Origin of the sequence: Clostridium tetanomorphum, from assembly GCF_017873215.1 — a bacterium.
Taxonomy (GTDB): Bacteria; Bacillota; Clostridia; order Clostridiales; family Clostridiaceae; genus Clostridium_AO; species Clostridium_AO tetanomorphum.
The window spans coordinates 1-57,671 of the sequence record NZ_JAGGKA010000006.1; the positions used below are offsets into that span (position 1 = coordinate 1).

52 protein-coding genes (1 of these 52 running past the window's edge) are annotated in these 57,671 nt (G+C 27.3%); 7 read left to right on the forward strand and 45 right to left on the reverse strand.

What is annotated here, in order from left to right; genetic code table 11:
• Positions 1-197 precede the first annotated feature (197 nt).
• The 20 genes from glpX to J2Z24_RS07250 form a co-directional block, all read right to left on the reverse strand.
• A complete protein-coding gene (glpX, locus tag J2Z24_RS07155; protein WP_111947480.1) occupies positions 198-1,169 on the reverse strand; it encodes a class II fructose-bisphosphatase in 972 nt (323 codons plus the stop codon).
• Positions 1,170-1,445: 276 nt separating this feature from the next.
• Positions 1,446-2,021: a flavodoxin family protein gene (locus tag J2Z24_RS07160; RefSeq protein WP_035147657.1), complete on the reverse strand. Its 576-nt coding sequence runs from the start codon at positions 2,019-2,021 to the stop codon at positions 1,446-1,448.
• A 38-nt stretch (positions 2,022-2,059) separates the two neighbouring features.
• On the reverse strand, positions 2,060-2,461 hold the full coding sequence (locus J2Z24_RS07165) for a hypothetical protein (protein ID WP_035147655.1): 402 nt from the start codon (positions 2,459-2,461) through the stop codon (positions 2,060-2,062).
• A 29-nt stretch (positions 2,462-2,490) separates the two neighbouring features.
• Complete coding sequence (locus J2Z24_RS07170) at positions 2,491-3,663, reverse strand: FprA family A-type flavoprotein (protein ID WP_035147654.1); 1,173 nt, start codon at positions 3,661-3,663, stop codon at positions 2,491-2,493.
• A 121-nt stretch (positions 3,664-3,784) separates the two neighbouring features.
• Positions 3,785-6,058 (reverse strand): RNA polymerase recycling motor HelD, encoded by a 2,274-nt coding sequence (gene helD, locus J2Z24_RS07175; protein WP_035152580.1) that lies wholly within the window; start codon positions 6,056-6,058, stop codon positions 3,785-3,787.
• A gap of 184 nt (positions 6,059-6,242) precedes the next feature.
• Positions 6,243-6,740 carry a hypothetical protein gene (locus J2Z24_RS07180; RefSeq protein ID WP_035148424.1) on the reverse strand — a complete coding sequence of 166 codons (498 nt, stop codon included), beginning with the start codon at positions 6,738-6,740 and terminating at the stop codon, positions 6,243-6,245.
• A gap of 173 nt (positions 6,741-6,913) precedes the next feature.
• Positions 6,914-7,315, reverse strand: coding sequence for a hypothetical protein (locus J2Z24_RS07185; protein ID WP_035148425.1), 402 nt, complete (start codon positions 7,313-7,315; stop codon positions 6,914-6,916).
• A 196-nt stretch (positions 7,316-7,511) separates the two neighbouring features.
• Complete coding sequence (locus J2Z24_RS07190; protein ID WP_035148427.1) at positions 7,512-8,162, reverse strand: V-type ATP synthase subunit D; 651 nt, start codon at positions 8,160-8,162, stop codon at positions 7,512-7,514.
• Positions 8,163-8,180: 18 nt separating this feature from the next.
• Positions 8,181-9,569, reverse strand: coding sequence for a V-type ATP synthase subunit B (locus J2Z24_RS07195; protein ID WP_035148428.1), 1,389 nt, complete (start codon positions 9,567-9,569; stop codon positions 8,181-8,183).
• The gene (locus J2Z24_RS07200; RefSeq protein ID WP_035148457.1) at positions 9,562-11,334 is read right to left on the reverse strand and encodes a V-type ATP synthase subunit A; all 1,773 of its coding nucleotides are present in this window, start codon (positions 11,332-11,334) and stop codon (positions 9,562-9,564) included. Before J2Z24_RS07200 ends, J2Z24_RS07195 begins: the two co-directional genes overlap by 8 nt.
• Positions 11,335-11,352: 18 nt before the next feature.
• Positions 11,353-11,661 carry a V-type ATP synthase subunit F gene (locus J2Z24_RS07205; RefSeq protein ID WP_035148458.1) on the reverse strand — a complete coding sequence of 103 codons (309 nt, stop codon included), beginning with the start codon at positions 11,659-11,661 and terminating at the stop codon, positions 11,353-11,355.
• On the reverse strand, positions 11,654-12,655 hold the full coding sequence (locus J2Z24_RS07210) for a V-type ATP synthase subunit C (RefSeq protein ID WP_035148429.1): 1,002 nt from the start codon (positions 12,653-12,655) through the stop codon (positions 11,654-11,656). Before J2Z24_RS07210 ends, J2Z24_RS07205 begins: the two co-directional genes overlap by 8 nt.
• Before the next feature lie 12 nt (positions 12,656-12,667).
• A complete protein-coding gene (locus J2Z24_RS07215) occupies positions 12,668-13,264 on the reverse strand; it encodes a V-type ATP synthase subunit E (protein ID WP_035148430.1) in 597 nt (198 codons plus the stop codon).
• 36 nt (positions 13,265-13,300) lie between these two features.
• Positions 13,301-13,771, reverse strand: coding sequence for a V-type ATP synthase subunit K (locus J2Z24_RS07220; protein WP_035148432.1), 471 nt, complete (start codon positions 13,769-13,771; stop codon positions 13,301-13,303).
• A gap of 14 nt (positions 13,772-13,785) precedes the next feature.
• Complete coding sequence (locus J2Z24_RS07225) at positions 13,786-15,747, reverse strand: V-type ATP synthase subunit I (protein ID WP_035148434.1); 1,962 nt, start codon at positions 15,745-15,747, stop codon at positions 13,786-13,788.
• Positions 15,734-16,054 (reverse strand): ATPase, encoded by a 321-nt coding sequence (locus tag J2Z24_RS07230; RefSeq protein WP_241393048.1) that lies wholly within the window; start codon positions 16,052-16,054, stop codon positions 15,734-15,736. Before J2Z24_RS07230 ends, J2Z24_RS07225 begins: the two co-directional genes overlap by 14 nt.
• Before the next feature lie 209 nt (positions 16,055-16,263).
• Entirely contained in the window at positions 16,264-17,955 is a 1,692-nt protein-coding gene (locus J2Z24_RS07235) for a B12-binding domain-containing radical SAM protein (protein ID WP_111947478.1), read from the reverse strand.
• A 16-nt stretch (positions 17,956-17,971) separates the two neighbouring features.
• Positions 17,972-18,493: a hypothetical protein gene (locus J2Z24_RS07240; RefSeq protein WP_035148440.1), complete on the reverse strand. Its 522-nt coding sequence runs from the start codon at positions 18,491-18,493 to the stop codon at positions 17,972-17,974.
• A gap of 122 nt (positions 18,494-18,615) precedes the next feature.
• Entirely contained in the window at positions 18,616-19,326 is a 711-nt protein-coding gene (locus J2Z24_RS07245) for a phospholipase C (protein ID WP_035148442.1), read from the reverse strand.
• A 114-nt stretch (positions 19,327-19,440) separates the two neighbouring features.
• On the reverse strand, positions 19,441-20,010 hold the full coding sequence (locus tag J2Z24_RS07250) for a ferritin-like domain-containing protein (protein WP_035148443.1): 570 nt from the start codon (positions 20,008-20,010) through the stop codon (positions 19,441-19,443).
• Positions 20,011-20,217: 207 nt separating this feature from the next.
• On the opposite strand from J2Z24_RS07250, the gene J2Z24_RS07255 reads away from it, so the two are divergent.
• Both J2Z24_RS07255 and spoVB read left to right on the forward strand, forming a co-directional pair.
• Entirely contained in the window at positions 20,218-21,438 is a 1,221-nt protein-coding gene (locus J2Z24_RS07255; RefSeq protein WP_035148444.1) for a dicarboxylate/amino acid:cation symporter, read from the forward strand.
• A gap of 162 nt (positions 21,439-21,600) precedes the next feature.
• The gene (gene spoVB, locus J2Z24_RS07260) at positions 21,601-23,100 is read left to right on the forward strand and encodes a stage V sporulation protein B (RefSeq protein WP_035148445.1); all 1,500 of its coding nucleotides are present in this window, start codon (positions 21,601-21,603) and stop codon (positions 23,098-23,100) included.
• A 16-nt stretch (positions 23,101-23,116) separates the two neighbouring features.
• Here the strand turns inward: spoVB and J2Z24_RS07265 are convergent, their stop codons facing one another.
• The 23 genes from J2Z24_RS07265 to J2Z24_RS07375 all read right to left on the reverse strand — a co-directional run bounded on the left by J2Z24_RS07265 (position 23,117) and on the right by J2Z24_RS07375 (position 50,209).
• Positions 23,117-24,715 carry a putative polysaccharide biosynthesis protein gene (locus J2Z24_RS07265; protein WP_035148447.1) on the reverse strand — a complete coding sequence of 533 codons (1,599 nt, stop codon included), beginning with the start codon at positions 24,713-24,715 and terminating at the stop codon, positions 23,117-23,119.
• Positions 24,716-24,734: 19 nt separating this feature from the next.
• Entirely contained in the window at positions 24,735-25,697 is a 963-nt protein-coding gene (locus J2Z24_RS07270) for an RluA family pseudouridine synthase (protein WP_035148448.1), read from the reverse strand.
• A gap of 96 nt (positions 25,698-25,793) precedes the next feature.
• Positions 25,794-26,969, reverse strand: a complete 1,176-nt coding sequence (locus J2Z24_RS07275) for a M20 metallopeptidase family protein (protein ID WP_035148460.1) — start codon at positions 26,967-26,969, stop codon at positions 25,794-25,796.
• A 2-nt stretch (positions 26,970-26,971) separates the two neighbouring features.
• The gene (locus J2Z24_RS07280; RefSeq protein ID WP_035148449.1) at positions 26,972-29,161 is read right to left on the reverse strand and encodes a cell division protein FtsA; all 2,190 of its coding nucleotides are present in this window, start codon (positions 29,159-29,161) and stop codon (positions 26,972-26,974) included.
• A 95-nt stretch (positions 29,162-29,256) separates the two neighbouring features.
• Positions 29,257-29,556 (reverse strand): hypothetical protein, encoded by a 300-nt coding sequence (locus J2Z24_RS07285; protein WP_035148450.1) that lies wholly within the window; start codon positions 29,554-29,556, stop codon positions 29,257-29,259.
• Between the two features lie 184 nt (positions 29,557-29,740).
• Positions 29,741-31,921 carry an ATP-dependent helicase gene (locus J2Z24_RS07290; protein WP_035148451.1) on the reverse strand — a complete coding sequence of 727 codons (2,181 nt, stop codon included), beginning with the start codon at positions 31,919-31,921 and terminating at the stop codon, positions 29,741-29,743.
• Between the two features lie 602 nt (positions 31,922-32,523).
• The gene (locus J2Z24_RS07295) at positions 32,524-33,462 is read right to left on the reverse strand and encodes an ankyrin repeat domain-containing protein (protein WP_241392968.1); all 939 of its coding nucleotides are present in this window, start codon (positions 33,460-33,462) and stop codon (positions 32,524-32,526) included.
• Positions 33,463-33,466: 4 nt separating this feature from the next.
• On the reverse strand, positions 33,467-35,128 hold the full coding sequence (locus tag J2Z24_RS07300; RefSeq protein WP_206538607.1) for a Tle-like phospholipase domain-containing protein: 1,662 nt from the start codon (positions 35,126-35,128) through the stop codon (positions 33,467-33,469).
• Between the two features lie 26 nt (positions 35,129-35,154).
• Positions 35,155-35,478 carry a hypothetical protein gene (locus tag J2Z24_RS07305; RefSeq protein WP_035148453.1) on the reverse strand — a complete coding sequence of 108 codons (324 nt, stop codon included), beginning with the start codon at positions 35,476-35,478 and terminating at the stop codon, positions 35,155-35,157.
• Positions 35,479-35,556: 78 nt separating this feature from the next.
• Positions 35,557-35,931, reverse strand: coding sequence for a hypothetical protein (locus tag J2Z24_RS07310; protein WP_035148455.1), 375 nt, complete (start codon positions 35,929-35,931; stop codon positions 35,557-35,559).
• Positions 35,932-36,584: 653 nt separating this feature from the next.
• A complete protein-coding gene (locus tag J2Z24_RS07315; RefSeq protein WP_035148613.1) occupies positions 36,585-36,872 on the reverse strand; it encodes a DUF4176 domain-containing protein in 288 nt (95 codons plus the stop codon).
• A 250-nt stretch (positions 36,873-37,122) separates the two neighbouring features.
• Positions 37,123-37,605: a hypothetical protein gene (locus tag J2Z24_RS07320; RefSeq protein ID WP_085059076.1), complete on the reverse strand. Its 483-nt coding sequence runs from the start codon at positions 37,603-37,605 to the stop codon at positions 37,123-37,125.
• 79 nt (positions 37,606-37,684) lie between these two features.
• A complete protein-coding gene (locus tag J2Z24_RS07325; RefSeq protein ID WP_035148614.1) occupies positions 37,685-38,416 on the reverse strand; it encodes a hypothetical protein in 732 nt (243 codons plus the stop codon).
• Positions 38,407-39,690, reverse strand: coding sequence for a V-type ATP synthase subunit I domain-containing protein (locus tag J2Z24_RS07330; protein ID WP_035148615.1), 1,284 nt, complete (start codon positions 39,688-39,690; stop codon positions 38,407-38,409). Before J2Z24_RS07330 ends, J2Z24_RS07325 begins: the two co-directional genes overlap by 10 nt.
• Positions 39,691-39,692: 2 nt before the next feature.
• On the reverse strand, positions 39,693-40,013 hold the full coding sequence (locus J2Z24_RS07335) for a WXG100 family type VII secretion target (protein WP_035148616.1): 321 nt from the start codon (positions 40,011-40,013) through the stop codon (positions 39,693-39,695).
• A 4-nt stretch (positions 40,014-40,017) separates the two neighbouring features.
• Positions 40,018-40,374 carry a hypothetical protein gene (locus J2Z24_RS07340; RefSeq protein ID WP_035148617.1) on the reverse strand — a complete coding sequence of 119 codons (357 nt, stop codon included), beginning with the start codon at positions 40,372-40,374 and terminating at the stop codon, positions 40,018-40,020.
• A gap of 87 nt (positions 40,375-40,461) precedes the next feature.
• Entirely contained in the window at positions 40,462-40,770 is a 309-nt protein-coding gene (locus tag J2Z24_RS07345; protein WP_035148618.1) for a WXG100 family type VII secretion target, read from the reverse strand.
• Positions 40,771-40,904: 134 nt separating this feature from the next.
• On the reverse strand, positions 40,905-43,289 hold the full coding sequence (locus J2Z24_RS07350) for a YhgE/Pip domain-containing protein (protein WP_035148619.1): 2,385 nt from the start codon (positions 43,287-43,289) through the stop codon (positions 40,905-40,907).
• 177 nt (positions 43,290-43,466) lie between these two features.
• Complete coding sequence (gene essC, locus J2Z24_RS07355; protein ID WP_035148620.1) at positions 43,467-47,894, reverse strand: type VII secretion protein EssC; 4,428 nt, start codon at positions 47,892-47,894, stop codon at positions 43,467-43,469.
• A gap of 8 nt (positions 47,895-47,902) precedes the next feature.
• Complete coding sequence (gene essB, locus J2Z24_RS07360) at positions 47,903-49,123, reverse strand: type VII secretion protein EssB (protein WP_035148621.1); 1,221 nt, start codon at positions 49,121-49,123, stop codon at positions 47,903-47,905.
• A 2-nt stretch (positions 49,124-49,125) separates the two neighbouring features.
• Positions 49,126-49,368 (reverse strand): hypothetical protein, encoded by a 243-nt coding sequence (locus J2Z24_RS07365; RefSeq protein WP_207714608.1) that lies wholly within the window; start codon positions 49,366-49,368, stop codon positions 49,126-49,128.
• Complete coding sequence (locus J2Z24_RS07370) at positions 49,349-49,852, reverse strand: hypothetical protein (RefSeq protein ID WP_035148623.1); 504 nt, start codon at positions 49,850-49,852, stop codon at positions 49,349-49,351. Before J2Z24_RS07370 ends, J2Z24_RS07365 begins: the two co-directional genes overlap by 20 nt.
• 60 nt (positions 49,853-49,912) lie before the next feature.
• On the reverse strand, positions 49,913-50,209 hold the full coding sequence (locus tag J2Z24_RS07375) for a WXG100 family type VII secretion target (RefSeq protein ID WP_035148624.1): 297 nt from the start codon (positions 50,207-50,209) through the stop codon (positions 49,913-49,915).
• Positions 50,210-50,627: 418 nt separating this feature from the next.
• Here J2Z24_RS07375 and J2Z24_RS07380 point away from each other — a divergent pair, with 418 nt between their 5' ends.
• On the forward strand, positions 50,628-52,115 hold the full coding sequence (locus J2Z24_RS07380; RefSeq protein ID WP_035148625.1) for a nicotinate phosphoribosyltransferase: 1,488 nt from the start codon (positions 50,628-50,630) through the stop codon (positions 52,113-52,115).
• A gap of 30 nt (positions 52,116-52,145) precedes the next feature.
• Here J2Z24_RS07380 and J2Z24_RS07385 read toward each other — a convergent pair whose 3' ends face one another.
• Positions 52,146-52,367, reverse strand: coding sequence for a hypothetical protein (locus J2Z24_RS07385; RefSeq protein WP_035148626.1), 222 nt, complete (start codon positions 52,365-52,367; stop codon positions 52,146-52,148).
• Between the two features lie 184 nt (positions 52,368-52,551).
• Between J2Z24_RS07385 and J2Z24_RS07390 the strand changes: the two genes are divergently transcribed.
• On the forward strand, positions 52,552-52,896 hold the full coding sequence (locus tag J2Z24_RS07390; protein ID WP_035148627.1) for a hypothetical protein: 345 nt from the start codon (positions 52,552-52,554) through the stop codon (positions 52,894-52,896).
• A gap of 55 nt (positions 52,897-52,951) precedes the next feature.
• Here J2Z24_RS07390 and J2Z24_RS07395 read toward each other — a convergent pair whose 3' ends face one another.
• A complete protein-coding gene (locus tag J2Z24_RS07395) occupies positions 52,952-53,572 on the reverse strand; it encodes an NUDIX hydrolase (RefSeq protein ID WP_035148629.1) in 621 nt (206 codons plus the stop codon).
• A 203-nt stretch (positions 53,573-53,775) separates the two neighbouring features.
• Between J2Z24_RS07395 and J2Z24_RS07400 the strand changes: the two genes are divergently transcribed.
• The 3 genes from J2Z24_RS07400 to J2Z24_RS07410 all read left to right on the forward strand — a co-directional run.
• Complete coding sequence (locus J2Z24_RS07400; RefSeq protein WP_035148630.1) at positions 53,776-55,029, forward strand: D-alanyl-D-alanine carboxypeptidase family protein; 1,254 nt, start codon at positions 53,776-53,778, stop codon at positions 55,027-55,029.
• Positions 55,030-55,145: 116 nt separating this feature from the next.
• Complete coding sequence (locus J2Z24_RS07405) at positions 55,146-57,068, forward strand: ABC-F family ATP-binding cassette domain-containing protein (protein ID WP_035148631.1); 1,923 nt, start codon at positions 55,146-55,148, stop codon at positions 57,066-57,068.
• 152 nt (positions 57,069-57,220) lie between these two features.
• On the forward strand, positions 57,221-57,671 hold the beginning of the coding sequence (locus J2Z24_RS07410) for a zinc-dependent alcohol dehydrogenase (RefSeq protein WP_035148632.1). Its footprint extends 680 nt past the window's final position; only the first 451 of its 1,131 coding nucleotides appear in the window; the start codon lies at positions 57,221-57,223; its stop codon lies beyond the right edge, outside the window.

Sequence of the window (57,671 nt, forward strand, 5' to 3'; positions counted from 1 at the left end):
ACTCTTTAAATTAAAAAAAGCCTTAATGTTAAAGGCTTATTAAAATGCGTCATTTTTTAAGTGCTGAACTCATTTGGATTTAAAGCATCTTTAAAGTTGCTATGAAATACCCAAAAAACGCTGTCGCGTTAGCAAATTTTTTATGCTAATGCGACAGCTCCTTCTGCCTACATCATTATAATAAATTCTCTATTAAACTATACTACTAAGTTGCTTCTTAATAATTGATGATTAGCATTAACAAATCTTATAGTTCCTGTTTTAGAACGCATTACAACGGAATTTGTTGAAGCCCAATTATTTTTTGAGTAAACTACTCCTTTTAGAAGGTCACAATCTGTAATTCCAGTAGCCGCAAAATATACATCATCACTTTTTACAAGATCATTAATATATAATACGCCATTTACATCTTTTATTCCCATGTCCTTACATCTTTTTATTTCCTCTTCACATTGTGGCACTAGTTTAGCCTGCATATCTCCACCCATACATTTTATAGCTGCTGCCGCTATAACTCCTTCTGGAGCTCCTCCTGTGCCTATCATTAAATCAACTCCTGTATCTTCAAAACCACAGGCAAGTACTGCTGCTATATCTCCCTCAGAAAAAAGTTTAACTCTTGCTCCTACATCTCTTGCATCTCTTATTATATCTTCATGTCTTTCTCTTTCTTGAACTATAACTGTTAATTCAGACACATCCTTATTTAATGCCATAGCTACATTTATTATATTTTCTTTATTAGATTTATTTATGTCTATTGCTCCTTTTGCTCCCGCTCCTACAGCTATTTTCTTCATATACATATCAGGGGCATGAAGTAAACTACCTTTAGGTCCCATAGCTACTACTGCAATTGCATTTGGCAATCCTTTAGCAATAAGCACTGTTCCATCTAAAGGATCTACTGCTATATCCATTTCCATCATATCATCTTTACCTATACCTAATTTTTGTCCAATATAAAGCATAGGCGCATTATCCATTTCTCCTTCTCCAATTACCACCGTTCCTCTTATAGGTAACATAGAAAAAGCCTTTTCCATACCATCTACCGCTGCTTGATCTGCAGCAATTTTATCTCCTCTTCCCATGTATTTAGCTGAACAAAGAGCTGCAGCTTCTGTAACTCTTACCAATCCCATAGCAATATCTTGATTTATCATTTATATTCCCCCCTGACTATTTAAATAAAAAATAGTATATTACAAAATATTATTTTTAACTTTTAACCAATATGTTTAACATTAATTCCTTAAATATTATATCACATTTCCGCATTAACACAAGTATAATAATTAAATTTAAGATATAATACATTATTTATTACCTATTTAAAGAAAATTCCCACTATAAAAAATAAATAATATATACTAATATGTTATTAAATAAAAAACACTTAAAAAAGAAAAGCTAGAAGTAATTATACTTCTAGCTAAAAACTACTCATATTTATGTTCAAATTCTTGTCTTAATTTAACACCAAGTTCATAGGCTTCTTTCAAAATTTTTTCATTTTTTTCTACAGGTATTTTATCTGTATTAACCGCATAAATTTTCTCCATATTCTTCGCATCCATAGCTGCAAATCCATGATTCAATACAGCTTCTAAAGGTAAAAACATATCATCCCAATAACTTCCGGCTGTACATATAAGTACTGCTCTTTTATCTTTTATATTGCTTCTATCCTTTCGAATATACTTTTTACTCCAATAAACTTGAAGCCTATCAATAAGAGCCTTCATGGGTGCAGTAACAGACGAAAAATACATAGGACTTGCTATGACAATTACATCACTACGGTTTATTTTTTCATAAATTTCTGTCATATCATCCTTTATAGCACATTTCTCTTCATTATAACAATATTTACAATCTACACAAGGTAATATTTTTTTATTGTATACATTGATCATGTCCACGGATTCCTTGCCTATTCCTTGAATAAATTTCTCCACTAATTTATAAGTATTTCCATTCCTATTGGGCGAGGCAAAAAAAATTAATGTTTTCATTGCTTTGTCCTTTCCTAAAAACTTATACAATAATTGTTTTATAACTGTAGTTCATCTAATATACTATCAATATCTACTTCTTTTCCTTTAGAATAAAATATACCAATAAATTCTACATAATCTGGTTCTTCTTCATTAATTTCGTAGGATGTAAATTGAACTTCTAAATTTAGATCTTCCATTAGATCTTCAATTACTTCTCCAACTATATCTACTGCTAGTTCACTTAAATATGGTATAAAAAATTCCCTGCTCCACTCTTCATCTTCTCTTTCTTTTCCACTTTCATCATCAGCATAAGCTTTTGCTGCATTTATTTCATCTTCATCAAAATCATAAAAAAATCTTAGTACAGATATATCTTTATCTCTATATTCTAATTCTTCTACTTCACTTATATCATTATTTAATAAATATTCTATAATATCATTTCTATTCATAATTAACGTCCTCCATAATCTAACTTTTTCTAAAGAAGAGCTGCAAAATTTTCTACAAATTCATCAGCATTTTTGAAATCCTCTTTATTTGGAACAAATTTAAATTTTAAGCCTTCTGTCACATTTAATTTTAATGATTTCATTCTTTGTGTCATCATATCAACCGCTTCACCACTCCAGCCATAAGATCCAAAAGCTGCTGCTGCTTTACCTCTGTTAGGTATAGCACCTACTTCTGACAATACATCCCAGACCGGCTTAACTGCATCCTGATTTATAGTTGGAGATCCTATAATAAATCCTACAGATCCTTCTATGGCACATAAAGCTCCTTTAGCTCCCATAGAAGTTATTTCATGCACCTCTGAGCTAATTCCTTTTTCTTTTAGTCTATCATTGATATATCTAGCCATTACTTCTGTATTACCATAAGCAGATACATAAAATATTTCAATTTTATTCTCTTCTACATTTGGTATAGTAGACATGGATATATACATATCTATATATTTTTTAATATTCTTACCACTATGCACAGGACCATGACTAGTACCAACTAAATCAAAATCTAAATTTTTAATTTTATCTAATCCCATTAAAACAAATTTTTTAAATGGTGACATTATAACATTGTAGTAATAAACCATTTCATCATCATATTCTTCTTCTTCTCCAACTATAATATCATCTTTAGGACAATAATGGCATCCTAAAAAATCACAAGTTAGTAAAAGTTTTTTTCCTTCCACATAAGTAAACATTGTATCTGGCCAATGTAAATTTGGCGCTTGAATAAATTTTAATGTAGTGCTTCCCAGAGATAATGTATCTGGCGCTACCAATATATTTAAATCTTTATTTGTTATATCTCTAAGATATATAGAGGCTGCTCTAGAGCATATAATTTGAACTTCTGGATAATCTTCAGTAAATTTAGCCAAAACACCACTGTGATCTAATTCAGTATGTTGAACTATTACATAATCTATTTTTCTATCTCCTATAACTTCTTTTATGTTACTTATAAATTCTTCATAATATCCATCTTTTACAGTATCAACTATTGCAACTTTTTCATCATCTATTAAGTAAGAATTATAAGTAGTACCATTTTTAGTTTCCATTATAATATCAAAGACTCTTAACTCAGGATTTTTTACCCCTATCCAATATATATTGTCTCTTAACTTTATACTGCTCATTCCTATAACCTCCTTTAATTTCTCTTTAAGTTATAAGTATATTTTATCATATTTCACCAAAAATAACCCTAATAATAATTATTATTTAATAAAATATTATATAAATTTAAAGAACTTTTTCTCAAATAAGGGAAGTTTTCTCATTATTATAAAAAACATATTCATAATGTAATGCTCTGGTTAATGCTACATATAACAATTTTTTATCTAATTCATTCTCTTCATAATTTTCTTTATTACAATTGTATATAACGCTACAATCGAATTCTAATCCTTTTGTAATATATGAAGGTATAATTATGTTCTTAAAATCTGCTATTTTATCCGTGTCTTTCACTAACTTCCAATTATAGTTGCTATATTTATTTAAATAACTTTTTATTTTTTTACACTGATAATAATTTTTCCCTATAACTGCTATAGTATTTTTCCCACTTTTCTCAACAAATTCAACTATTTCATCTAATTTCTCACTAAAGGATTTATTATTTTTAAATTTTATTACTTCTACTTCTTTACCATGTCTAAACACTGGTACAGGTTTATTAATTCCATCTATTAATTTTGAAGCAAACTTGATAATTTCAAATGTAGATCTATAGCTCTTATTCATATTTATAAAATTGACCTTGTTATAAAACACACTATCTATAAGTATATTCCAATTATCTATTCCCTTATAAAAATATATTCCTTGAGCTAAGTCTCCAACTAAAGTTAATGAGTTTTGTTCCACCATATAGTTTAAAGTAACAATTTGAAGCGGACTATAATCTTGAGCTTCATCAACTATTATATGCTTAAATTTAAATTTTTCCGGTACTCCTTCTACCTTAAATTTTAAATATACCATGGGAGCTAAATCTTCACTATCTATTATGCCATTATTATCATTTTCTATTATTTGTTCCAAAATCTTTTTCAATATTTTCTTATCTATATTAACACTCTGTTCATATTCTAAATCTATAATATTATGAAGAAAATCCTTATATAATTCTCCTGATTTCTCCTCTTTCCACTTTTTAAAATAATCATTGAAGCATATTATGCTCTTTTCTTTTATATCTTTCTTTTTATTATCTCTCTCATCATATATTTCTATTAATTTTTTCCTTCTCTCTTGTCCATCCTTCATTAAATTTTTAATTCTAGCCACTTTATACTCATAGTAAAAACTAATTTTATCTAAAATATTTTTTATTTTTTCATCTATCTTTAATCCTAAATATCTTTTAATTTCATCTTTTCTAATATTTATAGGCATCTTTTTTAAATCTACTGTAAAAAGTCTTTTTATTTCATCTTCATTAAAAAGTGAGTAGTTATAAACATTAATATCATCTATATTTTCTGCATCTACTTTTTCTAAATGTTCTATATATAAATCTATTAAATATTTAAAATCTAAACTTCCTTTTATTTTACTAGTAGAAATTATATTCTCTAACTCTTTTTCTTCCTCTATAATCTCTCCTAATTTAGTATCTTTTGTAATCATTTTTTTGTTTATATGTAAAATCTCATATGCTACTTCCTCATATGTATTTTGTCTTATATTATCTACACCAAGATTGGGTAATACATCTGAAATATAATCTAAAAATATTTTGTTTGGTGCTATTATTAACATATCTTTAGGTGCTAACTTATCTTTATATCTATATAATAGATAAGCTACTCTATGTAAAGCCACTGTTGTTTTTCCTGATCCTGCTACTCCTTGTAATACAAGAGGAATATTTTTATCGCTTCTTATTACCTCATTTTGTTCTTTTTGAATAGTTGCTACTACTTCTTTTAATTTGTTACTTCCACTTTCTTCTAAATTTACTTTTAAAAACTCATCTACCAAAGAGTTTCCTTCTTCTGAACTACCTTTTAGTATAACTTCATTTATACCTTCATCAAAAGCATCAATCAATTTCCCTTCTTTTATTATAAATTTTCTCTTTAATGTTAAATTTCCATTAATAATACCTATAGGAGCTTTATAATAACATTCTCCAGCAGTTCCACTATAGTATAGATCTGCAATAGGAGATCTCCAATCAATTACTCTTTCATCTCCAGTTTCTCCATCTCCTAAACCAAATTTACCAATATAAAAACTCTCCATATCTCTTTTATATTCTCTAAAATCAATTCTCCCAAAATAAGGACTATTCTTTCCTTCTGAATATTTTTCTAAACTTTTAGAAGTTATTTTATATAGTTTCTCAGAAGTTTCTAACTCTTCATTATATTTTCCTTTTAATTCTTTTCTTAAATCTTCTATTTTATGTTTAAGCTGTCCCTTATTTGTTTCAATTCTATTAATTTCATTATTTATCCATAATAAAGTATCTTTTAAATATTCTTCTTCAAGTATTTTTTCACTTTCTTTTATTGACATACTTCCCACCTCCAATAAAATATACTAATGTATAATTTTATAATTTAGAAATATGTATGTCAATATGTTAAATTCTACAAACATAAACTATAATAATATCTCCATATGTAATTATGAAAAAATTAAAAACGTCTTAAAAAATGAATACTTTACAATTTCACTTTTCAAGACGATTTTTTATATTTTATCCTTCTTTAATTAATTTTAAATTCAATGCTCTATATAATGTTTTCATAATAGCTAAAGCTATTACTCCATCGACTATATGATGAAGAAAAGAACCTATTCCAACAGTTATAAGTATCTTATCCATTGTAATTCCAAATGGTATTACAATTAGTGCCTCTAAAACACCATGTAATGGAGCTGTAAATAAAACTACTTTTTTATAAGCTACTCCTTTTTTTATAAGTAAAGCCCCAGCCGCTCCTACAAAAGTATGCATAAAAGCTCTCGCAGCAATATAAGAACCTTTTGTTACTAAAAATCCTAATCCTGATCCAATACCTACCATAGCAGCAGCAGCAGGCCCTAAAAACATAGATAAAAATAAAGGCACATGAGCAGCCAAAGTAGCTGAGAATGGACCTATTTGTATAGCTAGAAACCCAAAAGCTATTGGTATCACAATTGCCAAAGCAGTTAATAAAGCAGAATATACAATCTTTTTTATGTTACTCATAATACACCTCCGTATAATCTAATGTATATACAGAAGTATACTCTTAATTCTACCTTTTGTAAAGAATTTTTATAAAACACAAATGGAATATAATTTTATAAAATAAAACTATATTCCATCCTATTTAGAATCTGTAAAATTATTTTTCCTATTTTTCATCAATATGATTAATTCTATACTGTTTCGCAATAAGCATTGTTCTCAGTTACTCCAATATCAAAGAATTTCCATTTACCGCTTAACTCTTCATAACCTTTACAATAAATACATCCTTTTTCAAAGTCATATCCTATCTTATTTAATTCCTCACGATTTTCCTTACTATTTCTAACATCATTTAAATCAGATACTTGTACATCTATAACATTGCCTTTATTTGTTTCTAATATAGCTCTAAACTTTGGCAAATAATTTTCATCTTTTACATAATACAAGTCTATTATTTTTAAAACTGTACATTCCTCTAAGGATAATTTATGTTTATATAAGTTCCATCCTTGTGCCAATGACGTATAGTCTCCTATTTTGAAAATACTTTCTCCTATCATACAAGATTTTATTTTATCTCTTACCATAATGCAATCCCCTCTCCCATTGTTTCAATTCTTGTTATATCAGTATTATACTATTCTTGTTAAATATTTGTCAATAATATTGATTAAAATTTCTGAATTTTTTTTATATAGAGTAAATTTATTCACTATTTTTTGGAATAGAATAAATTTATTTACAATTAATTTTGCTTAAAAAATAGAACTGAGGATCAACACCTCAGTTCTGCATTTTTTCTTTTTCTTTCATCATGCTCTTAACTTTCATTAATCTTGTAAGATTTCCTCTTTCATTTTCATCTAACTTCATAACTATATATTTTATAGTTTCTTGAAGCTGAGGAATAGTCATATACTCTAAAGCATTTACTCTTCTTCTTGTTTTTTCAATTTCATCTGCCATAAGCTGACATGATTTCTCTACTTCTGCTAATTCAAGTAACTTTGGAAGTATTTCATAAAGCTTTTCTAATGCACTGTCTAATTCACCAGAAGTATTTACGAATCCATAAGGATATATACTTCCTTCATCATTTTCCATTTTTCTTTTAAATTTCATAACAGGCACATTAACACTCATTATATTTTTTATATCTACATCTAAAGATATACTTTCTTTAGGATAGACAATTGCTTCTTCTAAAAATTCTGAAGACATTACTGCTCTTGCCATTACAAAATCCTTTAAAGATCTTTGTAATTCTTCTTCTACACTCTTTCTCAATTCATTATTATACTTTATGAGATCTATAAATCTTCTCATAAGTTCATCTTGCTTATCTTTTAAAAGCTTATGTCCTCTAGTGGCTGTTACTAGTCTTTTTTTAAGTTTTGTGAGCTCCATTCTTGTAGGATTAACATTTAATTTCATATCAAATCATCCCTTTAATTATTCAACTTTATTATGGGTCTCAGGTAAATATTTTTCTAAATATTCATCTCTAATTCTCTTGAGCTCAGTTCTTGGTAGTATGGATAACAGCTTCCATCCTAAATTTAAGGTTTCTTCAATAGTTCTATTAGTAGTAAATCCTTGAGAAACATATTCTCTTTCAAAAGCTTCTGCAAATTTAGCATAAAGTTTATCTGTATCAGAAAGAGCTGATTCTCCAAGTATTACTGCTAATTCTTTTGCCTGTTTACCTTGAGCATATCCTGCAAATAACTGATTCATTGTATCTGCATGATCTTCTCTAGTTTTACCTTTACCAATACCTTTGTCTTTAAGTCTTGAAAGAGATGGTAATACATCAATAGGTGGCATAACACCCTTTCTATAAAGCTCTCTACTTAATATAATCTGACCTTCAGTTATATATCCTGTTAAGTCAGGGATTGGATGAGTTTTATCATCTTCTGGCATTGTAAGTATTGGTATCTGAGTTATTGATCCTTCTCTACCAAGAATTCTTCCAGCTCTTTCATATATGGTTGAAAGGTCGGTATAAAGATATCCTGGATATCCACGTCTTCCTGGAACTTCTTTCCTTGCTGCTGATACTTCACGTAACGCTTCACAATAATTAGTCATATCTGTAAGTATTACAAGTACATGCATGTCTTTCTCAAATGCCAAGTACTCAGCTGTAGTTAATGCCATTCTTGGGGTTGCAATTCTTTCGATTGCTGGATCATTTGCTAGGTTCATAAATAGAACGGATCTATCTATTGCTCCAGTTTTAGTAAAATCATCAATAAAGAACTGAGCTTCCTCGAAGGTAATACCAATTGCTGCAAATACTACAGCAAACTTAGAATCAGACCCTAGAACCTTTGCCTGCCTTGCAATCTGAGCTGCAAGTTGAGCATGCGGAAGTCCTGATCCTGAGAAAACAGGAAGTTTTTGTCCCCTAACTAAAGTATTAAGTCCATCTATAGCAGATATTCCTGTTTGAATAAATTCTGAAGGATAGTTTCTTGCCACAGGATTTATTGGTGTTCCATTTATATCCAACCTCTGTTCAGGTATTATTTTAGGACCATTATCCTTAGGATTTCCAAGTCCATCAAAAACCCTTCCTAACATATCTTCTGATACACCAATTTCCAATGGCTTTCCTAAGAATTTTGCCTTACTGCCTTTTATATTTATTCCTGCTGAACCTTCAAATAACTGAAGTAAAGCTTTATCTTCATTTATTTCAAGAACTCTACCTCTTCTCATTTCTCCTGTTTGTATCTCTATTTCTACTAATTCATCATATTTAACATTTTCTACTCCTTCAACTAGCATCAAAGGACCTACTACTTCTCTCACTGTTCTATATTCTTTAAGCATTTACAATCCCCCCTTTGCTGATAAGTTCATCGATGTCATTAACCAATTCTTCAAATATTTTTTCCATATTTGAAATATTTTCTTCTTCTATATATTTAGCTCTGGCAATTTTATCTCTTATATCTAGACTTAGTATATCCTTTAAATATACTCCAGATTTTAATGCTCTTTCTCCTTCATCTCCAAATTTTAATACAAGCTTTAACATCTTGTATTGCTTTGGTAATGAAGCATAAGTATCTACGTCATGGAAAGCATTTTGCTGAAGATAATCTTCTCTAATAGATTTAGCTACTTCAAGCTTTAATCTATCTGCTTCTGATAAAGCGTCTATACCAACAAGTCTAACTATTTCCTCAAGATTTGCTTCCTCTTGAAGAAGTGACATAGCCTTTAATCTCAAATTAGTCCAGTCTTCTGCTACATTTTCATCCATCCATTCTCCAATCCTATCTATATATAAAGAATAGGAATTTAACCAGTTAATTGCAGGGAAATGTCTTTTGTATGCAAGTTGAGAATCTAATCCCCAGAACACTTTAACAATTCTAAGGGTTGCCTGGGTTACAGGTTCAGATAAGTCTCCTCCTGGAGGTGATACTGCCCCTATAGCAGTTAATGCTCCTTCTCTTCCATCTTTACCAAAACAAATAACCTTTCCTGCTCTTTCATAGAAATCTGCTAGTCTTGATCCTAAATAAGCCGGATATCCTTCTTCACCAGGCATTTCTTCAAGTCTACCAGACATTTCTCTTAATGCCTCTGCCCAACGTGAAGTTGAATCTGCCATTAATGCAACAGAATATCCCATATCTCTAAAATATTCTCCAATAGTTATTCCTGTATAAATAGAAGCTTCTCTAGCTGCAACAGGCATATTTGATGTATTTGCAATAAGAACTGTTCTTTTCATTAATGGTTCCCCCGTCTTAGGGTCTTTTAATTCAGGAAACTCATTTAAAACGTCTGTCATTTCATTTCCACGTTCTCCGCAGCCTATATATACTACTATTTCAGCATCTGCCCATTTTGCTAACTGATGTTGAACTACTGTTTTACCGCTTCCAAAAGGACCTGGAACACATGCAGTACCTCCTTTAGTTACAGGGAAAAATGTATCTATTACCCTCTGACCTGTAACCATAGGCGCTATAGGGTTCAACTTTCTTGCATAAGGTCTACCCTTTCTTACTGGCCACTTCTGCATAAGTGTTAAATCCACAGTTCCTTTTTCTGTTTCTACTTCTCCAATCTTATCTATTACGGTATAATCACCCTCATTCAATGAAATTATCTTACCTTTTACTCCATAAGGGATCATTACTTTATGTTCTATTATTGATGTTTCTTGAACTACTCCAATTATGTCTCCATTTTCTACCTCATCCCCCACTTGTTTTGTAGGAGTAAAATGCCACACCTTTTCCCTATTTATTGCAGGAACATCTATTCCTCTTGTAATAAAATCTCCAGCAACTTTTTCTATAGCATCTAAAGGCCTTTGGATTCCATCAAACATAGCTTCCATTAATCCTGGACCTAATTCAACACTTAATGGAGCACCAGTAGTTATTACTGGGGCGCCAGGTCCAAGTCCTGAAGTTTCCTCATATACCTGGATTGAAGCTTTATCTCCTCTCATTTCAATTATTTCACCTATAAGTCGTTGTTCTCCAACTCTTACAACGTCAAATAAGTTTGCTTCATCCATATTTTCAGCTATTACCAAAGGTCCTGAAACTTTTACAACTCTACCAGTCTTCAAGTCCACCTACCTACCTTCCTATAAAATATTCACTCCAACAGCTTTTTCTACATTATCGCTAATTCTTTTCATTCCAATATTTAGTGAGCCTTGATTACTTGGAATGAGTATAATGGCAGGAAGAATTTCTCTATTGTATCTTTCAATGGTTTCTTCCAAATCTTTTGCTACTTGTTCAGTTATAAATATAACACCATATTTGTTTGCTGCCATAGTGTCCACTGTTTTTCTGGCTTCTTCTATATCAGTAACAGGAAAAACATCTACACCTATAGCCTTAAAAGCTAATACTGAATCTTTATCTCCTACTACTCCTATTTTATACATAGACATCACGCAGCCTTTCTCTTATAATATCTGGTGCTATATTATTTAATTTTCCAACCATTATTATTCTTAGGATTTTTATTTCTGTCTCTTTAGCAATCATATATCCAATCAAAGGTTCGATTCCAAAACTTACATATTTAGCTTTCTTCACATAATCCATAATGTAATTTTCAGAAATTTTTTCGAAATAACTTATATTATTTGTATTTGCATATTCTTCTAAACCTAATCTTAGAATTTTTTCATAAGGTGTATAAGATAATTTATTAGCTATGCTATCTATGGACTCACCTTCATAACTAATTAATGTCTTTTTATCAATATTTCCACCTTCTATTATTACTTCTTCTAAAAATTTTCTTCTTTTATTTTGCTTTTTGGCTCTAATCAAAGTTTTTACATTAGTTAGGTCTATAGAAATCTTTAAATAATTTTTTATAAATTCTTCATTTATCTCTTCAGCTTTAATAAGCATCTCCTTGTACATAAAGCTATCTAATATAATATCAATTTTTTGAGGATCTTCCTCTTCCTCAAAAGCTCTTTCAGCCTTACTAAGCCCTTCTCTCATTAAAGAAGTTAATTCTTTATAATTATCATCTAAAAAGAACTGTTTTAATTTCTCAATAGGAATAATTCCTACGGGAATCAATAGATAGGACAAATCTTTTTTAAGTATCTTTCCTTTAATCATAACTTTAATATTATGATAATCATATCTTAAAGCCATAATATCAATGATTCCTTTTTCAGGGGATAAACTATACATTAAATTGTATAATCTTTTTAATTCTTCACTTAGCAATATTTCATAATCTTCTGGCTTTTTTATATTAGCCATATAGTTTGAATATTCAGTCTCTGAAATTATCTTTAATGCATCTTCTGATGAAGAACTATCTATCATCCTATCTATTTTTGCTTTATCAAGGAGTTTAGTTTCAAGCACCCTAATTCTAGCAATAGCATGGGTGAACTGTAAATGTTCCATTTAACTAACCTCCTAACTAAATACTGTATTTATTATACGAGGCTCTAATTCATCCCTTAAAGAAAATATTAAAGCTTCAAAAGTATTGTTTATTTCTATGCCATTTTTAAATAATATGAATCCACCTACAAAATCTCTTCTTTCAGAACTAATATTAATTTCACCTTTTTTACCTTTTTTCTTTAATTCTTCATTTATTTCATCTAGAAATTCTTTCTGAATATACTTATCATTACTTGATAATATTAATTCCTCATCACCATCTATATTAAGTGATAAAAGACTTTGCCTAATAAAATTTAAATACACCTCTTTAGGAAGTTTATTTAATTTATCTAAAGCTTCTTTATATATTTTATTAATTATTTCCCCTTTTGCTTCAAGCTTCCTATTTCTAATAAATAAATGAGCATTTGAAATAACTCTTTCTTTTCTACTTTTTCCTTCTAAATGTGCTTTATTAATGATTTCATTTTTCTTTTGTTCAGCATCTTTCGTCTTATCATCTATTATTCTTTTTTCTTCTTTTCTTGCTTCATCCAAGATTGCATTTGCTTTAATTTCTGCATCTTTTATAATTTTTGAAGTCAAATTTTCCAAGTTAGACATAGCTTTCACTCCCTTAGCAAATAATTCTTATAGGGATTATCTTAACATCAATACTGACATAACAAATCCTAATAATGCATAAGTTTCTACCATAACTGTTAATACTATACCTTTAGTATTATGCTCTGGCTTCTTAGCAAGGATTGCTACTGCTGATGCAGCAGTCTTAGCCTGTGCAATAGCTGATTTCCAGCCTACAAAAGCAACTGGTAAACATGCAAGGAATACACCAAATCCACTTCCTAATTCTAATCCAGCACTAACCTTTCCAAGAGCCATAAATGCAATAACGAAACCATATAATCCCTGCGTTCCTGGAAGTAATTCTAATATAAGAGCTTTACCAAATTTCTCTGGCTCTTCTGTTAACAATCCTGAAGCAGCTTCACCTACTATACCTACTCCTCTAGCTGAACCAATTCCTGGCAATATAGTAGCTAGTGCAACTCCTAATGCCGCAAGTATTATTCCTCCATTTTGTAAAAAGAAACTAAAAAAATTATTCATATTAAATTCCTCCCTTATTCTGTCTTAATTTTTATAAATTTATTAGTATATTTCAAAGGAGTAAATGGTTTTCCTCCTCCTTCATAAAACTTTCCAAAATATTCAACATACTGTAGTCTTGAAGTATGAACATAAGATCCTAAAGAGTTAATTAGTAGATTGAATACATGCCCAATTACAAATATTATTGGTCCAAATATCCATGCTTTTATTCCAGTTCCTAAGAAACTTATTATAAGATTTAACGCACCACCTATAAATCCAGTGGCGAGACCTAATGCCATAAGTCTTGAATAAGATACTAAGTCTCCAATATATCCTGTTATGCCATATAAACCATAAAGTCCTGCTCCAAGTTTTGCTCCAATTCCTTTATTGCTTCTTCCTTGAGTAAGAACCAATCCTATCATTCCAGCAAACATAATATATTTTATAGCATTTAAGCTCCCTTGAAGTGCAGTCACATTACCAAATGATCCAGCTAAATATAATATAACTGTAGTTAAAGTTATATACCATAAACCTACATCATAAAAAGCATCTAAATACTGCTTGTTTCTTATAAGAAGATATGCTTTAACTGCCAAACCTATATATATCTGAACTAATCCAAATGCAATTGCTATAAACAACAAGAAATTTGCATTTTCTTCTGGTTTCATCCAAACAGGTGGTATATTTATGGCACCTGTAAAATAACTACCATACATAATTCCCCAGAAAATAGTAGGTATACTTAAATAAAAAAATAATTTTACCATTGCCCTAGTATCATCTTCTAGTGGAACAAATTTTATAGATAATGTAGTACCTAATAACATAAGTAAACCATATCCAGCATCTGATAACATCATACCAAAGAATATTAAATAAAAAGGTACTAATAATGGAGTAGGATCTACTTCATTATATTTTGGCAGACTATACATAGATGTAATTGATTCAAATGGTTTCACCAGCGAATTGTTATCAAGCATTATTGGAACATCATCTTCTTCATTAGGCTCTAAAAATTCTAGATAATATTCATTAACACTATTTTTTATTACTTCTTCTAATTGCTCTTTATTTTTTTCTGGAACCCATCCCTTAATAAGTACTACTTTTTTAGTATTTAAAAAATTCTCACTAGCTTTAACTTTACCTATTTCATTGAGGAAATATTCATAAGCTATCTTCAAATTTTCTAATTCCTTCTCATATAGCTTTATTGATTTTATCATTGATTGTTTTTCAGCTTTTATTTCATCAATTCTTTTTTCTGCCCTATTTATTATTTCATTTGGTGAATCTCTATAGCCTAAATTAGCTTTTGTAAAACTATATTTCTTTAATATTTCTTCTGCCTTATTTACACACTCTTTATGGATTATTACTAATAAATTTAAATCCTCTCTAACTTCACTAATTTCCTCTATATAGGACTCTTTAACACTACTTTCTAATTCTTCTCTAAAACTTTCTTTATAATTTCTAGGAATATAACCCAAAAGGCCTATAGAAGTTTTCATGCTTTCTAAGTCTTTTAGAGAAATATCCACCTTTTTCCAAGGTATTAAAGTTTCTATATCTGATGATAATTTTGATACTTCGTTTAAAAGAGCATTTACTTTATCTTCTCTTGCCCTGATCTCATTATATATAATATCCCATTGTATATTTTTTTCCAAAGACTTCAACTCACTATAAGATAAAGTTTTTTTGCCTTTTAACTTATCTTTTATACTTTCTTTTGTATCAACATATTTACCTATTATATCTAAAGAAAACTTAATTTTGGATATATTGCTTTCTAAATCAGATATAGTTGTAGCTTCAGAATTCTTTATTAGAAAGTCATATTCTTCTTTTTCATAAACTTCTTCTCCAAGATCTATAAACTGAACATTAGAAAAAGCTTGAATCTTTTCTAACAGCTCATTTTTCTTGGATTTAAATGCAAGTAGAGAGAATTTATTCATTTTAACTATTGCCATTATTACTCACTATCCTCTCAACTACTAAATTAATTGCTCCTTCAAGTTTATCTTGAGAAATATTTAAAATTTCTCTTACTTCATTTTCACCATCTCTTTTTATAATTTCTGCTTCCTTTTCTCCCTCTGCTAAAGCATTATTTATTATTTCTTTATCTTGGTTATTAGCCTCTTGAAGTATTCTTTTATACTCTTCACCGGCTTTAGTGTCAGCAGATTTTAGTATACTTTTACTTTCAGATTGAGCATTTTTTATAATTTCTTCACCTTTTGCTTCTGCTTCTTTTATATTCTTTATTGCCTCCATTGCCAAAGTACCACCTCCTTAATTAATAAAGAATATTAACTAATATTGATTATAATTTTATTATACTACTATAATTAGTAGTTTATCAATAACAATTGGTTTAAAAGTTGAAATTTGGTTAAATTTCTGTTGTTACACTTCTGTATATTTAAGGATTATAACTAATTTTACTTAATATTTCAACAATTGTTATCTTTTTAATTATGTCGTTAGATTTTTAACCAACTTTTGTCCTTTTCGTAAAAAAGTATAAAAATTTCTCCTTTTTCTATATTATTATCTTCTATAAACTTACATATATCTACTTTAAACTTTTCTATATGATAACTATTTATAGATTTATATTTATTTATTATTCCCTTATTTATTAAATCTTCTTTAATTTTTCTTTCCATATTTTTATCTTCTTCTCTATATAAAAATTCCGGTAGCCACTTTTTTTTGTTAAATCTTAAATAATCAAATTTTATTATTTCTTTTAAAACCTCTTGTTCTTCCTTTATTATCTCCTTATTAAATTCTAAAAAAACTTTATAATAATCTACAGAAGATATATTTCTTGAAAAATATCCTTTAAAGTAAAAAAATTCACCTAAAGCATGATAAAAATCATAGGGGGTTTCAAATTTATCTATAAAATATTTTAATATAGTAGAAAACTTTCCAGAATTATAGTATTTATCAACCATTTCCTCAACTCTTTTTAATTTAAGCAATTCCTCATAACTTATGTCCTTTGTTTTAAGTATCTCATAAGGCGGATAAGGTGAATGAACCATTCCCCATTTTTCTTTTTCTTCTCTCATTTTTGACCCTTTAAGTAGCTTTAAAAATCCTAATTGTATTTCCTCTGAATGAATAGTATATAAGTCATTGAAAGAATTTTTAAAAGAACTGTAACTTTCTCCTGGTAGTCCTGCTATAAGGTCCAAATGTTGTTTAATATTTTTAATGCCCATAAGTTCTTCAACTTTTTCTTTTATGTCTTTAAAATTAGCAGTTCTATTAATATTTCTTAAAATTTCATTATTAGTAGTCTGTACTCCAACTTCAAATTGAAATCTTTCCTTTGGTGCTCTAGATAATATCTTTATTTCTTCTTCAGTTAATATATCTGCTGATATCTCAAAATGAAAAGTTGTTTCTGTATCTTGCTCTATTAAAAATTTCCATACATCCATAGCAAAATTAACGTTACAATTAAAGGTTCTATCAACAAACTTCACTAGTCTAACCTTTTTATCTATAAAAAATTTCAACTCTTTTTTTACTCTATTTATATCTAAAAATCTTACTCCATGAATTGTAGAAGATAAACAATATTTACAGTTGAACGGACATCCTCTTGATGCTTCATAATAAACAATCTTATTATCTAAGTTTTCATCTTCACTATAAGGAAATATTAGCTTATTCATATCCATTAAATTTCTTTTTCCATTATACGAAATTCTATCATCATCTAAATAATAAATACCTTTAATATCTTTAATATTATAAATTTTTGATTTATTATAATTAATTTTATATTCTATTAATTCTCTAAAACACTCTTCACCTTCCCCTTCAATTACATAATCGCAATCTTTATTCTTCAAATAACTTTTCCCATCATAAGATACCTCTGGTCCTCCAAATACTATAATTATGTCCTTATTAATTAACTTTATAAGATTAGAAATCTTTTCTACATACTCAATATTCCATATGTAACATGAAAAAGCTACCATATCCGGCCTCTCATATATAATCTCTTGAACTATTCTTTCTATTCTGTCATTAATAGAAAATTCTTTTAAAACACAATCATATTGCAAATCCTTTGTATATGCTTTTAAGTACCTTATAGCTAAATTGCTGTGAATAAACTTTGAATTTACTGCAGTTAATATTACTTTCATTTCTTTCGTCCTTTCTTTATTCCTTATTTTTCTTACTAGCCTTTATATAATATATCCCCTCCTTTTCCTCTATATTAATAATTTTAAAATCCTCTTCAATCAGCTTTGATATACTTTCTCTAGAATTATCTTTTAAAATATTTATATCTTTTAATTGTATTTCTTTTATGTTGTTTTCTGGTAAAATAATTTTTATTTTATTAAAAAAAGTTTTATTATACCCTTTATCTATATCCCAAATATATAGACATCCATCTTTATTTAAATACTCATATATATCCTTTAATAGATTTTTTTTACTTTTTTTAAGCCAAATATTACTTAACGTAAAAAATAATATACAACTATCATAAATCCCCTTTTCTATATTTTTTCCTTCCTCTTTTCCATTTATATATTCTAACTCAATGTTGTCTCTAATCTCTTTATTAAAATATTTATATACATTGTATATTATTCCATTATTACTAACTCCTATATCTAAGATATTTCCTTTAAAATATTCTTGCTGTAACTTTAATTGTATCTCTTCTTTCAAATAAAAATCACCCCTTTTCTTCATATATTGTCATCTATAGTTATAATAATATTCCTATAATTATATACATTCTTCTAAAATCAAAAAAATCCTCCAAAATGAAGGATTTTTTATTTTATCACTCAATCTAGTTCTTCTTTTATTATTTCATAATAGTCCATCATAAAGCCTGCTGTTGTTCTTTGAGCCTCTTTTAAAACTGTAGAGGCTATATTTTCATATCTCTGCTCTCTATTTCTTATATTTATATTTTTTAAGTAAGTGTTATTAGCTAAAAACGCATTATTTACTATATAATCTTCCAAATTACAATATCTCACTACTCCACTGTTAGCCATAAAAGAAAAATCACTCATAAGTCTACTTATTATCCATAATTCAAATTTTCTATGACTTTTTAAAAGCTTATTATTTACATGTTGTGGTACAGTAACATCTTGTATTAAATGACATGCTGCTCCAAAGTAAAACATGGATCTTTCAATGTTCTTTTCCTTCAAATAATGTAGTGACTTTTCATAGTATTTCTTACACTCGCTTAAAGCATTAGAAAAACCATATAAACCTCTTCCTTTGCTAAAATGATAAAAATGATTGGAGCTTTTAAAATCTTGGTCTGCCCAAGTTGTCCCCTTATTAATATAACCTACATTCTTCTTAAAAAATTCATATTCTTCAATATATCCATCATTTTCAAGTATTTCTAACGCTTGAATAACTATAAACTTGTGAACTGTACAATAAGTCTTTAAAAACTTTTTCTTTAATGGATTTACAGCATGAAACAAACCTCTTAATGCACTACCATAGGTTTTTTCTATCCTATTATTCATAATATGACACTTTCTCCTTTTAATGGGAATATATAATTTATAAACTCATTTATTATGATGGTTTATTTTTTTTTATTATACTCTTTTATATAAATATTTCAATAATAAAACTTATTATTTTATTGTTAAATTTATATGCTCTTTTTCCACTTTAGATAAAGCATTAAATATTTCTTTTAGCCTACTACTTGAAACTTCCTCTGAATATTTATTATAATATTCCACTGCATGCTTTTCTCTTTTATTTGCTAATTTTATTAAATTCTCTTCATCATATTTTTTGTAGTCCATTTCTCTAAGAATTGGTAACTCCTTAAATCCTCCAAGAGATTTGTGAATTCTGGCATAATTAAATTCAATTTTAGCAAGAGATTTAAACATATTCTTTATTTCAATTGTATTTACTAATTCTGAAGCTTTTTGGTAAAAATCACCATTAAATACTTCCAATTTCATAGCGTGATCTAATATTTTAGAGATATTACTATCTACTAAAGATACAGGATTATTTAATAACTGCACTTCCCCCTGTGCAAGTTCCTTTAAATATATGCCTCTAACACCGCAGAATGGGCAGTGTTTAATATTATCTACAGAATTAAAATCTTCAAATGCCTCTTCATTTAGGTTATAGTTTTTTTCATTTATTATCATACCACAAATAGTACATATATATTTAATCATACTATCTCTCCTTACCATAAAATTTATCTTACTTTTTTACAAATTAATTCTACCTCAAATGTATATATTATTCTAGTTAATTATTACCACAAAAAATATATGAAAGTTAATTATTTTTCCATTGCATTTTCATACATATTCTTATAAAATTGTTCTATGATAAATTTATAATATTTGTTCTATCTTATAATTTAGGAGGCATTATTTATGGTTATTAAAAAGAAAAGTATTTTTGCAAGTTTAGGAGCAGTAATAATTCTTTCAATGTTTCTTGGTATTATAGCAGGTACATTTATGGGAAAAAACGCTTCCATCTTTGCTCCATTAGGAGATATTTTTATGCAATTAATAAAAATGGTAGTTGTTCCTCTAGTAGCTTTCTCTATAATCACAGGAGCTGCTTCTATTGGAGATACTAAATCAGCAGGAAAAATTGGTATTGCAACCTTTGGATATTATATGTTTACAACTGCTGTAGCTGTTATAATAGGATTAGTTTTTGGAGAATTATTTAAACCAGGTGCAGGTGTACCTGTAGAATCTTTAAAATCAATGTTTTCAAATGAATTTGCTACAAAAGGTGATCTTCCTGGATTCTGGGATACACTTAAAGGTATTATTCCAGAAAATCCCATAAAAGCATTAGTTGATGGAAATATACTTCAGATAATATTCTTTAGTTTATTCCTTGGTTTTGGAATATCCTCTCTAGAAAGAGATAAAAAAGATTTCTTAGTTAAAGTCTTTAATTGCATTAATGATGCATTAATATTCATTATAATGAAAGTAATGTATGTAGCTCCTATAGGTGTATTCGCCCTTATGGCAGATGCTACTGGAACTTTTGGCTATGAAATATTAAAACGTATATTTGTATTATTTATTGTATATTTAGGAGCCTTAATTCTTCATAATTTTGGAATATATTCATTAAATCTAAAACTATTTTCAAAAATGTCCTTAAAAAAATTCTGGTCTAATATATATAAACCTGAATTAGTAGCGTTATCTACAGCATCTTCTATGGCCACTCTTCCTATAAACATGGAAGTTTGTGAAAAAGATTTGGGAATATCAAAAGAAACTTCTTCTTTTGTTCTACCATTAGGTGCCACTATAAATATGGATGGTAATGCTATATACTATGCTCTTGTAAGCTGTTTTTTTGCACAAATGTTTGGAATTAATTTAGGTATTCCTCAATATGTAGCAATAATTCTAACAGCAACTATAGGATCAATAGGACAAGCTGGTGTGCCTGGTCCTACTCTACTAGTTGTAGCAGTGTTGCTTTCTGCTAATATACCTGTAGTTGGATTACCTATACTATTTGGAGTAGATAGAATATTTGACATGTTAAGAACTTCAGTTAATATAACTGGTGATGCTTCTTGTGCTATAATCGTGGATGGACTTAGAAAATCTTAAACTATAAAAACTTAAATAATTTGAAAATAACAGAAAAAAGAATATAGAATGTATTCTTTTTTCTGTTATTTACTTTATGAAAGATTACATATGAAAATTTATTGTAATATTTAATCTTTCTCTGAATAAATATTTATTGTTAACAATTCATGGAGTTATATAATGAAAAAAGACACCTTCTTTAGGGATTCTTTTATATTAACTGTATCAAATCTTACAACAGGTATATTAGGATTTACTTTTTCCGTAATATTGTCTCATAAACTTGGTGCAGAAGGTATGGGACTTTATGGGCTTATAATGCCAATATATAACTTGTTTATATGTTTAATTTCTGGTGGAATGATAGCTGCTATATCTAAAGTATCTGCAGAGTTTATAAGTAAAAAGGATTTTATAAATTTGAATAAAACTGTAGATGTATCTATAGCTTTTGATATAATATGGGGTTTATTTATTATTTCTTTAGTTTTTATAAATGCCTCTTCTATTAGTAAATACATAATTAAAGATATTAGAGCACTAAATGCAGTTAAAATTATTTGTCCTGCAATGCTTTTTATAGCTGTATCTTCAATATTGAAAGGTTACTTCTATGGTATATCTAAAATTAAAATACCTGCTTTTATAGATATATTTGAAAAAACTTTAAGAATCCTAATAATTTTAAGTGTTACGGCTACATTTTCTTTGTACCAAATAAAAGATACTGTAACTTCTGCATATATAGCTTTAACTATTGGTGAGTTTATTAGTACTTCTCTTTTATATATTTTTTATAGAACATATAAAAATAAAATAATTTATACTCCTTATGAAAGAGAAAGTAGAGCTCAGTTATTATTTAATGTAATATCTATTTCTTTTCCTCTATGTATAAATGGTTTTCTATCTACTGCATTATCTACTATTTCTACATTAATTGTACCTAGAAGACTTGTATATGCTGGATTTAGCTATAGTAATGCGTTATCTACTATTGGTAAATTTACAGGTATGAGTTTAACTATAGTTTATTTTCCAATGTTAGTTATAAATTCAATGTCTACAATACTTATACCAGACATTTCCCAAAGTGTTAGCAATAAAAATTATTGGGCAACGGAAGATAGAATTAAAACTGTATTAAAAATAGGACTTTTATTAGGTATATCCACTATGCTTATATGTATAACCATCCCCCATTCTTTAGGTATTCTTTTTTTTCAAAGAAAAGATTTAGGCAAATATATTTTATTTTCTTCCTTAGCTGCACCCTTTGTTTACACTTCTGCCACTACCTTTGGAATATTAAATGGTTTAGGGAAACAAGGAATATTATTAAGAAATTCATTAATTGTATCGATTGAAGAAATAATTTTATTATTTATCTTAGTAGGAATACCTAATATAAACATATACGGCTATGGCTTAAGTCTAATTATTACTTCTTCTACCACATTATTATTAAACTGTTATGAAATCAAAAAAAACTATTACTTAAAGTTAAATAGCAATGAACTCTTAATAATAGTCTTAACTTCTATTTTAATGTATTTCATGTTAAATATATTAAAAAATATAATCCCAGAAAATCTATTTATTATTAAATATTCCCTTATAATATTTTCAGGTTTTTCCCTATTATATATATGTAATAATCTTATAAAAAAAAGTGAATAGAAATTTTCTATTCACTTTATCTTATTCTTTCTGTCATAAATCTTGGTATTAATTTCATTAATTTTGAAGGTAAGTATCTAAGATCTTCCTTAGTTATTCCTCCAGTAAGTATTAATGAAAATAAATAAGCATAAATTCCTGCAACCACTGCTATAGTAGTTCCAAATGCATTAGATAAATAAGATATTCCTAATATCCCCTTAAATAAATAGTAAATAGTATAAACAACTATACTCATAAATAATGATGAAAGTATTGGTTTTAGCGCATGACTTAAAATCTTAGACTTTACTCCTAAAGACTTTCTTATCATTCTACTATTTAAAACAATAGGTATTAAATATCCTATTATACTTCCATATACAGCTCCTAGTATGTTTATTTTTGGTATTGATATTAAAAAATAATTTGCTAATATTTTAAAACCTATTCCTATTACAGAATATATAGTTGCTGTATAAAGTTTTCCAATACTTTGGAGAATTGTTGTTTGTATTTGCATTACTGACATTAATATTAATACAATAGATCCATATTTCATTAAAAATGAACCTTCTCCAAATTTAAGCATATAGAAAATAGGTTCACTTAAAACAGCTAGTCCAAAAGCTGATGGAATAGCTATTAAAAAGCATAACTTAAAAGCATACTTAATTTTATCTCTTACTTGCTCCCTATCCTTTAGTGCAGCGGCACTAGATATAGCAGGTAAAATAGCTACTGCTAATGAAGTTACTATAGCAATAGGTACATTTAAAAGCTGCTGATATTTTACAAGATATCCATAAAGACTTGATGCATAAGCATCATTTAGTCCTCCTGCCATAAGTCTAGCTTTTGTATTTCCAACATCAATTAAATTTCCTGCATAAGTCATTCCAACACATATGGTAATAGGGATTCCATAATTAGCAATTTTCTTTAATATTTGCTTTGTGCTATATCTCTTTACTTCTATGTTATTATATCCTTTAGGTACTTTTATTTTCTTATGCTTTTCATAAAATAATATTAAATAACTAGATGAAGCAAAAGCTCCTAAAGACGTCCCTATAGTTCCCCCTGCACATCCTGCCGCTATTCCATATTTAATAAGTAAAGCTGCAAACACTAAAGTAAAAATAGTATTTATTACTTGCTCAATTACCTGAGATACAGCTGTTGGAACCATATTCCCCCATCCTTGAAAATATCCTCTATAAGCTGATGCTATAGAAGTAAATAGTATTGCTGGAGCTAGTGCAAGAATTGATAAATAAGCTTTTTCATAATTAACTGCATTAGATAAACTCCTTGCAAAAATAATCATTATAATTGTCATAAAACTTCCTATTAAAAACAATATAAATCGTGATATTTTAAAGCTTTTTACTGCATCCTTATAATTTTTTACCGCTGTTAATTCTGATATCAGTTTTGATATGGCTATAGGTATTCCAGAATTAGTAATTACGTATATAAATACATATACTGAATATGCTGCTCCATAAACTCCATATCCTTCATCCGATATAATTCCTTTTAAAAAAGGAATATATAATAAAGATAATACTTTAACCATCATACCTGCAGCTGATAATATAGCAAATCCCTTAGTAGTTGACTGCTCCTTCATTTTCAAATCTCCTTATTAATTAAAACTTAAATACATCATTTTTAATCTTCTTTAAAACAGGAGGCAGAGTTTCTGCTATAGTTTTATTGTCCATATATTTTAATTTTTCTGTGCAATTTTTGAATATTACCTTATAAGCATATAGATATTGATAACTAATTCCATATCTATTATAAAAGAAACTATTCATTTTACCTTTACCATATTTATTGTCACCAACTATAGGGTTACCTAAATAACTTAAATGAGCTCTTAATTGATGGCTCCTTCCAGTTATTAATTCTATTTCAATTAATGAAAAAGTGCCACAACACTGTAAAGTCTTAACCTGCATAGCAACTTTCTTACTATCTTTATTTTTCTTTTCAGTAATAATAGATATATTTTTTTCATTGTCTTTTGAAATATATCCTTCATAAATACCATCTTTAATTCTCCCTGATACTAAGGCCTGATAGTATTTTCTTATTCTTCTTTCTCTAATCATTTCATTTAATTCTTTTAAAGCCTCGTAATTTTTACCAAATATAACTATTCCTGAAGTATTTCTATCTAATCTGTTGCAAGGTGCTGGTGTAAAAGTTATTTCATTTTCAGGTATGTAGTCTCCTTTATCCCAAAGATAAGTTAATACATAATCTGTTAATGTAGGTTCACCAATTTTCTTATCAGAATGTACTAAAACTCCTGGCCATTTTTCTACTAATAACATATTTTCATCTTCATATGTTATTTTTATTTTATTAAAATCTTCAACTTTAATGAAACTTTTAATTTTTTTACCTTGAGATACAATATCCTTAGTTTCAACTATATCTCCTATGTTAAGAGAATATTTTTCCTTAGTTCTTTTCCCATTGACCTTTATTTCCCCTTTTCTAATACTTCTATATATAGCCCCAAGTGGTACATCTTTTAACCATTTCCTTAAAAACTTATCTACTCTTTGCCCTGCTTCATTACTGCCTATTTCAATTCTCATTTGAACACTCCTTCAGAAAAATTTTTATATGTAATACTAGATTTATCTTCTTCTATCTTTTTTTTAATCTAAAAAATTACTTCATAATTTTTTAGATTACTTATTTAAAAAATCAAAAGCTACCTGGCATTGTAAAGCTACCCCAATAGGTAAACTATCTTCATCAATATCAAATAAACTTCCATGAGCAGGATTTATAATTCCTTTCTCATCATTTCTTACTCCTAAGTAATAGAATAACGAAGGCCTTTCCATGGAAAAATAAGCAAAACTCTCTACCCCCATATTAGGAGTATCCAATTTTATTATATTGTCATTACCTATCATATTGCCTGAACTATGCAAAAATAAATCATACATTTCATCATCATTATAAAGGCAAGGATAGCTCTCCTCTATTTCTATTTCACATTTTCCCCTTAATGAATTAGTAACACCTTCTACTATTTCTTTGAGTCTTCTTTTTACATACTCTCTTTGTTCCTTTTTCATAGTTCTTATTATTCCTGATATAATAACCTCTTCTGGAATTATATTTTGCGCCGTTCCTCCGTTTATGGAACCTATAGTTAAAACTCCTGGATCTACTGGTGGTAATTCTCTACTTATTATGGATTGTAAATTTACAATAATACTGCCTGCTATAAAAACAGGATCTACAGTAGTATGGGGATGTGCCCCATGTCCTCCCTTGCCCTTTATCTTTATAGTAAAAGGATTAGAAGCAGCATTTACTACTCCTTTTTTTATAGCAACTTTACCACATTGAATATTTTCATCTACATGAAGTCCTATAACTGCATCTACATAAGGATTTTCTAATACTTCATCTTTTATCATAATCTTAGCTCCTCCAGTAGTTTCCTCTGCAGGTTCAAAAAAAAGCTTTACATTTCCATTTAAGTTTTCCTTTATGTTATTTAAAATCAATGCTGTTCCCATTAATATAGTAGTATGAGCATCATGACCACAAGCATGCATTTTACCTTGAATTTTTGATGAGTAACTACATTTCTTATTATCATTTAGAGGAAGTGCATCCATATCTGCTCTTATAGCTATTGTTTTCTTTCCTTTTCCTTTAATAATAGCACAAACTCCTGTAGTTGCTGTTTCCCTATATTCAATGTTATTTTTAGCTAAAAAATCTTTTACTATTGAAGATGTTCTTTTCTCTTCATATCCAAGCTCTGGATTCATATGGAAATCCCTTCTCCAATTTATTAGATGTTCCTTCAAACTATATGCTTTATCTAAAAAATCAATTTTCATTTTTAATTCTCCCATCTTGCTTCTATTTTATCTCCTGAATGTAATACACTATTATAAGCTGCAGTTTTTTCATTTAATTTTAAAACTAAGGTTCCTTGAACTCTAGTTAAATCCATATCTATATAATTAAATATGTCTACAAATACATATTCCTTTTTACCTTTTAAGACAATTTTTTCTCCATTAACTATAATTTCAATAGAATTCTCATTATTAACACAGATCAGCTCATCATTTTCTGCTTTTTCTACAAAATCTTCATCTTTTATTAAATTATTATTTTCATGTTCATTTTCATTATTCATTTTGCTGTTTTCTAATAAATCATTTCCTAAAGCTAATTCTTCTATAGCATAGTTTTCTTCGTTACTACTAACTTCAATATCATCTTCTATATTAATCTTACCATGCCCATCAGTATTATCATTATTAACATTAGTTATACTTTCTTCTTTTATTTTATATATTCTATCCCCTTCCTTTATTATGTAATTATCATTCAGTTCCTTTCCATTTAAATAATAATTATAATTACTATTGTTTTCTTCATAGTATTTTTTAAAATCCTCTAAGGTTTCAACATTAATAATATCTACATTATCTCCATCTTTTATTTCTTCAGTCATATTAACAACTTTTCCATTAATTATTCCTATAGGTTCAATTCTATGTATTATATCATTTATATAAAAACTTATTGAGTATAATCTTTGAATATAATCCATAACTTTAGGACATGCATCTCTTCCATCTTTAGCAAAAATAATTTCTATATTCTGCCCTTCTTTAATCTCTGTATCTATACTTTCTAGTTTATTATCCACTTTTATTTCTGCATTAGACGCTAAAGATCCAAATGCTACTCTTTTAATTCCATTAAGAGTAAACTTTACGGATTTTCCATTTTTGCCTATAAGCATCTTAGGATTTATGCCTGCTTGCAATATAACATCCATAACAGTATGGTTATGAGAATTAAATAAACTTACAATATTTCCATTTAACATTACATCAATAAAATCATGTCCAAGTTGTTTTATTGATATTAAAGCTATACCTAATACAGTAACACCTATACTTCCTAAGCTATTGTCATTACAAAGGCAATTTGTTACAGCATCTCTTCCTTTTATTCCAATTCTTCCAGCTGGTATGTTTAATATATTAGCTATAGCCTCTTTCATGCCATAAGTATAAGCACCTCCACCTACTAAAAAAACCGCACTAGGAGCTTTTCCTCCATTTAACTCTATTATTTTTCTTCCTATTTCTTCTCCTATCTTTGTTACAACTGGTTTAATTATATTTTTCACTTCTTCACAATTTATTTCATTTTCTAATCCTAATACATCTATATATTTTATTACATCACTAACATTCACTTGTCTCTTTATATTTTCAGCAGTATTAAAATCCACCAAACAGCTTTGTGCTATAACTTCTGTAATTTCATCTCCTGCTAAAGATACCATACCATATGCACTTATGGTATCATTATTACTTATAGCAATATCAGATGTACCTGCTCCTATATCTACTAAAGCTAAATTTAACAACCTTAAATTTTTAGGAATAGCAGCTTCCATAGCCGCTATAGGCTCCAATGTTAAGCTAATAACTTTAAGACCTACCTTTTCCATAACTGAATATATACTATCTATTACAGATCTAGGAAGAAAAGTGGCTATTATATCTGTGGCTATATTCTCTCCTTTATGTGATATTAAGTTATTAATTATATATCCATTTAAATAATAATTTATAACACTATATCCTACACAATAAAGTCTACCTCCTGTTTCTTTATTTATTTCCTCTTCTGCTTTTTTTACACCAGTTAATTCTAAACTTCTTACTAAATCTTTATCTATTTCCCTATTGTAATCAATATCAATCTCTGTTTTAGATACAACTGTCTTTAAAAATCTTCCTGCAGCAGCTATGGCTACTCCAGCTATATTAATATTTAGTTTTTCTTCTAGGTTATTTTTTACTCTATTAACTGCATTAGCAACTAAATTAATGTCATGAATTTGTCCATCAATCATGGCTCTTTCTTCATGTTCTACATATACTTCATGTAATACTTGAAACTTTTTATCTCTAACTACTCCAACAGTTCCTATGACAGATCTAGTTCCTATATCCAAGGCAAATATTATATCCTGAGGATTTATATTTGTATTCTTCATAATAGCTCCCTCTTTTTTTTACAATTTAAAAGCTCATATTCTAAGAATATGAGCTTAATAAAATTATATAACATTATTTTCAAACATTCAACAAACTACTCCATTAACTTTATTGTACCACAATTTTCATTTATGTATGGTAAATTTTTCACCACTGCATAAACATATTTAAATTTTAACTCATCTTTAGAGTTTACACTATCCATTGGAAGTTCATTAAAATATAACATATTACACCAAAAGTCAATAAAGTCCTGTTTATCTATAAAATAATTACCTTCACTATCCTTTACTATAAACCCATCATTATATTTTTCTATTATTTGAATATCTTCAATTTTGTCTTTAGAAATAATATCTATTACATCGTTCCACATTTGTTTAAATGCTATCATTTAATTCCCCTCCTATATTAATTTATCACTACAGATTAAACCTAAAAATAGTATATCATATATTGCTTTTATGTCAATTATATAAAGAATAAACTAAAATTTATTATAATACATTTATGGTATATATATGAGTTTTTTCTGCCTTTTTTTTATTTATGTGTACATTTAACAAAAAACCACATATTTATTTGTTATTAAACAAATTATTAAATTGTATTTTATCTATACAAAAATTTCTTATTATATTGTTATGAAATACTACACTTATTTTATCCTTTTTTATATTATCTATTATGCCTTTGCCGAAGTAGAAATGAACCACTTCATCCCCTTTTTTATAATCTTCATAATTTATTTTATAAGTTAATCCACATTCCTTTATGAATCTTGAAGGAATTAAATATGTTTTTCTATTACTTTTTGGTATGAAAAAATAAATTTTTTCAATTGCTCTAGTTATGCCTACATAAAAAAGTCTTCTCTCTTCTTCTAAATTAAAATTCTCATCTTTTATATATGGTATATTTCCATCATTACAATTTATTATGAACACATTTTTAAATTCCATTCCCTTTACTCCATGAATTGTACTTAGAGTTACCCCTTCCTGCTGAAAAATACTTTTATTATTTGTTAATTCTACATACTCTATAAAATCTCTTATAGATGTAAAGTCCTTAATACTTTCTTCTATTTCATTAACTATATAGAACAACTCGTCTTCATCCATATTTAACTTTTTATTATAATACTCAATATAATTTATATATCCTATACTATTTAATATATAATCTATGATTTTTTCAAAAGGAAGTTTTAAAAGTCTATTTAAACTCTTTTCTAATTGCTTAATAGCTTTTATATTCATAGAAGAAATATCCTCATTGTACAGCAAATCAAAACAATTATCTTTTATAGTACTATCATATAATTTATTTATAATTGTTCTACTTATATATCTAAAAGGCCTATTTATGATCCTTATTAAGCTATCTTTATCTTTTCTATTTAAAGATAGCTTTAAATAAGCTATTATATCTTTGAATATAAAATGCTCATATAAAGTAAATTGTTTCTGTAAAAGTTTAAAAGGTATATTATTTTTTAAAAACTTATCTATTAAAATTACACTTTCAATATTTCTTCTGTAAATTATAGAAAAATCTTCATAGGAGTAATTTTTTGAATGAACTAAATATTTTATCTCATCACATATTTTATTTACTTGTTCTTTTTCATCTTTAGTAAATTTTAAATTTACTTCCCCTGAAAACTTATTGTAGGCTTTCATTTTTTTATTATTTCTACAACAATTATTCCTTATAAGTTTTTCTGAAATGTTTACTATATGTTTACCACTTCTATAATTATTAAATAAAAACACTTTATTTCCGTTTAAGAAATAATTATGAAAGTTCACCATGCATTCTGGTTTAGATCCTCTAAATCCATATATACACTGATCTTCATCTCCAACAGCAAAAATAGAATTATTTTTGTTTAATAATTTTAAAATTTCAATTTGCATATTATCACAATCTTGAAATTCGTCTACTAAAATGTATTTAAATCTATCTCTATATTCATGAAGTACTTTCTTATTTTTTTGTAATAATTCCTTACATTTTAACTGTAAATCATCAAAATCTAATAAATTATAGTTTTCTTTATAACTCTCATATTCTAAATAGCAATTATAGAATACTTTTTTATCTAATTTGGACACAAATCTATTTATTTCTATATTATTACTTTTAAATAAAGATATATCATTTATTACTTCTTTTATCTTTTCTTGATTCAAATTATTTGTATAATCTTTTAAAAATTCTTCTACTAAATCATATTTTTCATTATCATTTATCATATTAATTTTTTTAAAATTTTTATTAAGTATGCTATAACATAAAGAATGAAAGGTGCCAAAAAACGGTAAAGATTTATTCTTTATATTATTTATATATCTATCCTTCATATTTTGTGATGCAGTTTTAGTAAAAGATAAAATCACAATATTTTCTGGTTTTATTTTCTCCTTATTTATTAAATAAATTACTCTGTTAGGTATGACACATGTTTTTTCTTCTATATCATTATTCAAATATTCCCTCATATATTTCAAATCCTCTAGTTTCAATGAATTAGGAACATAATCAGTATTATATACAGGACCAAATGTACATAAGTAGTCTAATCTATTTATTATAACAGTCGTTTTTCCTGACCCAGGGCATGCAATAATTACACAGTTATTAGAATTATTAAAAACTGCTTTTCTTTGCATTTCATCAAGATGCTGATATCGTTTTTCAATAATTTTATCCCTTAAGTAACAAAACTCTCTTTTTAATGTTTCTTCTATCATTATTTGTTCACCTAAATTCTACTTTCTCTATATACTAACCACTTACAAAATAAATAACCATAAAAGGTATCTGTAATGGCTAAAAATACAATTGATTGAAGAAAAACTGTAGGTGCTCTTCCTAAAAGTCCACTAAGACATGCTTTGGAGTATTCACATAAATAGAATTCTTGCCTTCAGAAGGAGTTTTTACTCCCACTGAAGCTTATTAACAGAATTCTTAGGAGTTTTACTCCTTAGAAGTCGTTATTCTTTAGGGGAAATCGTTATTCAGGGACGTATCCACTCTTTACTCCAACTTTAAAAAAGACCAGTATTAGAGTGGGTAGTCATCGGATAAACCTCCATCACATACACCTATTATATCTGCAATTTTATTAGCTACTGGACTTCCAGTATCAGCTACTTCTTTTGAACTATTGTAATTAGTTGCAATATTATACGTTTTTCTATAAATTCATATTTGATTATTGTTTATAAAAAACTCAAAAAATAAAAATGCACCTTTTGTCAAGCAGTGCATTTTTATAATTTAAAAACATTCTAAACATAAACCATAACGAAATCATTATTTTTTCATTATTCTATTTCTTTCCATAATATTAGTATTTTTTTATGTAATCCTCCCAATCATTAGGGTAAAGTTTTTTTATTCGTCCAAGTGCACGATCGTTAATTTTAGTGTCTCTGTAGTTTGCACCTTGCCTAGCAAATTCATCAACAATCTCCATTTTCATTTTGTATTCTTTTGAGTCTAAAGCAAATACCCAATCTCTTAATATATTAACCATGAAAAATTTATCATTTGGATCTTCCCCCTCAAAATTTTCTCTCCTATGATATGGATCTGTTATTTTTGCTTTCTTTTGAACAATTAAATAATATGCATATTCTGGTGTCTCGTCTGCTAACAGGGCTTCTTGTGCTGCTGTAGTTCCTGTTTGGGTTTTATAGTTAATATCAGCACCAGCTTCCACTAAGGCTTTAGTTTTTTCAATACCACATCCTATTGAATTCATTAATGGGCTAGAGCCTGGTTCTGTAACACTTGAATCACTACCAACATAATTTTTATTAGGATTAGCGCCATAACGTAATAAAAGTTTTACGTATTTTGGGTCTTTTTTAGCATCATTATCTATCCAAGAATATAATGCTGCCAAAAAAAGTGGTGTTTCCCCATTTTTTCTTGCTATATCAGGATTTGAACCACATTTTAGCAATGCTTCTGCAGATTCATATTTTTCCATTCCTATTGACCATAGTAATAAAGTAGATCCATATTTAGGATCTTGGTAATTTAACAATTCAGGTTTATCTTTTGCTATTTTTTCTATAGTGCTAGTTTTTTCATTCTTTACGGCTAAGGCTAATTGCCATACTGGTGTATTTTTGTAAATATTAATACTAGTAATTTTATACTCCCCCTTATTATGTGTTTCAGTGATTTTATTACGTAAATAATAAAAACATGTTATTATAATAAAAATTGGTATAATAAAAATTATTATTTTCTTCTTCATTGTTATATTTTTCTCCATTCTATTATTCTACTCCATTGTTCTCACCTATTCCTTTTTCTTCTATTGCTGTTTTTACTTGATCCATAAGATGGTTGTCTATTCCATTTTCAACATCAGTATAAATATCATCATCTAATATATTTTTTATTTTATTTCTTATATTTTTTAAATCAGTATAAGTATCTTCACCTACTATATTTTTAATTTTATTCCCTATACTATGTCTTACATTAGCTATATCAGGCGAGTTTTGGATTGAATACTTATCTTGAACTGATTCCTTAGTTTGACATGGTAAATAAGTCACCTTACCAATTGGTTTTGAAAAATTTTTTTCGATACCATGTAAAATTTCCCCATCAACAATATATACGTGCATTTTTGCAGAATATTCTTTTTCCTTTTCTCCTAGACCATAAGCATGTAAATTAACTGTTGCTGGATTAAACACTATACAATTAGAATTTGTTGCTACTGCGTTTGCTGCGGATTCTGCACCACCCTTTGAATGTCCAATAAATGTTATATCTGCACCCCGATGATCTTTTACAAATTTTTCGGCATATTTTATTGACTTTTTCATATCCAGAGACAGACCAAAAAGCTGTAATAGATTATCGTCCAAATCTCCCTCTGGTAAAGGACTCCAAGATGAAGTTCCTTTATTAACCACTGCATATTCTATCTTTCCATCTTCTTTTTTTCTTTGATATATACCTATTACCATCCCTGCATCTTTTTTTATAGAAATCCTTTGCCATCCATTAATTAAGTCTGTTGGATTCTCTACTTTTCCATCACAAATATTCTCATAAACATCCGCTGCCATATATGCTGCTTCTTTTACAGTAGGCCCACTATATGTTGCAACAATTTCTTTTATTTTCTTATATTCATCTTCTCCTAAAACAATTTTTGCATATGCTAGCATTTCTTTTTCTTCTGATGTTAACTCTCCTGGATTTTTTAACATTAATTGCTTTACTTTATTCTTATCTACTTGTCCATTTTCTGAAATAACAGAAACACCTCTAAATTTAGATATTCCTTCAGTTACCCCTGATATCTTTCCAAATACTGAACATATATTGTCTTCCATAGCTCTTACGCCACTACAATATGCATCAAATGAATTATCAAACTCTGTTAAACTAGTTGTCTGATTTCTAAGTAAATTTTCTGCATTTATAACATCTCCCTTAATCGGAAATGATGTAAAAGCCAGGCTATTTACCAATCTTAGTATTTCTTCAAATTTAGCATTCATCCTTCTATAATAATCATTTGTACATTCACAGACATTGTTATTTATTAAAAATTGGCCTCCATATTGAAGTGAAATAATACCTGTATCATCACTTGTAAAAGCTGCTCCTCCTCCACTTCTTTTTATACAGTTTTCAAAATCCTCGCTACGCTTTTTTAATTGAACTGCTTTTGGTTTTTCATCATTTTCTAAAGCACTTTTCATATATTTTATATCTTCTTCTAACTTTGTATAAAATTCTTGTTTTTTAATGTGATTTTGTTCAAACTGATCTTTTGCTTCACCTAACCACCCTAAGTCAGTAAGTTCTTTAACTGCTTTGTTAATGTTTTCTTTTTGTTCTGATAATATCTTTATAAAATTTTCATATTCATTTATTGTATTAGTTAATTCACTAATGTCTAATTGAAAATCCATTTCTACTTCTCCTATTTCTTGTAATATTAATCATCATCCTTACTGTGATACTCAATATCTTCTATTTGCATTGATCTCTTTTGTGATTTTAATTGTTCAATTTTATCCTCACACTTTTTAACTAAGTTAGGCAATAACTCTGTCACATCCTTATTTAACTTTTTTTCTTCAGACATTAGTTCCATCATATTAACACAAGAAAATGTTGTCATACAGTTAATTGCAAGCTGTTGCAATTGCATGGATACAGAAAAATTTAAAACTTTTGTATCAGAAAATAACTTCTTCATTTCGCTTACCTTAAATATATCACTTGTGCACTTTGTAATATCATTACATCTACATCCCATATTCTTATTTCCTTTCTATATGTTATTCCTAATTTTTATGTGAATTACAATTTAAACCAAAACTCTATATTATTTTAGCTATTTACTATTTAATTCATTTTTCATATGCGTAGCAACTGTACTTGCAGTTGTTACAGCTCCTGCAACTGATCCCAAAATAGCTTCTGCTATACAGTTTGCTAAATCAGAATCCAAACCAAACATAGAAACCTTTGCACTTACCAAATCATTAATTTCTTCTTGTAATTCTTGTATCATTTTGAGAAATCTTGCTTCAAGTACATTGGCACTAAGTATAAATGCAGTTCCTCCATCTCCTAACCACTTTTCCTTCAAATTAACATTTACTTTATTAAAATTATCTTTTGTTGTAGTTAAGTTATTTTTATAACTTATTAATTTTAAAATTGCATTATCAAAAGCTTGTTTATTTAATTTAATATTTTCAGCCATTTTCCTATTTCCTTCCCTACTGAATTTAATTATAATTTCAATTTAAACTTAATTATATTAAAAAATATAATTTTAAATATTATATGTATATTTTGTTATTTTTTAATAAGTATAAATATGTTTAATTCTACATTAATATAATTTTTATGTCAATTTGTTTAATTTTTACTAAAAAATTTTAGTAGTCTTAAAAGTCAACCTATACTCATTATTTTTCTTTTTTCCCTAAATCAAGCATCACAATACTTCCAATTGGCAATAATCTTTTCATTCTATTTCTCCTTTGGTACGTAATTTATTTGTTTTTTTTAATTCTTGAATTTTATCATATTGTTTATAAATAAAAGTAGTATAAGTCATTAACCCAGACATAACTACTACCATAACATATGATAATATTAATATTAAATAATATGGCTTACTAAAATATGCAATACTAACCAATAATGTTATGATGCCAGCAAAAATTGAACTTGTTATATATGATTTATTTTCAACTATAAATCCTCACATTTTTAATAGCTATGTCCTTTGTTTCATTAGAAAAACTCACCTTACATTTATTAATTTTAGGTGAGTTTCAACTATTTAACTTTAAATATTAATTTTCTTATATAAAATTTTTATTTTAATATTTGAATCTTAATATTCTTTTAAATACTTTTTCCCATAATCTTTTCCTTTTCTTTAGAAAGAGCTAAAGAATAGCCTAATTCTTCTTCATCTTGATATCCAACAAAAAGAAGTCTTTTTATTTCCTCATGATTAAACATTCTAAGTTGTTCTGGTGTTTGTAGTCCTTGTGGCACTAAACATCCACAGTAATCCCATATAACCTCATCATCTTCTGTAAGTCTTAAAAGACGCCCTATGATCATTATTTTTTCTTTCTTTTCTAAATCAAGCATCACAATGCTTCCAATTGGCAATAATCTCTTCATCTATTTCTCCTTTGGTATGTAATTAATTTGTTTTTTTAACTCTTGAATTTTGTCATACTGCAGATATTCAAAATATGCATAAGTTACAAATCCAGAAAAAATAACTAAAAAAATGTAACTAAATATTAAAATAAAAAAATACGGCTTTTTAAAATATGCGATACTTACTAATAGTTGAACTATAGGAATTAAAATAATAGAGTATGAATGTATTTTATTATTAGTATGTAAATACTGCTTAATAAATTTTTTAGGTGCTTCTTACTCTAACTTTCATGAATGTTATTAATGAAAAGAAAGCTAAAATAATAAAGGAAATTAAATACTCCGTATTGCTCCATTTCCCAAATAAAACTGTTTGAAATCCAAAGGTCCCACCATATATAAATGAAACTAATAAAAAAACATTAGAATTTTCAAATTTATAGAAAATTTTTTCATCTTCAAAATCACTATCTTTAACTTTTTTAAATAATACAATATTATAAATTACAGAGAATATCAAAGGTATTACATATAAAACTCTAATTCCCAAAGAAATCCATGAACATGTAATTATATACAGTGCAAATACAATGCTCGGAAACTGTATTGCATATCCTAGTTTTTCTTTTTTTGAAAATCGTCCCTTTAATTTATATGCTAGAACCTTATCATATTCTTGTATAATGTGTTCTATACTCTTTTTATCATTTGGATAGTTAACTTTAGGAAAAATATTATTTACCAACATAACGAATCCCACCAATCCTCAATATCATTTGTTCTGTAAGAAATCCATTCTCCTGCTGGCTTTTCAACATCTTTTCATTCTATTTCTCCTTTGGTATGTAATTTATTTGTTTTTTTAGTTCTTGAATTTTATCATATTGTTTATAAATAAAAGTAGTATAAGTCATTAACCCAGACATTACTACTACCATAACATATGATAATATTAATATTAAATAATATGGCTTACTAAAATATGCAATACTAACCAATAATGTTACGATACCAACAAAAATTGAACTTGTTATATATAATTTATTTTCTTTATATTGATAGCTTTCAATAAATTTCTTTGGAGCTATAGTTCTAGCTATAATAAAAGATATTGCTGACAAAATAGCTAAAATGCAAAAACTAATGAAATAATTTTCGTCACTCCACTTTCTATAAAATAATAAGCTTTCAATCATAAATATCCCACTAAAAATAAAAACACATATAGAAATTATGTTGAAATTTTTCAATCCATAATAAAATTTTTTATTTTTATAATTATCCTTTTGAGCTTTTATAAGCAATATATTTTTATAAATAATACATATGATAAGAGGTAACATATATAAAATCCTAATTCCAAATGAAACACTCGAGCACTTTAATATATATACTATCAGTAGAATTGAAATTATATCTAAAATATATTTTCCAACTTTTTTAGTATTTGGGTAACCTAATATATGTTCCATCCTTCTGTCATATTCTTTTATAATATGTTCTATACTCTTTTTATCATCTGGATAGTTAACTTTCGGAAAAATACTATTTACCAACATAATGAATCCCACCAATCTCCAATATCATTTGCTTTATCAGCAATCCAATCTCCTGCTGGCTCTACAATATTATTATATACATCAGTCAAAATCGGTTTGACCAATGAATCATAAGCGACTCCTACTAATCCTCCAGCAACAAATCCAACACCTAGACCTACAACTGTACCAACACCTGGAGTAATAATAGTACCAATATATTCTCCTGCTTCTGAACCCAAATAAGCTCCCGCACTTGCACTTGCCATTATACCACCCCAGCTAATACCTGCATCAACAACAACATCATCTAATTCAGCCCCATTTTCACTATAGTTTTTCCATTCATCATAAGATATTTTACCAATGTTATATGCTGTAGCAGCTATACCCAACCATTTACTAATCTTAGATAAATTATTTTTTGTATAATCAACTTTATCAACCTTTGATAATTTAGATTCACGTATTGCTTTCAATCTTTCCATAGTTTCTGTCTTCATATTAACCTTAGATGCACTTAATTGACTATTTGTTATTTGCCTATTTAACTTATTGATCTGTCCTGTTAGGGATCTAATATCCAACTGATATTTATCAAGATTTTTTCCTAAATAGCCTTTTTCAAGAACTCCAACAAATCCACCCGTAGCAAACTCTTGAGATAAATCTTTTATCATGTCGCTATAAGTATTAGGTTGATCTGCACTCAATAGATCTAAAAGTACTATCTCGCTTGGACTTTGCTTAGCTTTCTGTTTTATTTCATCTATCTTCTTTTTTAATTCATTTTCATCTAATCCTGCTAGTTCTTTCAACAATTCTTGAGTTTCTTCATTTGCAAGAGCGGAAATTTTAAGTGCATCTTCTTTACTCACACCTTGTTTTATAAGTTCATTATATATACTATCTACAAGTTCCTCTTGTCCACTACTTTTTATAATAGATACATATACACCATATTCTTTAGTTTCTTCAATAAAATTTAATGAATTAGTAAGAACAGCTTTTAAACCTGCATCTATCTTTTCCAAAGGTGTATAAAAAGCTTCAAATGCAGTATGAAAATTGTTATACCTATTTGTTTCTTCATTTAAATATCTATTAATGATTGCAAAATCACTTTCATAATTAGATTTATCCCATACACTTGATGGCGTATCTACTTTTTGAATTAAATTATCCATACTTTTTAATCTAGATAATATATCTTCAATATAATTTAAATTACTCTTAATTTCTCTATTTGTGTCTCTGCATTCACTATAATCAGCCATAAAAATATCCTTTGACATACTCACACCTCCAGTGAAGATTTTAAGCTATCCCTTTGTTCAATTAACATTTCAGAAGTTGATTTTACTTCCTCAATAAATTCTTTTAATTGTACAAGTTCACTTAATTTTTTTAAGTACTCCATTTTCCAATCATCAAAGTTTTTTTTGAATTTATCAAAACTTTCACCTTTCCACAGCTCTTTACTTTCTATATTATTCACTTCTGATTCAAAATCAAAATATAATTGTGTTAGACTTTGTATTGATTTATTGTAACTTTTTTTAAGAGTGTCTAATGACATGTTATCAATATAAAAATTACTATTTGAAATTCCTGCCATAATCCTATTCCTCTCTGTAACTTTCAAGTAAACTTTTAAGTTCTCTTTCAAGTTCTTCTAATTTATTATTAATACCATTTATTCCTTTTTGTATTTCATTAAGAATCATTTTTTGTACATCATGAAGATTAGTATTCTTAACTTGAAGTGCGCTTAATAAATCATCTTCTTTTCCGATTGCTTCTATACAATTTGATTTTACTTTTTCATATTGATCATTCATTAATAAACTTATTCCATTTCCAGCTTGCTTACAATAATCTGCTGCATTAATCATATATGCTTTATACTCTGTATATTTTTCAATCTCTTTCCTACATTCATAAATCTTTTCTCGTATTCTTTCCTTATTTTTTGACATATAAAACACTCTCCTTATTTATGCACATAAAAGAAAACACAAATATAAGGTAATTTATTATTTTTTTACATGCCTTAATTTTAACTATTAAGACTTTCTATAAGACTTTGCTATTTCCATATCTTTCTCTAAGAAATCCTTAGATGTTTGTTCTACCTTTTTGCTTAGCTTGTCTATATTCTTAATACTCTTTTTTAATTCCTTAAAAACATCTTCACTTTTATCACTATAGGCTTCTCTATATTCACCTTTCATTTTGTCCTCAGCATCTTTACTATCTTTCTCTAATTGTTCTAATAATTTATCTGCATCTTCATAAATTTGATGCATAATTGTATATGCCTTTTGAACAGAATCATAATCAAATTTAATTGTATCATCTTTCCAAAATCCCATATAATTAACTCCTTTTTTCTTATAATATAACCCAGTTAAATAAAACTAAAAAATTCTATTTAATAATAGCTAATTAATAACAAATCCTATATAAGTAATACATTACACTATGTCCTTATATAGGATTTATTAATCTATTTATTTAACTTTAATTTTATTTTTTTCCTATATAGAACCATTGCAAGCCGTAACATAATATATGTAGCTAAAATTAAAACTACTGTTTTTTTAACTTCATTACTATCATTTTGCTGTGGTTTAACTATGCTACCTCCTAGTGTTTTGTTTTGAACCGCAGATACAGGATTTATAATAAACTTATACACATCTGTATTTTCTACAGTTCCTACTCTTGAATTTGATAATACATTTACTAAGGAACCTAATTTTTCTTGATTAAACTTTGTTGTTTTTTCCTTGGTTGTCTTAGCGTTCTGTAATCCACTTGATAGCTTATTTTTAGATTCTTTAATTCCTTTATCTAAATCATTTTTCATAGTATCCACATGCTTGTTAGCTTGCTCTCGAACTTGATCTTCAACTTTGTTATATTCATCTAACTGTTTTGATACCTTATTATTCAGATTTTCATTGGATTTATCATATTGGTCTAAAAGATTTAATATTTCCTCATCATCTTCTGTCTTTTCAGGTGTTTTATCAATATTAGACACATGAGTTATAATATTATTGAATTTGCTAATATAGTCTTTTTCAAATACATTTATTACATCAATAATATCAATTGGACCATCACCTTCTACAACCTTTTCAACCTCTTCTTGTACTATTTCTTTTACACTGTCCACATTTTTTGTATTATTACTTTTAATTGTAGAAATTAATTGTTTTCTATTGTTCCCGTCCATTAAATCTTTTATTGGGCTAATAAGATTATCTTTTATTTTCAATCTTGCACCTAAAGATTCATCTAGGTTTTGATTAAATATATCTTTAAGATATTTATAATCTTCATCATTCATAATGCACTGTGCTGAAGATGATATTTCCTTTAAATGATTCTTAACTTTATTTAAAATATCAATTGTATCATTTATACTCTTGTCATTTTCATCACTTTCATTAAATTTTCTATACTTACTGCTTCTTGATGATACAGATTTTTCATTTTTCTCACTAATTCCATCATTTATATATTGTTTTAATTCATTTGAATTTTTGAAGAAATTACCATCATTTAAATCACCTAATGGATTCTTTAATATTTTATTGTAATTAATATTGTGATTATTTACTACTTGATTATAAATATCATCAAAAACTATTGGGTTAGTTTCTTTTAATTTGCTTATCATTTGTCCATATAATAGATATTCTTCATTAAGTGATTGTATTTTAGGGTCGTTTTGATTTTTTTCTTTTATATTTTTTTTCAAATTCTCCAAATTACTTATAGAATTATTTTTTATAATATCCAAATCTGAATCTGTTTTTTCCTGTATTTCTTTAAGTTCCTCATTAGATTTCTTAATAGCATTGGTTCCCTTTTCATTTACTTTTGATAATGTTTGCTTTTCATACTTATCTACTAAATCATCTATTTTGCCCTCATCTTTAGTTAAGTCTTCTAGATATAAATTAACATCAAATATATTCGCTTCACAATTATTTGCTAGTCCATCATAATTATACTTATGCCTACCAGCAAATTTAGCTTTTAACTCCTGTTGATCCATTTTCTTTAGTCTATTTGTGAATGTTTTAACTCCTGTATTTTCATTTGTCATAACATCCACAAGGTCATCTTTAATACTATTTAATTGTGTTTCTTTAGTTATCATTTTGTCTCTATATTTTTGGTCAACTTCTGATATTATTTTTTTGTTTTCATCAAAATCTTTACTTAAATCTAGATCATTAAATTTAATATCCTTATCTTCCAATGTAGTTAACTTAATTGATGCTAATATACCTGAATCATTTATTGAGTTAATTGCCTCTAGATCAATATCATCATTTTTTAATATATCTGATGCATAATCTTGCCCATTATGTAATTCGTTAAATATACCTGATAAATACATATAACTTAACTTATTGTTTAATTTTTTTTCAAACTCACCTATGTTCCTTGATACTATAAGTTTATTTTCCTTACTTAATTTATCATTGGATTGATAATAAATTTTAACTTTTGATGGTGTAACTTCATTTACCGTTGTTATATTCTTAGAAAAATTTCCTGGAACTACAATCATAGCTCCATACTTACCATTTTCTATTCCTTTTTCTGCTGCTTCTCTATTTGTTATTTCATATCCATTATCTAAAAAATTAAAAAAATCTAATGCATAATTAACTCTTTTATCCTTATACTCTGTTCCCAAATCTTGGTTTACAACTGCAATTTTAGTTGATTCCTTTATTTCTTTAGTTTGATCTTGTTGTTCAGCTAAAAATTTTCTTTCTTGTACCTGCTTTCCAACATAGAATGAAGTAGTAGATGTTACAATCATAGCACTCATAATAATAAATGCTGGTATTACTTTTCCTTTCAAATTTTATTTTTCCCTCCTTTAATTCATTTTTTTATATTTATCTATATTTTAAATAAAGTTCAGATACAAAAAAGGAAGTAACACATAAACATATTATTTTTCTATTACTTTGGATGTATCTTTGTATATGAATACTTTAATAAAATATAGTCTAAATCCTAAATATCACATCTACATTTATTTTACCTTAGGCATTTTAATCAATTGCATTTTACCTTTGTTATACATATATCCTAAATCCATAGCTACTTGTGGATTTCTGGTGTAATTTGTAATTACAGTTTGATCATTTGGATTACCTAAAATAATTGCGTTTATAGAGCTTTTAAATATTTTAGTCACTAGGTCATATCCTTTAAGACCATTTGCTTGAACACTAGCTATAAATGTAATACCTACACTAATTGCCTCTTCTATTATTTCCTTTACAGGTAAATCAGTTATTAAATTTATTTCTACTATAAAATTATCACAATCATCTATTAATACCATAATAGGACTTAATGAAGCATAATATATTTTTGGCATTAATCCTGGTTCTTCTTCTCTGCGTTTATCAAATGCACTCTTTCTTTTATTAATTATTTCTTTCATTCTTTGCAAAAATTCTCTTTGCCCATCTTGTGATACAATATATTGATTAACTTCATTTCTGTATGGATAAAGTTCTCCACTTTTAGAATCAAATACATAAGTTTCTGTATTTTTTCTTAATGAAAGCATTATTTTTAAAACATTTGTTTTACCAGTTTGTGTTGCCCCTACTACTAATTGAGTACTTCCATCTAATTCAATAAATTGAGTTCTTACATTTTCTGCATCTAATCCAACTGGAATTCTATTTTTATATTTCTTTTCATCTGCAAATTCCTTAAGCTTACTGATTGTAAGAATTTCTGGTAACATTCTTATACTTTCTACCTTTTCACCAGTATATAAAGCTTTTATTTTTCCTATCATAGTTAATACTTTATTTGCATATTCTAACTCATCTTGAAACTCAACAGCTGAATAACCCTGCATTATATTAACATTTTGAAGCTTAACCATTGCTCTACCTGGTATATCTGGTAATGCATAATCACCTTTTCCAATAATGGTTCTAATTTCAGTTTCATCAAACAAATAATGTACCATTTTATTTTTAAAGTTATTTAATACTGCAAATTTAATTGCATTTTGACGAGAAGCTGTTGCTATTGTAAATATTCCTATACCAGCTCCATCTCTAGTTATTTTCATAATAAAATCTTCTGCTTCTATTCCAAATTCCTTTATTACATCATAATTATCTATTATGATAAATAATGCTGGTAACTTTTCATCACTTACTTCATTATACATGTTGAAATTTGCTACACTTGCTTCACCTAACATTCTTTTTCTATTTTTAGATTCATCGTCTATTATCTTACACATTTTTTGGAATTTAACAACATCATCAAATTTAATATAATCTCTTGTATGTGGCAACTCTTTTATTGGTATTAATCCTGAATTACCAAAATCCAGCACAAAAAATTGTAAATTTTCAGGAGAATTTTTAACTGCAAGTGATAACATTATTGTTGTTAATGTTGTAGTTTTTCCAAATCCAGGTGATGAAAATATAACAAAATTACCATCCTTCACGAAATTTAACTTATATTCATCTTGCGATTGAGCTTCTGGTATATCTACAAGTCCTATACTAACATTTGTATCTAATTCTTTAAATTCTGATACATCACCTATATTTTCTTCATCAATATGTGGCGAACTGATTTTAGTTTCTAATGGAGGTAACCATGGTTTTTTCACACTTGGTAATTGTAAGTTATTAAATAATTTATTTATATAATCAACTGTTACATCTAATTCTGTTGCCTTAAGATTTAAATCTTCAGCGCCACTACTTAAATCATTATTCAGAAGTTGACCTTGTCCCATATGATTAATAAGATACACTCTATTATCTATTGAATCATCATCTTCATTATTTTCATATATTGATCCACTCCAAGCTGATTGGAATAATTCATAGATTTCATTATTTCCAACTTGCAAATATGCTCGTCCAGGTTGAGTTATTCTTGCTGCATCTGGTGTTTTTATAATTTCATTACTGTCTGATTCATTTTGAACTTTTAATGCCAATTTAAATTTTGAGTTACTCCATATTTGATCATCAACTACACCTGATGGTTTTTGAGTTGCAAGTATCAAATGAATTCCCAAACTTCTTCCGATACGAGCAGCACTAACTAACTCTCTCATAAAATCAGGCTGCTCCTTTTTTAATTCTGCAAATTCATCCGAAATTAAAAACAAATGTGGCATTGGCTCTTCAGCTTCACCATTTTTAAATAATTTATTATATTGATTAATATGATTTACTTCATATTCATTAAATATTTGCTGTCTTCTTGCTAGTTCACTCTTTATTGATGCCATAGCTCTCATACTTTCAGATCCATCTAAATTAGTAATTATACCTAATAAATGAGGCAACTTTTTAAATAAACTAGCCATACCTCCACCTTTATAGTCAATTAACAAAAATCCAACTTCATAGGGATGAAAATTTACAGCTAAAGATAAAATATATGACTGTACTATTTCACTTTTTCCAGATCCTGTAGTACCTGCTATAAGACCATGTGGTCCATGTGCCTTTTCATGAAGATTTAAATACACATAATCATTTTTACCTCTTACACCTAAAGGAACAGCTAAAGTTTTATATGCCTGATTTTTCATCCACAAATTTTCTATTCCTAATTCTTTAGGACTCTTAACATTGTACATTTCAAAAAATGTTATACTATCTGGAATTTGATTCATCATTCCTTTAATATGTTTTAAACAAGATAACCTTCTAGATAAATTATTTAATTTTATGTCTACATGATTAAGTTTAACTTTCTTATTTACTAAAAGTCCTTCATTTATTATAAGTGTTCCATTTTCATAATTATCAATTTTAAAAATTGTTCTAATGTTTTCAGGTAAGTTAGCTTTTAGCTGACTTGTATATATTATTGAAAATCCTAATTTAGAATCATACTTTTGTAAATATTCCATTATAGAATGATTTAACACTAAACTTGGTTCATCAATAACAAATAAATAATATGGTATAAACTTTATCTTATCTCTTTTCTCCTCACTTTTTATTTCTCTATCCTTTAATATTTTAGAAACATTTCCAAGTACTTGATCTCTTACTCTATCTGTATCTATGAGACCTCTAACATTAATTGCACTTATTTTAAAATGAGGATACCACCTTAACCAATGAAAATCTTCTCTATATTTTTCATTATGTATGAATATGATTTCCAAATCATTATAACTTTGAAACAACGTTAATTGGGCAAATATAATATTTAATTGTTCATGAATATATTTCTTTTCTCCAACTAATCCAAAATGTGCTTTTTTTAAGTCAATAGTAATTGGCATATCCCTTACTATACTAAATTCATTATAAACTTCATTTGCTTGTTCCAATAATTCGTCTTTTTCAAGTTGTATAGAATCATTAGAAAACTTCATTTTATAACTCGGTTCTATATCGGCATTTCCTATTGATATACTTAAAAAATCCTCATCAGTATATGTACGTTCATATATTCTGCTGCTATAGAATTCTGTTATCTTATCTATCTGCTTTAATGTAGGATTATGATATTTCAAGGATTCCATTTGTCTTCTCCTTAAATTATCTAACCTTTTTCTAAGATCTAATAAATATTTATTGTATACTTCTTTTCTAAGCTTATTTTTTCTCTTTTCCTCTTTTTTATCACTTATATATGAAGTTACTGAAAATACAGCGCTCATTCCTATACCAGCAATGCTCATAATAATGTATATTCCTCTAGAACTTATAAAACTTATAGCAATAGTTATAATTAGCATTACTACTGGTGGCACTATAATTCTTGCTAGTTGTCCCTTTTTCTTTTCCTCTTTATTTGGTGGATTTTTAAAATTTAATATTTCAGTTGGACAATCTTTGATTATTCTAGGTGATCTCTTATATTCTGGAAAACCGTCAAATTTTATTTTTTCTAAATCCATAGTGTGAAGAGAAGTTTCATATGAACTTGAATCTCCTTCAATGCATAATATATCATTATGATAAGTAATCTTAATTTTATCAATTAAAATTAAATCATCTTCACTTAAAATAATTGGATTTTCTTTTGCTAACTTTCCATTTACATAAATTTCATATTCGGTAAACCTATATAATTTACTTTTTTCTAATCTTAACTTTAATTTCTTGATATTTTTCAAATAAATATTACTGTCCTTTGAATCTCCTATAGTAATAAAACTATTTCCTTTTATTGATACTTTCTTTCTATCATTTATAAAATAAATAATTGATAAATTTTTTTTATTGTCATACACATACTTTTCATATGGTTTTAATTCTATTTTTTTTTGCTCAATATTTAAGATCACTATATTATTTTCATTATAACAAGTTAAATGTCCAATATTTTTTTCTTTAGTTCCTACTTTGAAATCACTTGAAATATATACCTTTTTATCGCATGGAATCTCCCTTACCATATCATTTTCAAAAAATAATACACTGTTTCGATAATACATTTTTCCTCCTATTTACTTGGAACTAAATTTAATCCGTTTCCTGATTTATTTAATTTATCTCCTTTTGTACTTTTATTTTTAGATGTATTAGTAGTAGTTGAATCTTTTACTTTATTTTTTTTAATTTCTTTTTCTATATTTAGTTCTTTAGTTAACTTTTCTATTTCAGATTGTAGCCCTTCTTGTGCTTTTTGTTTTTCTTCTCCAGTCATTTTATTATTATCTTGTATATACTTTTGTTTATTTAAAAGAGCATATAAAAGTAATTCATTATCTTGCACCTTTTTGGCTAAATCTATTGCATTATCATATTTTGATCTTCCTATTGCAATCCAATAATCTAAAATATTTTCATCACTCTTATCATTTAATGTAGCTATTATATTCTTCTTTTTATTTTCTGCAAGATTTTCTGACATTACATATGAATATGCGAGTTTACATTTTGATTCTTTATCAAGTTTTAAGCCTCTTGTGTTTTCAAAACATTTTATTACACCTTCATAATCTTGTTTCATATAGTAACTATTAGCTTTAATTACCTTTTGATTAAATGGAATTAAGAATACTGATGCATAAACTGTATAAATCATTAATACCAGTATTACAAGACTCATTGCCCATATACTATATTTTTTTACTTTATAATTTTTTAATTTTATTTCTATGTACTTTTCTTTATCCTCTCTTTCTTGTACTTTTAAATCTTCTAAAAGTTCATTTTTAATTTCTTCAATTGTTTCAAGCAATATGTATTTCTTAATTTTTTTATTCTTTTTTATCAAATCCATACCACCATTATAAAAGTCATTATATGAATATTGTTTATTAAATACATCTGCAATTAAACTTTTATAATGCAAAATTAAATCTTTATAATCTATAATTTCATCCTCTAATCTTATATCTCTGTTCAAGATTTTTGGAATATAGTTATAGTCATAATAAATGTTATTCGGTTCTAATTTAAATGAATATTCATCTGCTATTTTTAAAACATTGCTAACATTTATTAAAAACCTTAGCTTTTCAACATCTCTTCTATTTTTTATTTCACTAAAAGGTTGCAACTCATTTAAATCATATGTGAATTTTACCTCTTCATCTTTAATGTTTACTTTACATGGAATTAAATATGTGTTTTCATAAGTTATTCTATTAATTTCACTATCCCTTTTAGCATTTAGCTCTGATATCTTAACTATCTTTTCAAACTCATTTTCTTTCATAATCACTTATCCTCATATAATAATTCTAATCTATCTCCTGTGTATATATTATTTTCTTCAAAAGTGCTATATATAGAAATTACTCTCTTCTCTCTATTCGATTTACAATAATTTATCTTTTGTAAATCTAAATTTAAAGCTAAACCATCATTAACTATTCTTATAGTTTCTTGTATTACTTGTTCATTATTTAAAGATATATCAAATTGACCTTTATTCTGTGCTCTAAAATCCAGTGTAATCATTATATTCACTGCGTTTTTCTTCTTCCCTTCGTTTATTTATATAATACAATCTAGTCAACACGCCTGTTAGTATACATAAAAATATAATTACTGAAACAGTCATAATATTAATATTACTATCATCTTTTTCATATTTAATTTTTTTCTGCATGTTTGATTGAGAAAACAAATTATATGCTTCTATCTTTTGAGAAAATTTTTTATCTCTAATAGATTTTGCATTATCTGTTGATAAAAAAATGCTATTGTATAAAGCTTTTCTATTCTGTTGCTGTTTATTACTTACTTCTTGTTTAGCTTTTGCAACCTTATCTGTAAATAATTCAATACCATACATATCTGATACTGACATATATGGTTCATTCTCACTGCTTTTTAAAGAATCATGATCTATATTTAATTCATTATTTGCATTAACTTTATATATATTAAACGTAAATGTAATTAGAATCACTAATATACTTACTATTATATTCTTTTTCATTCTTTAACTCCTAAAAGAGAGATGTTTAACATCTCTCTTTTAATTTAATTATTAGCTGTATTATTTAACTCCAAATTGTGAAGCTATATCTCGATCTCTTTCTTGCATTGCAGCTCCAGTTTGTTGTAATTGATGAGAAATAGTTTCCACAAGATTATGCATATTTACAAAGCTTGGTCTTAATTCATTGAATTGATTAGCAAAGCTTGTACTTGCTTGACCTTCCCATTCAGTTTGTAATTCTGATATTAATGAAGTCATCCTAGTAATTACCTCTTTAATTTTTTCTGCTTCTTGGTGATAATCCCTTGATCTTTCTATCATACGTTCTGGTGAAATTCTAATTTGATCTGACATTTTGATTTTCCTCCTTTTTTTAGATTGCGTTCCTTATTATAACATAATAATTCTATTTTTTCCACGTTTGGAATACTTTTATCTAAATTAAACAAAAGTTTACAAATATTTTTCTCCATTTTACTCACTATTTTACATATATATGAATAAAATTTTTCGATATAAAACTGATGAATAAAATGATACAAGAAATAAAAAGACAAAACGAAAAAATAGAATAATTTCCTCTAGATTTTAAAGTAATATCTATTTTATTAAAAAACAAACAAAATTCACCTCTCAATTTTTTCTTAATTCTTTCATTATTCTTTCATTGTATAAACTTGTAATAATTTTGGCAAAGGGTTAAAATATTAATAACATTTATCTAAAAGTACTAACATTTTTTAAAAATCAAATCACATAAGGAGAAGTTAATATGGAATACATAAAAAACTTTAATGTGCGAAATGAAAGAAATTTAACCATGCTAGTAGATTTTTACGAGCTTACTATGGGAAATGGTTATTGGGAAAATGATCTCGGTAATACTATAGCATACTTTGATATGTTTTTTAGAAAGGTACCTGATGGTGGTGGTTATTGTATAATGGCAGGCCTTCAGCAGTTAATTGAATATCTTTCAAATTTATCTTTCACTAAAGATGATATTAAATATCTAAGGGGAAAAAGTATTTTCTCAGAAGAATTTTTAAATTATTTGGAGAACTTTAAATTCACTTGTGATGTTTGGGCTATTCCAGAGGGTAATCCTGTATTTCCAAATGAGCCTTTAGTTACTGTCAAAGGTCCCGTTATTCAAGCTCAATTTCTTGAAACTATGATATTGCTTTCTATCAACCATCAAACTCTTATAGCTACAAAAGCTAATAGAATATGTAGAGCAGCAGATGGTAGACCTATTATGGAATTTGGTTCAAGACGTGCTCAAGGTTATGACGGAGCCATATACGGCGCTCGTGCAGCTATAATAGGTGGTTGTAATTCTACAGCTTGTACAATAGCGGAACAGATGTTTGGAGTTCCTTCTGCTGGCACTATGGCTCATAGTTGGGTTCAATTGTTTCCAACAGAATATGAAGCTTTTAAATCTTGGGCAGAAGTTTATCCAGATAACTGCGTTCTTTTAATTGATACCTATAATGTATTAAAATCTGGTCTTCCTAATGCAATCAAGGTTTTCGATGAAGTGCTAAAACCTAAGGGGTATAGACCAAAAGGTATTCGTATTGATAGTGGAGATATTACATACCTATCTAAAAAATGTAGAGAAATGCTAGATGACGCTGGATATAATGATGTTAATATAATAGTATCTAACTCATTAGATGAATATATAATAAGATCTGTATTACGTCAAGGTGCACCAATAGATGGTTTCGGTGTAGGTGAAAGATTAATTACTGCTAGGTCAGAGCCTGTCTTCGGTGGAGTTTATAAATTAGTAGCTGTAGAAAATAACAATGAAATTGTTCCTAAAATAAAGATTAGTGAAAATGAAGAAAAAATAACTAATCCTGGATTTAAAAAAGTTTATAGGATATTTGACAAGAAAACAAATAATGCCATTGCAGATTTAATTACCCTTAACCATGAAACTATTAATACAGAGGAACCTTTACTATTGTTTGATCCCGTTTTCACTTGGAAAAAGAAAAAAATTAAAGATTTCTATATAAAAGATTTAATGGTCAAAATATTTAATAATGGTAAGTTAATCTATGAATGTCCTGAAGTTTCTGAAATTAGTGCTTTAGCTGAAAAAGAAACGGGAAGATTATGGCATGAGGTGTTAAGATTTGAAAATCCTCATAATTATTATGTAGACTTATCAACAAAATTATGGACTTTAAAGCAAAATCTTATAAACAAATATTCTAACATATATGATGACATTGAAGAGTAAAATACGGCAGAGAAATCTGCCGTATTTTTATTAAAAGTATTCTTCTTTCAAATTAATATAACAACTCCTTAAAAAATCTAAGTCCTTATTCTCTAATTCAAAATCCTCATATTTTTCTATTTGTTCTACTTTGTATGTTTGTAGTGCCTTAAATGGACAAACTCCATCATTTTCCTTATAATTATATAATGCGCATTCTTTAAAACATTCTATTCTATCATCAGACGAAGATAAAAATGGACATTCTGTCATATTTACCGCACCCTTTCCCCAAGTTTTTGTTAATTATCATTATACATTATTATGAAAAAAAAATGAATAGAATCTGAACTAATTAACTAAATTTTCACAATGTTTTTTATTGTATGTTTAAATAAATATAATTGCTAATTGTGGAAATAATACTATTAAAATATGTTTTTTATGAGGTGATAATATGTTTATAACTAAAATTTCTCTTTCATATTTTTTCTTAATTATAGGAATAATAGCTATAGTTTTTTATGTATACTTTAAATTTTTAATAATAAAAAGCTCTCCTAATAATAAAGATAACGAAAAAATTTTAGGAAACATGAAAGACGTTTCTAGGTGGCTAGATAAAAACACAAAAATGAGCTATATATCACTTTTTTGGGCAATAGTTTCAATAATAGCTTTTATATTCTTAAAATTTTATTATACTGCTGGATTAATATCTATAATATTTCCATTTCTATACTTAGCTTTGATTGTTATATCCATAATTCTTTTCTTACCAAAAAATAAAATTACAAGCTAGAAAAACTTTTTTATAAAAAATAAGGTAGAAAAAACTCTACCTTATTTAACTCTCTTTAATTAATTTCCTCTAAATTTTCTTTTAAAATATTAACAAAATTTTTAATAATTAAAGCTGTAAATCCCCATATTACATACCCATTATATTGATAAAAATATTGTTTCATATTACCAGTCTTAAACTTATAATCTTTACCTCCTATAATTAAATGATATGGAAAATCTTTTGGCAACTGAGATATTATTTTGATTTTATATCCTTCTGGTTCATTTTCCATAAAATAATTAATAGGAACTTTAAATACATGATTAACTTCATCTTTATTAGGATGAACATCTTTTACTTTAAGTCTAGCTACAAATGGATATATTATCATATTGTATGGACTTACAAAATAATCCATAGCACCTAATATATCTATATCTTCCTTCTTTACATTTAGCTCTTCTATAGCTTCTCTTATGGCTGCATCCTTTATTTCTTCTCCTCTTTCTATTCTTCCACCTGGTAAAGAAACATCCCCTGGTTGACTAGCTAAATTTAAAGATCTTACTTCAAATAAAATATAAACTTCTCCTTTTTCTTCTATGAGAAATACAATAACTGCACTTTTCTCATATTCCCCTATTATTTTATTCTCTCTTTTTGAGAATAATTTTTCTATTTCACTAAACATTTAACAATTCACCACCATTAATATCTAGTATTTTCTACTATTATTAATTATATATTAATACCTCTCTAATAGATACTTATTTATTAGTTGTATAGTAGTTTTTTTAAATTTGTAAAATGTTAAAGTACATGTTATACTCTAATGGGTATCCATTCTTTTATTTTTTAATATAAAAATTATTTTAGAAATTGGAGAGATGTCAGTTGAAAAAAAAGAGTATTTCACTATTTTTAGCAATTTTTATGGCTTTATCTTTATGTACAAGTGCCTTTGCTGCTGAAGATAAACCATCTATTCATGGTAAAGCTGCGGTTACTATGGACATGGATACAGGAGAAATTATTTATTCTAAATCTATTGACAGCAAAATGTATCCAGCAAGTACAACAAAGCTTATTACTGCCCTGCTTCTAGCAGAAAATAAACATAAAGGTGACCTATTAAAGTATACAAAGGCTGCTAAAGCTCAACCTGAATACTCAATTAATTTAAACTTACATTCAATAGATGTTGGTGAAACTATGAGTGCTGAAGATGTTATGGATGGTCTTTTATTATTTTCAGGAAATGATATAGCTTATGTTATAGCAGACAATGTAGCAGGTGATGAATCAAAATTCGCAGATCTTATGAATGAAAAAATAAAAAGCTTAGGATTAAAAAATACACATTTCGTTACTCCTAATGGATTGCATGATCCTGACCATTATACAACAGCTTATGATTTAACTGTTATAGGAAGAGAAGCATTTAAGAATCCATGGGTAAAAGAATCTATGAATAAAGAAACTAGTACTGTAAAAACTTCAAAAGGAACTACTGTAATAGTTGAAAATAGAAATAAGCTTCTTGGTAAAGATGATTGTATAGGTGGTAAGACTGGTTATACTGCTAAGGCTGGTAGATGCCTTGTAGCGATTTTTGATAGAGATGGAAGAAAAATTATAGGAGTTGTAATGAATTCCATTTATGATAGAAATGATTCTTTTGTTTTTAATGATATGAAGAAAATCATAGATTGGAGCTATGATGCAAAGAAAACACCTTTATATCCTAAAAATTCTATTATAGCTACAGAAAAGTTAACTTATAAACCATTAGTATTCTTTGGTCCTACAAAAACTATAGATGTTCCAATACTTGCTAAAGCAGACATATCATTTTATAATAACGAAATTAATAAAAAAGAAATGAAAAAAGACTTTAATATTCAGACTAAAAATATATGGAAGATAAATGATAATAAAAGTATAGGTACTTTAACTATTAGTGAAAGAGAAGCTAAACAAAAATATGATCTTTATACTAATATATCAAAATCTTCTATAATGAAAGCAAATATTTTATTATATGTTATAAGTGTCTTAACTGTATTAGTTGGTATTTTACTAATTGTTGGCGGAATTAAGGCTATTAAAAAAAGAAAAAATAGAAAAAGAAGATCTAAATATCTATAATTAATAAAAATAACATGGCACATATTATATGGACCATGTTATTTTTATATTTGCCCTTTTAATTTTTATATGATATAAAGATAATTGGGTAAATCTATTATAAAGGCGGTAATAAAATGAACTTACTATCAGTAGAAAATTTGAGTAAAAGTTATGGAGAAAAATTATTACTAAATAATATTAGTTTTGGTATAAATGAAGGAGATAAAATAGGTATTATAGGGATAAATGGTACTGGTAAATCTACTCTACTTAAAATAATTACTGGCATAGAAAGCTATGAAACCGGTAATATTATTCAAAAAAACAATATGGTTATAGAATATCTTTCTCAAAATCCTTTTTTTGATGAAGAGGCAAATGTAATTCAACAAGTTTTTAAAGGAACTTCTCCTTTAATGGATACCATAAGAAATTATGAAGACTACCTAAAACAAGTTGAATTAAATCCCTATGACGAAAGTTTACAAAAAAAACTTATGAGCTTAACTTCAAAAATGGATAATTTGAACCTTTGGCAAATAGAAAGTGAGGCAAAAGCCATATTAACTACCTTTGGAATTACAAATTTTTATAAAAAAATTAAAAACCTATCTGGAGGGCAAAAGAAAAGAATAGCCCTTTGTAGTGCTTTAATAAATCCTAGTGATCTTCTAATCCTAGATGAGCCTACAAACCATATGGATAATGAAATTATAAGCTGGTTAGAAGAATATTTAAATAAAAGAAAAGGTGCTCTGCTTATGATTACTCATGATAGATATTTTCTAGATAGAGTAACTAATAGAATATTTGAAATAAGTAAAGGTACTCTTTATAGTTACACTGGAAATTATAGTGTATTCTTAGAAAAACGATTAGAAAGAGAAGAATTAGAACAGGCTTCTGAAGCAAAACGTCAAAATCTTCTAAGAAGAGAACTTGAGTGGATAAAAAGAGGAGCTAAAGCTAGAACAACAAAACAGAAAGCTAGAATTGATAGATTTAATAAACTTTCTGAAGAAAAAATAGACATAAATAATAATAAATTAGAAATATCTACTTCCTATACAAGACTTGGGAAAAAAGTTATAGAGCTTAAAAATATATATAAATATTTTTCAAACAATGTATTAATTAAAGATTTTAACTATATAGTTTTACCTGATGACAGAATAGGAATCGTTGGTGCTAATGGTATAGGTAAATCTACTCTTATTAATATTTTGATAGGAAATTTAAAACCCGATGAAGGAACTGTGGATATAGGCGAAACCGTAAAAATTGGTCACTTTTCCCAAGAGTGGAAACCTATAGATGAAGAATTAAGAGTTATTGAATATATTAGAGAATCTGCAGAGTTTATAACCACATCTGATGGAACAAAAATATCTGCTTCTCAGATGCTAGAAAAATTCTTATTTACTTCAGAGGCACAATGGACTCCTATAAATAAACTTTCTGGTGGAGAAAAAAGAAGGCTTTATCTTTTAAAAGTATTAATGGACTCCCCAAATGTATTATTATTAGATGAGCCTACCAATGATTTAGATACTGAAACTTTAACTATATTGGAAGATTATCTTCAAAGCTTTAATGGTGCTGTAATTACTGTTTCTCATGATAGATACTTCTTAGATAAAGTGGTGGATAAGATTTTTGTTTTTGAAGGAGCAGGACTAATTAGAGAGTATACCGGAAACTATACTGAGTGCTTGGAAAAAATAAAGGATAAATGTTTTAAAAATGATGAAGAAAAGCTGAAGACAGAAAAAAGTAATATAAAAAATAAAGATAATGAAGAAAATAAAAAGGAAAAACCTCTAAAGTTTTCCTATAAAGAAAAATTAGAATATGAAGGAATAGAAGAAGTTATTGAAAAACTTGAAGAAGAATTATGCAAAGTAGAAAAAGATATAGAGTATTTTAGTTCCGATTTTAAAAAACTTGAAGAAGCTTTGAGAAAAAAGAGTGAACTAGAAAAACTTCTTGAAGAAAAGATGGATAGATGGTCATACCTTAGTGAACTAGCCGAAAAAATAGAAGAATCAAAAGCCTAATATAAAAGACCCTTTTATATATTTAATATAATTATTGTTAGTATTAACTATTAAGAAAATATTAATTCAAGCTAAATATTCGTTCTATGAATATTTAATTCATAATATGAAAAAAATACATATGTTAACATATATTGAAAGGGGTTTTCTAAATGAAAGCATTAACTTATGAAGGAATTAGACATGTTGGAATAAAAAATATAAAAGATCCATCAATTATTAATAAAGACGATTTAATTTTGAAAGTTACTTCTACGGCTATATGTGGTTCTGATCTTCATCTGATTCATGGTATGATTCCTAATATGCCCAAGGGCTTTATTCTTGGTCATGAAACTATGGGCATAATTGAAGAAATAGGACCTGAAGTTACTAATGTAAAAAAAGGTGATAGAGTTATTATACCATTTCCCATATCTTGTGGTCACTGTTGGTATTGTGAACATGATCTTTGGAGTCAATGTGATAACTCTAATCCTAATGGTGAAACTGGTGCCATATTTGGATATAGTAATACCTTTGGAGGCTATGATGGTGGTCAGGCAGAATACTTAAGAGTACCTTATGGAAATATAGGGCCAACACTTGTTCCTGAAGAACTTG

What these genes read in the sequence shown, in the direction of transcription:
- J2Z24_RS07375 (WP_035148624.1), bottom strand. Translation starts at nt 50,209, where the DNA reads ATGTCAGATCAAATTAGAATTTCACCAGAACGTATGATAGAAAGATCA.
- J2Z24_RS07210 (WP_035148429.1), bottom strand. Translation starts at nt 12,655, where the DNA reads ATGGAACATTTACAGTTCACCCATGCTATTGCTAGAATTAGGGTGCTT.
- J2Z24_RS07380 (WP_035148625.1), top strand. Translation starts at nt 50,628, where the DNA reads ATGGAATACATAAAAAACTTTAATGTGCGAAATGAAAGAAATTTAACC.
- J2Z24_RS07195 (WP_035148428.1), bottom strand. Translation starts at nt 9,569, where the DNA reads ATGCTTAAAGAATATAGAACAGTGAGAGAAGTAGTAGGTCCTTTGATG.
- J2Z24_RS07305 (WP_035148453.1), bottom strand. Translation starts at nt 35,478, where the DNA reads ATGGGATGTAGATGTAATGATATTACAAAGTGCACAAGTGATATATTT.
- J2Z24_RS07190 (WP_035148427.1), bottom strand. Translation starts at nt 8,162, where the DNA reads ATGAAATTAAATGTTAATCCTACAAGAATGGAGCTCACAAAACTTAAA.
- helD (WP_035152580.1), bottom strand. Translation starts at nt 6,058, where the DNA reads ATGTCAATAAAAGAAAGTGAAAAAATACTTGAAGAAGAATATTTAAAA.
- J2Z24_RS07345 (WP_035148618.1), bottom strand. Translation starts at nt 40,770, where the DNA reads ATGGGATTTTGGAAAGATGATACAATTAAATTTGATTATGATTCTGTT.
- J2Z24_RS07165 (WP_035147655.1), bottom strand. Translation starts at nt 2,461, where the DNA reads ATGAATAGAAATGATATTATAGAATATTTATTAAATAATGATATAAGT.
- J2Z24_RS07330 (WP_035148615.1), bottom strand. Translation starts at nt 39,690, where the DNA reads ATGTCAAAGGATATTTTTATGGCTGATTATAGTGAATGCAGAGACACA.
- J2Z24_RS07180 (WP_035148424.1), bottom strand. Translation starts at nt 6,740, where the DNA reads ATGAGTAACATAAAAAAGATTGTATATTCTGCTTTATTAACTGCTTTG.
- J2Z24_RS07245 (WP_035148442.1), bottom strand. Translation starts at nt 19,326, where the DNA reads ATGAATAATAGGATAGAAAAAACCTATGGTAGTGCATTAAGAGGTTTG.
- J2Z24_RS07405 (WP_035148631.1), top strand. Translation starts at nt 55,146, where the DNA reads ATGAACTTACTATCAGTAGAAAATTTGAGTAAAAGTTATGGAGAAAAA.
- J2Z24_RS07395 (WP_035148629.1), bottom strand. Translation starts at nt 53,572, where the DNA reads ATGTTTAGTGAAATAGAAAAATTATTCTCAAAAAGAGAGAATAAAATA.
- J2Z24_RS07320 (WP_085059076.1), bottom strand. Translation starts at nt 37,605, where the DNA reads ATGTTGGTAAATAATATTTTTCCTAAAGTTAACTATCCAAATGATAAA.
- spoVB (WP_035148445.1), top strand. Translation starts at nt 21,601, where the DNA reads ATGAAAAAAGACACCTTCTTTAGGGATTCTTTTATATTAACTGTATCA.
- J2Z24_RS07370 (WP_035148623.1), bottom strand. Translation starts at nt 49,852, where the DNA reads ATGAAAAAGAATATAATAGTAAGTATATTAGTGATTCTAATTACATTT.
- J2Z24_RS07265 (WP_035148447.1), bottom strand. Translation starts at nt 24,715, where the DNA reads ATGAAGGAGCAGTCAACTACTAAGGGATTTGCTATATTATCAGCTGCA.
- J2Z24_RS07340 (WP_035148617.1), bottom strand. Translation starts at nt 40,374, where the DNA reads ATGTCAAAAAATAAGGAAAGAATACGAGAAAAGATTTATGAATGTAGG.
- J2Z24_RS07185 (WP_035148425.1), bottom strand. Translation starts at nt 7,315, where the DNA reads ATGGTAAGAGATAAAATAAAATCTTGTATGATAGGAGAAAGTATTTTC.
- essB (WP_035148621.1), bottom strand. Translation starts at nt 49,123, where the DNA reads ATGAAAGAAAATGAGTTTGAAAAGATAGTTAAGATATCAGAGCTAAAT.
- J2Z24_RS07315 (WP_035148613.1), bottom strand. Translation starts at nt 36,872, where the DNA reads ATGAAGAGATTATTGCCAATTGGAAGCATTGTGATGCTTGATTTAGAA.
- essC (WP_035148620.1), bottom strand. Translation starts at nt 47,894, where the DNA reads ATGTATTATCGAAACAGTGTATTATTTTTTGAAAATGATATGGTAAGG.
- J2Z24_RS07290 (WP_035148451.1), bottom strand. Translation starts at nt 31,921, where the DNA reads ATGATAGAAGAAACATTAAAAAGAGAGTTTTGTTACTTAAGGGATAAA.
- J2Z24_RS07255 (WP_035148444.1), top strand. Translation starts at nt 20,218, where the DNA reads ATGGTTATTAAAAAGAAAAGTATTTTTGCAAGTTTAGGAGCAGTAATA.
- J2Z24_RS07335 (WP_035148616.1), bottom strand. Translation starts at nt 40,013, where the DNA reads ATGGCAGGAATTTCAAATAGTAATTTTTATATTGATAACATGTCATTA.
- J2Z24_RS07385 (WP_035148626.1), bottom strand. Translation starts at nt 52,367, where the DNA reads ATGACAGAATGTCCATTTTTATCTTCGTCTGATGATAGAATAGAATGT.
- glpX (WP_111947480.1), bottom strand. Translation starts at nt 1,169, where the DNA reads ATGATAAATCAAGATATTGCTATGGGATTGGTAAGAGTTACAGAAGCT.
- J2Z24_RS07295 (WP_241392968.1), bottom strand. Translation starts at nt 33,462, where the DNA reads ATGGAGAAAAATATAACAATGAAGAAGAAAATAATAATTTTTATTATA.
- J2Z24_RS07170 (WP_035147654.1), bottom strand. Translation starts at nt 3,663, where the DNA reads ATGAGCAGTATAAAGTTAAGAGACAATATATATTGGATAGGGGTAAAA.
- J2Z24_RS07285 (WP_035148450.1), bottom strand. Translation starts at nt 29,556, where the DNA reads ATGATAGCATTTAAACAAATGTGGAACGATGTAATAGATATTATTTCT.
- J2Z24_RS07275 (WP_035148460.1), bottom strand. Translation starts at nt 26,969, where the DNA reads ATGAAAATTGATTTTTTAGATAAAGCATATAGTTTGAAGGAACATCTA.
- J2Z24_RS07225 (WP_035148434.1), bottom strand. Translation starts at nt 15,747, where the DNA reads ATGGCAATAGTTAAAATGAATAAATTCTCTCTACTTGCATTTAAATCC.
- J2Z24_RS07220 (WP_035148432.1), bottom strand. Translation starts at nt 13,771, where the DNA reads ATGAATAATTTTTTTAGTTTCTTTTTACAAAATGGAGGAATAATACTT.
- J2Z24_RS07160 (WP_035147657.1), bottom strand. Translation starts at nt 2,021, where the DNA reads ATGAAAACATTAATTTTTTTTGCCTCGCCCAATAGGAATGGAAATACT.
- J2Z24_RS07365 (WP_207714608.1), bottom strand. Translation starts at nt 49,368, where the DNA reads ATGATTACACTGGATTTTAGAGCACAGAATAAAGGTCAATTTGATATA.
- J2Z24_RS07215 (WP_035148430.1), bottom strand. Translation starts at nt 13,264, where the DNA reads ATGTCTAACTTGGAAAATTTGACTTCAAAAATTATAAAAGATGCAGAA.
- J2Z24_RS07230 (WP_241393048.1), bottom strand. Translation starts at nt 16,054, where the DNA reads ATGGAGGCAATAAAGAATATAAAAGAAGCAGAAGCAAAAGGTGAAGAA.
- J2Z24_RS07390 (WP_035148627.1), top strand. Translation starts at nt 52,552, where the DNA reads ATGTTTATAACTAAAATTTCTCTTTCATATTTTTTCTTAATTATAGGA.
- J2Z24_RS07250 (WP_035148443.1), bottom strand. Translation starts at nt 20,010, where the DNA reads ATGATTAAATATATATGTACTATTTGTGGTATGATAATAAATGAAAAA.
- J2Z24_RS07310 (WP_035148455.1), bottom strand. Translation starts at nt 35,931, where the DNA reads ATGGCTGAAAATATTAAATTAAATAAACAAGCTTTTGATAATGCAATT.
- J2Z24_RS07280 (WP_035148449.1), bottom strand. Translation starts at nt 29,161, where the DNA reads ATGAAGAATACAAATATAAATCCTCAGGATATAATATTTGCCTTGGAT.
- J2Z24_RS07325 (WP_035148614.1), bottom strand. Translation starts at nt 38,416, where the DNA reads ATGTTGGTAAATAGTATTTTTCCGAAAGTTAACTATCCAGATGATAAA.
- J2Z24_RS07235 (WP_111947478.1), bottom strand. Translation starts at nt 17,955, where the DNA reads ATGAAAGTAATATTAACTGCAGTAAATTCAAAGTTTATTCACAGCAAT.
- J2Z24_RS07270 (WP_035148448.1), bottom strand. Translation starts at nt 25,697, where the DNA reads ATGAGAATTGAAATAGGCAGTAATGAAGCAGGGCAAAGAGTAGATAAG.
- J2Z24_RS07205 (WP_035148458.1), bottom strand. Translation starts at nt 11,661, where the DNA reads ATGTATAAAATAGGAGTAGTAGGAGATAAAGATTCAGTATTAGCTTTT.
- J2Z24_RS07300 (WP_206538607.1), bottom strand. Translation starts at nt 35,128, where the DNA reads ATGGATTTTCAATTAGACATTAGTGAATTAACTAATACAATAAATGAA.